This window comes from Mucilaginibacter sp. GW821-FHT07H05, assembly GCF_059418485.1.
The window spans coordinates 576,714-634,384 of record NZ_JBWKPY010000002.1 but is presented as its reverse complement, the minus strand read 5'-3'; the positions used below and the strand labels follow the sequence as shown (position 1 = coordinate 634,384).

52 protein-coding genes and 1 pseudogene (1 of these 53 only partly in view) are annotated in these 57,671 nt (G+C 46.2%); 29 read left to right on the top strand and 24 right to left on the bottom strand.

Going from position 1 to position 57,671, the window contains the following annotated elements; genetic code table 11:
* Nucleotides 1–2,100, top strand: the 3' portion of a protein-coding gene (locus tag AC07M6_RS06890) for a type IV secretory system conjugative DNA transfer family protein (RefSeq protein ID WP_494888253.1). The gene continues 798 nt to the left of window position 1, outside the view; only the last 2,100 of its 2,898 coding nucleotides appear in the window; its start codon lies beyond the left edge, outside the window; its stop codon occupies nt 2,098–2,100.
* Nucleotides 2,101–2,524: 424 nt separating this feature from the next.
* On the opposite strand, the gene AC07M6_RS06885 is transcribed toward AC07M6_RS06890, so the two are convergent.
* Nucleotides 2,525–2,749: a helix-turn-helix transcriptional regulator gene (locus AC07M6_RS06885; RefSeq protein WP_494888252.1), complete on the bottom strand. Its 225-nt coding sequence runs from the start codon at nt 2,747–2,749 to the stop codon at nt 2,525–2,527.
* A gap of 240 nt (nt 2,750–2,989) precedes the next feature.
* Here AC07M6_RS06885 and AC07M6_RS06880 point away from each other — a divergent pair, with 240 nt between their 5' ends.
* From AC07M6_RS06880 to AC07M6_RS06850, 7 genes are all read left to right on the top strand, one after another.
* Nucleotides 2,990–3,283 (top strand): Bor/Iss family lipoprotein, encoded by a 294-nt coding sequence (locus AC07M6_RS06880; protein ID WP_494888251.1) that lies wholly within the window; start codon nt 2,990–2,992, stop codon nt 3,281–3,283.
* Nucleotides 3,284–3,287: 4 nt separating this feature from the next.
* Nucleotides 3,288–4,163, top strand: coding sequence for an Lcl C-terminal domain-containing protein (locus AC07M6_RS06875; protein WP_494888250.1), 876 nt, complete (start codon nt 3,288–3,290; stop codon nt 4,161–4,163).
* Nucleotides 4,164–4,640: 477 nt separating this feature from the next.
* Nucleotides 4,641–8,318 (top strand): hypothetical protein, encoded by a 3,678-nt coding sequence (locus tag AC07M6_RS06870; protein WP_494888249.1) that lies wholly within the window; start codon nt 4,641–4,643, stop codon nt 8,316–8,318.
* Between the two features lie 22 nt (nt 8,319–8,340).
* Complete coding sequence (locus AC07M6_RS06865) at nt 8,341–8,811, top strand: hypothetical protein (protein WP_494888248.1); 471 nt, start codon at nt 8,341–8,343, stop codon at nt 8,809–8,811.
* Nucleotide 8,812: 1 nt separating this feature from the next.
* Complete coding sequence (locus AC07M6_RS06860; protein ID WP_494888247.1) at nt 8,813–12,745, top strand: DUF6443 domain-containing protein; 3,933 nt, start codon at nt 8,813–8,815, stop codon at nt 12,743–12,745.
* Nucleotides 12,720–13,283 (top strand): toxin-antitoxin system YwqK family antitoxin, encoded by a 564-nt coding sequence (locus tag AC07M6_RS06855; RefSeq protein ID WP_494888246.1) that lies wholly within the window; start codon nt 12,720–12,722, stop codon nt 13,281–13,283. The genes AC07M6_RS06860 and AC07M6_RS06855 overlap by 26 nt, the downstream gene beginning before the upstream one ends.
* A 214-nt stretch (nt 13,284–13,497) precedes the next feature.
* Nucleotides 13,498–13,758: a hypothetical protein gene (locus AC07M6_RS06850; protein WP_494888245.1), complete on the top strand. Its 261-nt coding sequence runs from the start codon at nt 13,498–13,500 to the stop codon at nt 13,756–13,758.
* A gap of 234 nt (nt 13,759–13,992) precedes the next feature.
* Here the strand turns inward: AC07M6_RS06850 and AC07M6_RS06845 are convergent, their stop codons facing one another.
* Entirely contained in the window at nt 13,993–14,451 is a 459-nt protein-coding gene (locus tag AC07M6_RS06845; protein ID WP_494888244.1) for a helix-turn-helix domain-containing protein, read from the bottom strand.
* A 5-nt stretch (nt 14,452–14,456) separates the two neighbouring features.
* Here AC07M6_RS06845 and AC07M6_RS06840 point away from each other — a divergent pair.
* Nucleotides 14,457–14,942, top strand: a pseudogene (locus tag AC07M6_RS06840) (magnesium chelatase subunit ChlI family protein); the annotation flags it as partial.
* Between the two features lie 15 nt (nt 14,943–14,957).
* Here AC07M6_RS06840 and AC07M6_RS06835 read toward each other — a convergent pair.
* From AC07M6_RS06835 to AC07M6_RS06810, 6 genes are all read right to left on the bottom strand, one after another.
* Nucleotides 14,958–15,185, bottom strand: coding sequence for a helix-turn-helix domain-containing protein (locus AC07M6_RS06835; RefSeq protein ID WP_494888243.1), 228 nt, complete (start codon nt 15,183–15,185; stop codon nt 14,958–14,960).
* A 242-nt stretch (nt 15,186–15,427) separates the two neighbouring features.
* Nucleotides 15,428–16,753: a signal recognition particle protein gene (ffh, locus tag AC07M6_RS06830; protein ID WP_494888242.1), complete on the bottom strand. Its 1,326-nt coding sequence runs from the start codon at nt 16,751–16,753 to the stop codon at nt 15,428–15,430.
* Between the two features lie 81 nt (nt 16,754–16,834).
* The gene (locus tag AC07M6_RS06825) at nt 16,835–17,518 is read right to left on the bottom strand and encodes a LytR/AlgR family response regulator transcription factor (RefSeq protein WP_494888241.1); all 684 of its coding nucleotides are present in this window, start codon (nt 17,516–17,518) and stop codon (nt 16,835–16,837) included.
* On the bottom strand, nt 17,518–19,017 hold the full coding sequence (locus AC07M6_RS06820) for a TlpA family protein disulfide reductase (protein WP_494888240.1): 1,500 nt from the start codon (nt 19,015–19,017) through the stop codon (nt 17,518–17,520). Before AC07M6_RS06820 ends, AC07M6_RS06825 begins: the two co-directional genes overlap by 1 nt.
* A gap of 124 nt (nt 19,018–19,141) precedes the next feature.
* Entirely contained in the window at nt 19,142–20,230 is a 1,089-nt protein-coding gene (locus AC07M6_RS06815) for a redoxin domain-containing protein (protein WP_494888239.1), read from the bottom strand.
* A gap of 4 nt (nt 20,231–20,234) precedes the next feature.
* Nucleotides 20,235–21,710: a sensor histidine kinase gene (locus tag AC07M6_RS06810; RefSeq protein WP_494888238.1), complete on the bottom strand. Its 1,476-nt coding sequence runs from the start codon at nt 21,708–21,710 to the stop codon at nt 20,235–20,237.
* Between the two features lie 104 nt (nt 21,711–21,814).
* On the opposite strand from AC07M6_RS06810, the gene AC07M6_RS06805 reads away from it, so the two are divergent.
* From AC07M6_RS06805 to infB, 4 genes are all read left to right on the top strand, one after another.
* Nucleotides 21,815–22,234, top strand: coding sequence for a hypothetical protein (locus AC07M6_RS06805; protein ID WP_494888237.1), 420 nt, complete (start codon nt 21,815–21,817; stop codon nt 22,232–22,234).
* A 91-nt stretch (nt 22,235–22,325) separates the two neighbouring features.
* The gene (gene rimP / locus AC07M6_RS06800) at nt 22,326–22,799 is read left to right on the top strand and encodes a ribosome maturation factor RimP (protein ID WP_494888236.1); all 474 of its coding nucleotides are present in this window, start codon (nt 22,326–22,328) and stop codon (nt 22,797–22,799) included.
* A 1-nt stretch (nt 22,800) separates the two neighbouring features.
* Nucleotides 22,801–24,036, top strand: coding sequence for a transcription termination factor NusA (gene nusA, locus AC07M6_RS06795; RefSeq protein WP_494888235.1), 1,236 nt, complete (start codon nt 22,801–22,803; stop codon nt 24,034–24,036).
* A 61-nt stretch (nt 24,037–24,097) separates the two neighbouring features.
* A complete protein-coding gene (infB, locus tag AC07M6_RS06790; protein WP_494888234.1) occupies nt 24,098–27,094 on the top strand; it encodes a translation initiation factor IF-2 in 2,997 nt (998 codons plus the stop codon).
* 42 nt (nt 27,095–27,136) lie between these two features.
* Here the strand turns inward: infB and AC07M6_RS06785 are convergent, their stop codons facing one another.
* A complete protein-coding gene (locus AC07M6_RS06785; RefSeq protein WP_494888233.1) occupies nt 27,137–27,817 on the bottom strand; it encodes an HAD family hydrolase in 681 nt (226 codons plus the stop codon).
* A gap of 312 nt (nt 27,818–28,129) precedes the next feature.
* Here AC07M6_RS06785 and AC07M6_RS06780 point away from each other — a divergent pair, with 312 nt between their 5' ends.
* Nucleotides 28,130–28,717 (top strand): Crp/Fnr family transcriptional regulator, encoded by a 588-nt coding sequence (locus tag AC07M6_RS06780; RefSeq protein WP_494888231.1) that lies wholly within the window; start codon nt 28,130–28,132, stop codon nt 28,715–28,717.
* Here AC07M6_RS06780 and AC07M6_RS06775 read toward each other — a convergent pair.
* From AC07M6_RS06775 to AC07M6_RS06745, 7 genes are all read right to left on the bottom strand, one after another.
* Nucleotides 28,714–29,406, bottom strand: coding sequence for a peptidoglycan DD-metalloendopeptidase family protein (locus AC07M6_RS06775; RefSeq protein WP_494888230.1), 693 nt, complete (start codon nt 29,404–29,406; stop codon nt 28,714–28,716). The two genes, AC07M6_RS06780 and AC07M6_RS06775, sit on opposite strands and share 4 nt — an antisense overlap.
* A gap of 185 nt (nt 29,407–29,591) precedes the next feature.
* Nucleotides 29,592–29,966 (bottom strand): 30S ribosome-binding factor RbfA, encoded by a 375-nt coding sequence (gene rbfA, locus AC07M6_RS06770; protein WP_494888228.1) that lies wholly within the window; start codon nt 29,964–29,966, stop codon nt 29,592–29,594.
* A 106-nt stretch (nt 29,967–30,072) separates the two neighbouring features.
* On the bottom strand, nt 30,073–30,492 hold the full coding sequence (locus AC07M6_RS06765; protein WP_494888227.1) for a hypothetical protein: 420 nt from the start codon (nt 30,490–30,492) through the stop codon (nt 30,073–30,075).
* Between the two features lie 9 nt (nt 30,493–30,501).
* Nucleotides 30,502–31,731 (bottom strand): FtsX-like permease family protein, encoded by a 1,230-nt coding sequence (locus AC07M6_RS06760; RefSeq protein ID WP_494888226.1) that lies wholly within the window; start codon nt 31,729–31,731, stop codon nt 30,502–30,504.
* An 86-nt stretch (nt 31,732–31,817) separates the two neighbouring features.
* Entirely contained in the window at nt 31,818–32,456 is a 639-nt protein-coding gene (locus AC07M6_RS06755) for an MBL fold metallo-hydrolase (protein WP_494888224.1), read from the bottom strand.
* Between the two features lie 10 nt (nt 32,457–32,466).
* Entirely contained in the window at nt 32,467–33,192 is a 726-nt protein-coding gene (locus tag AC07M6_RS06750; RefSeq protein ID WP_494888223.1) for a YebC/PmpR family DNA-binding transcriptional regulator, read from the bottom strand.
* Nucleotides 33,193–33,282: 90 nt separating this feature from the next.
* Nucleotides 33,283–34,233: an NAD-dependent epimerase/dehydratase family protein gene (locus AC07M6_RS06745; RefSeq protein ID WP_494888453.1), complete on the bottom strand. Its 951-nt coding sequence runs from the start codon at nt 34,231–34,233 to the stop codon at nt 33,283–33,285.
* Between the two features lie 261 nt (nt 34,234–34,494).
* Here AC07M6_RS06745 and AC07M6_RS06740 point away from each other — a divergent pair, with 261 nt between their 5' ends.
* The 4 genes from AC07M6_RS06740 (at nt 34,495) to AC07M6_RS06725 (ending at nt 38,197) form a co-directional block, all read left to right on the top strand.
* The gene (locus AC07M6_RS06740; RefSeq protein ID WP_494888222.1) at nt 34,495–35,502 is read left to right on the top strand and encodes an aspartate-semialdehyde dehydrogenase; all 1,008 of its coding nucleotides are present in this window, start codon (nt 34,495–34,497) and stop codon (nt 35,500–35,502) included.
* A gap of 145 nt (nt 35,503–35,647) precedes the next feature.
* Entirely contained in the window at nt 35,648–36,259 is a 612-nt protein-coding gene (locus AC07M6_RS06735; RefSeq protein WP_494888220.1) for a SprT-like domain-containing protein, read from the top strand.
* Between the two features lie 402 nt (nt 36,260–36,661).
* Nucleotides 36,662–37,678 (top strand): ferrochelatase, encoded by a 1,017-nt coding sequence (gene hemH / locus AC07M6_RS06730; RefSeq protein ID WP_494888219.1) that lies wholly within the window; start codon nt 36,662–36,664, stop codon nt 37,676–37,678.
* 24 nt (nt 37,679–37,702) lie between these two features.
* Nucleotides 37,703–38,197: a GNAT family N-acetyltransferase gene (locus tag AC07M6_RS06725; RefSeq protein WP_494888217.1), complete on the top strand. Its 495-nt coding sequence runs from the start codon at nt 37,703–37,705 to the stop codon at nt 38,195–38,197.
* Here AC07M6_RS06725 and AC07M6_RS06720 read toward each other — a convergent pair whose 3' ends face one another.
* The 4 genes from AC07M6_RS06720 to AC07M6_RS06705 all read right to left on the bottom strand — a co-directional run bounded on the left by AC07M6_RS06720 (nt 38,198) and on the right by AC07M6_RS06705 (nt 42,294).
* Complete coding sequence (locus AC07M6_RS06720; protein ID WP_494888216.1) at nt 38,198–39,604, bottom strand: hypothetical protein; 1,407 nt, start codon at nt 39,602–39,604, stop codon at nt 38,198–38,200.
* Nucleotides 39,605–39,746: 142 nt separating this feature from the next.
* Nucleotides 39,747–40,061, bottom strand: a complete 315-nt coding sequence (locus AC07M6_RS06715; protein WP_494888214.1) for a low molecular weight protein tyrosine phosphatase family protein — start codon at nt 40,059–40,061, stop codon at nt 39,747–39,749.
* Between the two features lie 10 nt (nt 40,062–40,071).
* Nucleotides 40,072–40,947 carry a hypothetical protein gene (locus tag AC07M6_RS06710; protein WP_494888213.1) on the bottom strand — a complete coding sequence of 292 codons (876 nt, stop codon included), beginning with the start codon at nt 40,945–40,947 and terminating at the stop codon, nt 40,072–40,074.
* Nucleotides 40,948–40,968: 21 nt separating this feature from the next.
* Nucleotides 40,969–42,294, bottom strand: coding sequence for an amidohydrolase (locus AC07M6_RS06705; RefSeq protein ID WP_494888211.1), 1,326 nt, complete (start codon nt 42,292–42,294; stop codon nt 40,969–40,971).
* Nucleotides 42,295–42,513: 219 nt separating this feature from the next.
* Here AC07M6_RS06705 and AC07M6_RS06700 point away from each other — a divergent pair, with 219 nt between their 5' ends.
* The 5 genes from AC07M6_RS06700 (at nt 42,514) to AC07M6_RS06680 (ending at nt 47,569) form a co-directional block, all read left to right on the top strand.
* Nucleotides 42,514–43,191: a YiaD family glycine zipper/OmpA-like lipoprotein gene (locus AC07M6_RS06700; protein WP_494888210.1), complete on the top strand. Its 678-nt coding sequence runs from the start codon at nt 42,514–42,516 to the stop codon at nt 43,189–43,191.
* Nucleotides 43,192–43,484: 293 nt separating this feature from the next.
* Nucleotides 43,485–45,038 carry a T9SS response regulator signal transducer PorX gene (gene porX / locus AC07M6_RS06695; protein ID WP_494888208.1) on the top strand — a complete coding sequence of 518 codons (1,554 nt, stop codon included), beginning with the start codon at nt 43,485–43,487 and terminating at the stop codon, nt 45,036–45,038.
* 166 nt (nt 45,039–45,204) lie between these two features.
* A complete protein-coding gene (gene tsaE / locus AC07M6_RS06690; protein WP_494888207.1) occupies nt 45,205–45,621 on the top strand; it encodes a tRNA (adenosine(37)-N6)-threonylcarbamoyltransferase complex ATPase subunit type 1 TsaE in 417 nt (138 codons plus the stop codon).
* Nucleotides 45,622–45,667: 46 nt separating this feature from the next.
* A complete protein-coding gene (locus AC07M6_RS06685) occupies nt 45,668–46,897 on the top strand; it encodes an alanine dehydrogenase (protein ID WP_494888206.1) in 1,230 nt (409 codons plus the stop codon).
* A gap of 3 nt (nt 46,898–46,900) precedes the next feature.
* The gene (locus AC07M6_RS06680) at nt 46,901–47,569 is read left to right on the top strand and encodes a M15 family metallopeptidase (RefSeq protein WP_494888205.1); all 669 of its coding nucleotides are present in this window, start codon (nt 46,901–46,903) and stop codon (nt 47,567–47,569) included.
* Between the two features lie 21 nt (nt 47,570–47,590).
* Here the strand turns inward: AC07M6_RS06680 and AC07M6_RS06675 are convergent, their stop codons facing one another.
* A complete protein-coding gene (locus tag AC07M6_RS06675) occupies nt 47,591–48,175 on the bottom strand; it encodes a phosphoglycerate mutase family protein (RefSeq protein WP_494888203.1) in 585 nt (194 codons plus the stop codon).
* A 59-nt stretch (nt 48,176–48,234) separates the two neighbouring features.
* Here AC07M6_RS06675 and AC07M6_RS06670 point away from each other — a divergent pair, with 59 nt between their 5' ends.
* A complete protein-coding gene (locus tag AC07M6_RS06670; protein WP_494888202.1) occupies nt 48,235–49,212 on the top strand; it encodes a YihY/virulence factor BrkB family protein in 978 nt (325 codons plus the stop codon).
* Between the two features lie 127 nt (nt 49,213–49,339).
* Here AC07M6_RS06670 and folP read toward each other — a convergent pair whose 3' ends face one another.
* Nucleotides 49,340–50,194, bottom strand: a complete 855-nt coding sequence (gene folP, locus AC07M6_RS06665) for a dihydropteroate synthase (protein WP_494888201.1) — start codon at nt 50,192–50,194, stop codon at nt 49,340–49,342.
* A 159-nt stretch (nt 50,195–50,353) separates the two neighbouring features.
* Here folP and AC07M6_RS06660 point away from each other — a divergent pair, with 159 nt between their 5' ends.
* The 4 genes from AC07M6_RS06660 to AC07M6_RS06645 are packed head-to-tail and all read left to right on the top strand — an operon-like array spanning nt 50,354 to nt 53,686.
* A complete protein-coding gene (locus AC07M6_RS06660; RefSeq protein ID WP_494888200.1) occupies nt 50,354–50,902 on the top strand; it encodes a DUF1599 domain-containing protein in 549 nt (182 codons plus the stop codon).
* 26 nt (nt 50,903–50,928) lie between these two features.
* Nucleotides 50,929–52,101 carry a BT_3928 family protein gene (locus AC07M6_RS06655; RefSeq protein ID WP_494888199.1) on the top strand — a complete coding sequence of 391 codons (1,173 nt, stop codon included), beginning with the start codon at nt 50,929–50,931 and terminating at the stop codon, nt 52,099–52,101.
* The gene (locus AC07M6_RS06650; protein ID WP_494888198.1) at nt 52,098–53,156 is read left to right on the top strand and encodes an ABC transporter permease; all 1,059 of its coding nucleotides are present in this window, start codon (nt 52,098–52,100) and stop codon (nt 53,154–53,156) included. Before AC07M6_RS06655 ends, AC07M6_RS06650 begins: the two co-directional genes overlap by 4 nt.
* The gene (locus AC07M6_RS06645) at nt 53,156–53,686 is read left to right on the top strand and encodes a shikimate kinase (RefSeq protein ID WP_494888196.1); all 531 of its coding nucleotides are present in this window, start codon (nt 53,156–53,158) and stop codon (nt 53,684–53,686) included. Before AC07M6_RS06650 ends, AC07M6_RS06645 begins: the two co-directional genes overlap by 1 nt.
* Nucleotides 53,687–53,759: 73 nt before the next feature.
* Here the strand turns inward: AC07M6_RS06645 and AC07M6_RS06640 are convergent, their stop codons facing one another.
* Nucleotides 53,760–56,297, bottom strand: a complete 2,538-nt coding sequence (locus tag AC07M6_RS06640; protein ID WP_494888195.1) for a DUF5686 and carboxypeptidase-like regulatory domain-containing protein — start codon at nt 56,295–56,297, stop codon at nt 53,760–53,762.
* Between the two features lie 179 nt (nt 56,298–56,476).
* Here AC07M6_RS06640 and AC07M6_RS06635 point away from each other — a divergent pair, with 179 nt between their 5' ends.
* Complete coding sequence (locus tag AC07M6_RS06635) at nt 56,477–57,226, top strand: SDR family NAD(P)-dependent oxidoreductase (RefSeq protein ID WP_494888194.1); 750 nt, start codon at nt 56,477–56,479, stop codon at nt 57,224–57,226.
* Between the two features lie 208 nt (nt 57,227–57,434).
* Here AC07M6_RS06635 and AC07M6_RS06630 read toward each other — a convergent pair whose 3' ends face one another.
* A complete protein-coding gene (locus tag AC07M6_RS06630; RefSeq protein WP_494888193.1) occupies nt 57,435–57,638 on the bottom strand; it encodes a hypothetical protein in 204 nt (67 codons plus the stop codon).
* Nucleotides 57,639–57,671: the final 33 nt, after the last annotated feature.

Below are 57,671 nucleotides of genomic sequence, written 5' to 3'. Positions count from 1 at the left end.
GCGGCTACGGTGCGTGCTGTCACGCAGGCGGCGACGCTTGACGAGGCGCACGAGCTGCTGCAGCACGTCGCCCATACCGTTGTCCGCGCCTCCACCGGTCCGCATAACGCCCTGGTGCCGTTGCCAAGCGACACGTACAGCTTTGAACAGCGTATAGATGACATCGAATTGCGCCAGTCACACCGAGTAGGGATGCTGTTAAACTCTCGCGAACTGGCAACATTGGTGCATTTGCCCGCAAGCACCGTGTCCAAAAAGCTGATTGGTTATAACCGTGCAACCAAAGCCGCACCGCTCCATTTAATCGATGTGCCGTATTGCATAGGAATGAACGAGCATCAGGGCATCGCCGAATCAGTCGGGCTGGACGAGCAACAACGCTTAAAGCACCTGCACCTCATTGGTGCCACCGGCACCGGGAAATCTACCTTGCTGCACTCCCTCATCATGCAAGACGTATCGAACGGCGAGGGACTGTGCGTCATTGATCCGCATGGCGACCTGATTGATAAAATTTTGACCAATGTCCCGGAAGAGCGGATTGAGGATGTGGTGTTGATCGACCCGGCAGACAGCGGGTATCCGATTGGCCTAAACATCCTCTCCGCTCATTCCGACCTTGAAAAGGAACTGCTGGCCTCGGACTTGGTGGCGCTGTTCAGGCGGTTCAGCACCTCATGGGGCGACCAGATGAACAGCGTATTCGCCAACGCCGTCAGTGCCTTTGTGTATAACAGCCGCGTTGGGACACTGGCCGACATGCGCAAGTTCTTTGTTGAGCAGTCATTTAGAAACACTATCCTTTCAACCTGCACCGACCCCGACATTGCGTACTACTGGCACAAGGAATATCCGCTTCTAAAGAGTTCCTCCATTGGCTCAATCCTCACCAGGCTTGACAGCTTCCTGCGGCCGAAAGTCATACGCAACATGGTCGCGCAGCAGCGGAGTTTGAACTTCCAGGACTTAATGGATACAAAAAAGATTGTATTGGTGAAGCTGTCGCAGGGACTGCTGGGCGAGGAAAACAGCTATCTACTGGGCGCGTTCATCGTGTCCAAGCTGCAACAAATCGCCATGGCCCGACAAGCGCAAAGTGCACAAGACCGTGTGCCGTTCTATTGCTACATAGATGAGTTTCAGCACTTCGTCACCCCCTCGATGAACAGCATTTTGTCAGGGGCGAGAAAATACGGCTTAGGATTGGTATTGGCGCATCAGGACATGCACCAGGTGCAGTCGCTTGATACGAATATTGCAAGTTCGCTGTTAGCCAATGCCGGGACGAGGGTTTGCTTCAAGTTGGGCGACACTGATGCCAAGCGATTGCAAGAAGGGTTCAGTGCCTTTGGTGCCGAGGACTTGCAGAATTTGGGCGTGGGAGAGGCCATTGTGCGAGTGAATACCAATGTGGATGATTTTAACATTGCGGTTAGTCCCTATACCGCACCCGACACCGAAAGTTACAAAGCACAGATTATAGAACATTCCCGCAGTCTATACAGTGTGCCTGTTGTGTCGATACAGTCGCCCGAAGTGCCAGTTGAGCCAATACCAGCGGCACCACCGCCACCGCCTGCACCAATACCAAAAGTTGTTGTACCTGCCACAGATACCCCGCACCCAAAAGAACTGCGGGAACACCGCTATCTGCAAACGTTCATCAAGAAGCTGGCCGAAGAACACGGCTACAAGGCCAACATGGAAGTCCGCACTCCGGACGGCCTGGGCCAAGTTGATGTGTTGCTCGAACGGGACGGTACGCACATTGCTATTGAAATATCCGTCACCACCTCTGCCGCTTGGGAACTGCACAACATCCAAAAGTGCCTCAATGCCGGATATGGGCAGATTGTTGTCTGCACCAATAGCCCGCCGAAAATACAACAGATACAACGCTTAGTCTTTAGCCAGTTGTCGGCCGCAGAGCAGCAGCGGGTGCAGGTATTGACGGCAGAGCAGATACCACAGCTCTTTATGCAATCGCCCAAGCAAGAAGCCACGACATTTAAGGGGTATAGGGTGAAGGTGCAGTACGGGCAGGGCGGGGGCAGTCAGAGCGAGATCATCCGGCGGATTATGCAGTCGGGAAAACGGTAGCAAGTCACTTATTGTAGGTATAGAACTTTTTGCCGCATTTGAAGCAATGGTACTTGCGCAAGGGCAGCCAGAACAACGCGTACTTTGGAAAGGGATCCCTTGGGACTCTTTGGATCGTGTCTGCCCCGCATCTTTTGCAGACGGGCTTTGCAAGCATCGGGCGTCGCGTGTCAGGGGTTTCAGGCGGCATGACAAAATACTGTTTAGTGCTGTTCCCGTAAATATACGATTATTTGCCTCCTGTTGCTAAAGTTTCATGGCTGTTTTGCCATTATTGCCAATTTTTCCAATAGGTAGCCCTTTGGTTGTAATATTTTCAAAAATGACGCCATGGCAACCCGCCGCAAGGCCTATGTTTCCAATAATTTCGCGGGCCTTATTTCAAGCGCGCTGGCACAGTTGCCGGGCGCGTCATCGGAAGAGTTCAGGAACGGGAAAAGGGACTGGGCTCCAGCAGCTCGAAGACGGGCATCTCGAGAAACTGCGCTATCGCGTAGAGTTCGGGTATAGAGGGCTGGCTGTAATTGGTGCACCACTTCGACACCGTCTGCTCGCTGACCTGCAGGTGGTCGGCCAGGGCCTTGCCCTTGATCCGTCTGAGGGCAAGCGATGCCTTTATGCGGTTGTACACGCGCTTTCCTTTTTCCATTTAGTAAAGATATACAGTTGCCAATTGGCATGCCCTTGCCTTAATTTGCCCTAAAATTTCATTTATTAAATTTTAGGGATATTTTTATCTTTGATACTTTATTTATTTCCCTTATGTTTAACAAAAAAAATAATTCAACATTTTCCCCACAGTTTAAGCAATACGCCATATGGGAGACAAATGCAACTCAGACGAAATGCACCAACAACAATACATTCACTTTCAAACCAACCACTCATCATGAAAAGAACACTTATTCTTCCATCCTGCATCCTGCTCCTGGCAACATCGCTGACTTCCTGCTTCGTCAACCGCTTCGACGTGGGAAGAGGGGCGCAGTCGAACATTGAAGTCCGCAAGACGAATGCCTACTTTGTCGCCGGTCTGGTCAAGGGCAAGGTTTCAAACCCGGCGCAGATGGCAAGCGGCGCAAGCGACTACAGCGTGACAATCGTTCACACCTTCTTCAACGGGTTCATCGGCCTCGTAACCGCAGGCATCTACACGCCGACCACCACAATCGTCAAAAAATAGCAGCATGAAAAAGACCGTAACACGAATTTTGATGATCGCCGCAGTTGCGTTTGCAACGTTCGGCTGCAAAAAGGGCGGCGAAAACGCAGGCCCCGCGCCCGCCGGGCAAAATGCGGGCCAGAAGACGGCACCCACCGTTCCGCTGATTGCCTTTCCCGTAACGAGCCTCACATACCCGCAGACCGCCGCGCCGTACGTCGCCGCCCACGACACGATTGTGGCCGGAGGAACCATCGTGGTAGACGGCGGCGCTGCCGTAACGGCGCGAGGCGTATGCTGGAGCACCTCCCCCAATCCCACGCTTGCCGGCAGTAAGACCGCGGACGGCGCGGGCATCGGAAGCTTTGTCAGCAGAATTGGCGGCCTCGCGGTGAACACCACCTACTACCTGAGGGCGTACGCCACCAACAGCGTCGGCACGGGATACAGCCCGCAGATAAGCCTGACCACCGCGTACGTCCCCGGGGAAAGCTACGGCGGGGGAATCATCTTCTATATCGACCAGACGACCCTGCACGGGCTGGTCAAGACAAAGCACGCGTTGCCCTCAACGGCCGCATGGGGCGCGGGGGTCGCAGGGGCATACAGCGTGTCCGACGGCTCGGACAACACGAGCAAGATCGTGCAGGCGCTTGGCGCGGGCAATGCCGCTGCGCTGTGCCGGGCGTGTCGGGACGGCGGCTACTCCGACTGGTTTCTTCCCGCCGTCAACCAACTGGTGCTGCTTGGACTGCCGCCCGACGGGGCGACCTACTGGTCTTCCACCGAGGCGGCCAACAACGCGTCCTGGGCATACGTCACCGCGCCTCCCTACGGAAACGCCTACGGAGGGGAGCCGAAGTCCGTCAAGCACGAGGTGCGCCCGATAAGGGCATTTTGAGCTCGATGCGCGGTAACGGGGTACGCAGTTAGGCAGCAGCTTCAAAACCGAGGCTACTGCCTAACTCCGAAAGTGTATGATTTTGAGATACGGCCGTAATAATTCTTTCAGCCATATAGCGGTTGAAAGCAGCTAATTTAGTCACGGTAAGAATAAGGCTATGCATAAAATCACAGCTGCGATTTTATTGAAACAGTTTTCTTACAAATCATTTGAATAATTAAAATATATATTTATTTTTACGATAACCTTTATTTTTTTTATTGCTTAAACGCCTGTATCACATGACATCCCTTATTCAACACGCCTCCCGAAATGACATTAAATGTCTTTATCGCTTGTCTTTTATAACTCAGCGTTTCAGTTTTCAATTCTAATATAACAACTATAACCCGTTTCGCTGTTTAATTATGGGCTTCCCATAACTACCGATACGTACAGGATAGTCACGCTTAAACCCTTATCGATTGTACCGACATGTTTATTTTCAAAAACCCACTGGGTCAACACCTCTATAAAAGGACCTTACTATTACTATTGTTTTTCGCCAATTGTGCACAGGCCCAAAACCTGCCTTCAATTATCCCGCCGTCGCCAAGCACGCAGCAATTTCAAAAGTATGTTGATTATCCGGTCGGCAGTTTCACCGGAATACCCGAAATTAATATCCCGCTATATACGATTAAAGAAGGGGATATTACCATTCCAATAACCTTAAATTATCACGCTTCGGGCACCAAACCTTCAGACGTCAGCGGCCTGGTCGGCCTGGGCTGGACATTAAGCCCATTCGGGAAAATATCACGGGAGATCCACGGCGTTCCTGATGAGCATGTCTCTCAGCCATCGCCATTTTATGATGAAACTCAACTGGCTGGAATGTACAACTGGCAAAGAGAAGATTATTTTGCGCAGATTGCAAATTTTGGGCTTGATACAGAACCCGATCTGTATACGTACAATTTCAACGGCCATGCCGGTAAATTTGTCTATAAGCCCGATCAATACACGGCATTGCTGCTCCCTTACGCGCCGATCAGCATTCACGGAAGCGGTTCAAGCAATATTAATGTGGTTGACGAAAAGGGTATTGCTTATGTTTTCTCGTCTTCTGAATATGTTTCGAACGGGCCATATGCTGCGTCTACTTCCGCCTGGGATATTTCACAGGTAACATCGGCAACAGACCCGACCAATATCATTCATTTCACCTCGATTGCGAGTCGCACGGAACGCCTGGATTCCCGCATGGATGAATTTATCGCGGATGATCATCCATCGGATCTGGTGGTTTCTTCAGCCTGTGGTGACTATTCAGTTTACGATGTAATGAACTACTATCCTACGTCTACGCCTTTTTACCATTTTGATGAAGTGATCTATGGGGTGTCGTCGCCGGGTAATATTGTTTTCCGGTCAGGCAAAGTTGTTTTCAGTCAATTCCCTACGGGGGATCCCTTACAGGGCATGGTCAGTAAAATGGAGGTTTTTGACAAAGACCAGGTATTGCAGCGATCAATTGAATTTATTTACCTGCATAAAGAACGTTATAAGGATATGCTTAAGCAGCTGAATTTTTATGACGCGAACCATACCCTGATCTATACGTACAAGCTTGACTATAATAATGAAAGCCATGTGATGCCTGATGTGGTCCATTCAGGTGTCGACCACTGGGGATATTATACGGGAGATTACCTGAACGAGACAGGTTCAGAGCTTCTGATACCCTACCATGTTTCCTATGACGAGCCGGGAAGACCGGGTGTGGACATCAATCCAATGAACGGGCCTGCAAGGGTAACAAAGGTTGCCTACATGAAAACTTACGTGCTTAATAAGATCACCTATCCTACCGGCGGTTATTCCGTTTATGATTTCGAGGCCAACCAGTATTCGGGTATTCCAAATTACTATGGAAGCGACGTGGGTGGGTTACGGATAAAATCGATCACCCATTACAGAGACGCATTCTCGACCATACCTGAGAAAAAAAGCTACAGCTATGGAACCGGCTATATGGATTTTGAACCGGGACATATAGAGGATTACTCTTATTCCCAGGAATTGGTAATCCCGGACTGGGATGTAAGCTACAGCGGGGGACACTACAGTGCAAAAAACTGGACCTTATTCAGGCGGAGGCATTATCGGAGCGAGCCTACATTTAATATTTGCCCGCACGGCAGTCCGGTGGTTTACCCAAATGTCAGCGAATATTATGACGGTCCCGATTATATTGGGAGCATCGCTTATGAATTTGATTATACACCTGCTCAAAAATATACCTTAAATACCAACGACACTTACACTTTTTACGGCGCGCTTAATCTATACAAACCTTATGTCGCCCCTATAAAAAACTGGAAGTCAGGAAATTTGATTTCAAAAACAATTTTCAGCAGCAATCACCTCGTAAGTCAATCTGTCTATCATTATACCGATACCCAATTCGCTGCCGACAATGTGAGGGGATTTATTATGGACCCTTTCGTGATTTATTTACCAACAGGTTGTGCAGGCCCTCCAAGCGGCGGCGGCCCGGAAGACAAGATTTTTCAGTATGTCGTGTCCGCCTTTAATCATGGTGATTATTATTATCAGAAAGAATATCATAATCTAACCAGCACAGACGAAATCATATATGATTCGCAGGGCTTAAATCCTTCAACAACTACCACTACTTTTGAATATGCGAACCTGACGCACAATCAGCCCACAAAAAAGACGGTAACAACCAGCATCAGTAACGATACCTATATCTCCGCATATAAGTATCCGCATGATTTTACCGGACAGGCAACTTACGACCTGATGATCAGTCCTGCCATTCATATGTGGTCGCCGGTCATCGAACAATTGAACTATAAGTACACAACTGCAAATAATACAACAAGCTTATTAAACGGTTTAAAAACCGATTATAAAACATGGAATGGCAACAATAATCAACTGTATCAATGGCAGGTTTGGACGAAAAAAGGCGCAGATCCTTATGAGTCCCTGCCGCGCACGCAGTTCTATGGTTATGACGATCACGGCAACGTAAAGAGTGTCGGCAAAACCGGTGCTCCGCCAATAAGTTATGTATGGGGCTATGACAAATCCCGTCCCGTTGCCCAGGCCACGGGTGCTCAAAGCAATGAAATTTATGCCAACAACCTGGAAGATGATACAGATTTCCCGGCAGGCGTCATCAAAGATGCCACTATCGCCCATACAGGTCATTATTCAGGGCATATCATTAATCCCGGCGGGACTGAGCAGTATTACCACGCCAATACGATTTTATCCATATCCCTCACAGGCACCAAAAGGTTTAAATATTCAGGCTGGTTCTACAGTGACGGGCCAAGCGTCGACTTCGTGTTGTTTATGAAACGGGCGGGCGAGTCGGCTTACTATTCCTACCTGGATGTGCAGAGCACCTCACAAACCGGGGGCTGGGTATATCTTGAAAACGAAGTTGATGTACCAGCAGATGTAACCCAATTAAACCTGCGGGTCGATAATAATGGCGGTGGCAACCTTTGGTTTGACGATCTTCGTATCAATCCCGCGGATGCCCAGATGACGACCTATACCTATGATCCATTGATCGGTATGACCAGTGCTACCGATCCAAAGAGTCAGGTCACCTTTTATGAATATGACAGCTTCCAGCGGCTGCGCTTTATCAAAGACCACGACCGGCATATCGTTAAGGCATTTTGCTATAACTATATGGGGCAGCAAACCGATTGCTTTGTGCCGCAGTTTACCCCGGCACCAACCGTTTATGCCCGGATAGAAACCAGCAATGTCACCTATAACAACAGCGGCGATTCCCAGTACAGTTACAGTTCATCTTATGCCGATGTCTATGTTCGTTTTTACAGCGATGCTCAATGCCAGCATGCGACCACCCTGTCCGCGGGAATGACCGTCACTATGGCCGACAATGTGGAATGGAGCGATGATTACGGCATCACCAGCGCCACCGTTAATAATGATTATAATGTTCCGTCCGGGGTATCGTCCTATTACCTCGGCAATCTGAACATATACGACAACGTGAGCTATTATGACAGCAGCTGGAACTGGCACTTTAATGATACCAACCACACTTACGTCATGGTCGCGCATGTCGGCAGTAATTACACACCTGAACCCTAAACCTAATAATGAAATACAGCTTATGAAACGCTACTATTTGTTAATATATATTCTGACATTGATCAACCTGGCCCAGGCGCAGCAGAAACCCTCAGCCAGGCAGCAGGATTCCATTACTCAGCAATTTGCCCGGAAGATGGGGATCAACAAGGACAAGGCGGCTAAAATACGGGCAGCCTATAATTATCGTCAGGAAGAACTCGTCAAACTGATGCGGGACACGACCATGAAACCGGCCCTGCGCCGCGAGCAGATCAACAAACTGATGGCCGAACGCAGGGAGCGGGTGAATGCGCTTGTAACTCCTGGGTTCAGGGACAGCCTGCGGCTGCGTTCCGGCGAGCCGGATGCACGGTTGGCGCAGCACCTGAAAGCCCAACAGGTTCAACAGCAGGCGAGGTTAAACGCTGTGCCTCATATCAGCCATCCGGGACTAAATAAAAGAGATACGCTGAGTAAACGGGATACCAAAGCAAGGACAAAACTGAACTAAAATGAAGAAGATTACGTTAAACCTATTTTTGATTTTAATGTTCGCCATAGCCTCGCCATTATTTTGCAGCGGTCAGTCCAGATACAGCCCGGTAATTATCGGGGCGCTGAATTGTACCAGCGTTTACGGCGACACCAAAAGCAACTTATCAGGCACCGGCAATAACTTAAACTATAGTAACTCCACAACCGGTCAGTTAAGCGATGATATCTGGTACCAGTTTACTGTGTCCAACACGGTACAGCTTACCCTATCAACCTGCGGATCAAACTTTGACACTTATCTGCATTTATTGGATGCCTCGTATGCGGAACTGGCTCATAACGACGACGACAACAGTGTGCATTGCAGCGGCTTGTCCTCAGAATCTTACCTGCAAATAACTATATCTCCTGGAACCTATTATGTGGTGACCGAGGGGTTTGGCTATGCAGCGGGCAATATCACATTAAGTTTAAGTACAAACCCGGTACCGGGAGGCGGTGATTGCGGTGACAGTAATAACGCATTGAATTTTATCCGGACATTTACGCCACGCAACCCCATCAGCGATATTGCAACTTTGCAAAGTCTGAGTGGTGATAAAAGCCAGGTTGAAACCAGCACCACTTATTTTGATGGATTAGGACGGCCCATGCAAATCGTACAAAAGCAAGGATCACCCGGTGGCAAAGACCTGATAACACCAATGGAGTATGACCGTTATGGGCGCGAAATTAAAAAGTACCTGCCCTATGTCACTTCGGCTACAGACGGCCAGTATAAAGCCGATCTCCAACAGGCAGGTTCGGGCGTTTACGATTTTTACAATCCCGGTGGCAGCGGAGTTTCAGGTCAGCAACTGACCACCGGCCTGTCGGCAGGCATTCCCCGTATCCCTACACCTTTCGCGCAAACCGAATTTGAAGATTCACCATTAGGAAGGCCGGTTAAGCAAGGTTCCCCCGGCGACCCCTGGCAACTGGCAGCAGGTCACGCGGTAATTCTTGCGTATAACACGAACGTATCCAACGAAGTAAGGTTGTGGCAATGCACCATTGGCGGCAGTGGGGCTTCCTGGAATAGTACCTACTATCAGCCGGGACAACTCGCCTCTACAAAAGTAACGGACGAAAACGGACATTACAGCATCCTATACAAGGACAAACAGGACCGTGTAGTTTGCAAGAAGGACCAGGGTACCTCTACCGATGCTGAAACCTACTATATCTATGATGACTACGGGAACCTGGCCTATGTAGTGCCGCCTATAGCCGATAATATTTATCCGTCCAGCTTTACCGAAACGTCTGGTGTGTTTACAGATTATATGTATGCCTATCACTATGATTACCGCAACCGCCTGATAGAAAAAAAGGTACCGGGAAAGGGTTGGGAATTTATTGTGTACAACACAATAGACCAGCCCACCTTTACACAGGATGCGGTACAGCGCGCTAAAAGCCCGCAGGAGTGGACTTATCTCCAGTATGATAACCAGGGACGGGTCGTCATGACAGGAATATGGACCTCAGGTAATGCAGGCGATGCGAGTATCGCCGCACCTGACCACTCCCTTCATCAAGCATTAATAACCTGGCAGGCGGGTCAAAGCACTTTATGGTTAACCCGCGACAATACTACCGCGACCGGCTATACCTATATAAACCCACAGGGCGGACCTGTTCTGACGGTTAATTATTATGATGATTATAATTTTGGCACCCCTTACGGTCTGTGGAGCGAGGTGACGGATTACAAAGGTCACCCTATCGGTTTACCAACGGCAACAAAAAGATCGGTGCTGAATGCTAATGGTACCTATGGCCCGATGTTGTGGACAGTAAACTGGTATGATCATCTGGGGCGCGCGGCGCAAACCTATCAGCAGCATTATTTCGGCACGGTTAACACGACCAATAATTACGAAACAACTATATTTAAGTACAATTTTGATAACCAGGTACAATCGCTGCACCGGCGTATGTTTACCTATAATAACGGGTTATCGGTCAGCATTAATAATAGTTATGATTACGACCATATGGGGCGTAAGAAACGCACCTGGCAGCAAACAGCTTACGGCGCTAATCCTTTGCCCAATAATTCTTTGCTGTTAAGCCAGTTGGAATACAATGAGGTAGGACAGCTGTATCATAAAAAATTACATAGTGCGATTGACGGAACCCAACCTTTTTTGCAGGATATTGTCTACAACTACAATGAAAGGGGCTGGCTGAAAAGCAGCACAGCTGATAAATTTGCGATGGAACTGCATTATAACGATGCTGTTGATGGTGCAACATCGTGGTATAACGGGAATATTGCCAACCAGTACTGGGGAACGTCCAGCGGTTTGAATAAGCATTTTACTTATTACTATGATGCGGCGAACCGCTTAACCCGAGCGCTTAACAGTGAAGGTTACCATGAGACGGGTTCAGGCGGCATCACCAGTGATATTGATTACGACAAGTTGGGTAATATACAGCATTTGAACAGGTATGACCCATTGAATGCGACCACCAGTTTTACCTATAACTACTTAGGAAACCAGGTAGCAATCATTTCAGGGTTAAGCGGCAACAGTTATCAATATGACGTCAAAGGAAACATGAAATATGACGTAAGGAACGGTACTTATATTGATTATAACCTGCTTGATTTACCCCGATATATGGCAGGCAAAAACCTAAGCTATACCTATGATGCTACAGGACAAAAACTAAGTAAATATAACGGCACTATCCTTACCGAGTACATCAACGGAATACAATATGAGAATGGTCAGCTGCTCTTTGTGCAAACCGATGAAGGCCGCGCCCTGCCAACGGGCACCGGGTTTAACTATGAGTATAACCTTATCGACCATTTGGGAAACAGCCGTGTCACTTTTGATACCAGCAGTGGTACAGCCAATGTTGTGCAAAAGAATGATTACTACGCGTTTGGTATGGAATTCAGCGATAATACAGCTACTTATCCTAAGAATAATTATCTGTATAATAAAAAGGAAAAACAAGATGAGACGGGTAATTACGATTACGGTGCACGTTTCTACGATCCGGTAATTGCAAGATGGGCAAATGTGGACATTCAATCTGAAAAGTATTCATCCGCAACTCCTTACTCCTACGTTGGCAATAACCCGATTACTGCTATAGATCCCAATGGGGAGGAAAAAATTGTTGTTACCGGGGGAGCGAATCAGCACCAAGACAAAGACAGCCCCTATAATCCAATGATGTTTGTAAATGCCGCTATGATTCAGTTGACCAATTACATTGCGAGTGTCAAAGGCACGGGTGAACAAGTTTCCTGGTTGGTTTATAACAATAACTATACCGACGCTCAAAAAGCGTCAATGAGTAAATTTGCAAAAGAAAATGGCGTCAACTTGCAATACGTAAATAGTGCAGATCAGGTAGTTAATTATATAAATACTAAAGATAATGTTGATACAGGACCAGCCTTTATGCCAAGTACCAGCTATGCGCGAATCTCAGATCAAATAACATCCTTATCATTTTTTTCACACGGTATGGGTGGACAAATTGCTTTAGGTTACTTAAATAAAGATCAAGACGCGGGCATGTTAACTTGGGGTAAAACAGAGAATTTGTCGTCATTGGCTTTTGCCAAAAATTCAGTGATTGATTTATTCTCGTGTAACTCTGCAATGCCTGGTGGCTATATGGGCAAAAATATGAGCATAACTGAAGCGTTGCGAATTGCAAATACGCGAGGCGGTATCGTGAGTGGTCTAACGCATGCTCTACCGCAAGTAACGGTAAATGGATTAATCGGCCAATATCAATATGGGCCTGTAAGAAAGGGGAAATTACCAGCACCAGGTCACACAGGAGGCGACTATAGTCCCTTAATTAATAACACCAAAGAATCATCATCAATACCAGTAACAGGACAAAATGGAAAAGTCGTTAAAAGTAATTAATCGTATTATCTTGTTGATAACATTATTAATAATGGAAGTAGGTTGTCATTCGGAAGCTAAAAAAGACGAAGTGCCTTCTGATACATTGAATTATGATGCTAAAAATACTCTAGGAATAAGGGTACAACATGGAGACTCGACGAGTATTAAATTATCGTATGGAGGCCCCAATGTGTTAACCGGCATTTCATATAACAAATCCAAAACGAATAGTTTCCAAATGAGCTTTGGGCCGAATTATTTTTCGTATCCGGCATATCTTTTAATACCACAGGCTTCCGGTAAGGACAATTCGATTGTTTATAGATTTGATGGCAGTGATGGAATGATAACAAGTATTCAACAATCGAAGGGAAATGGCTTCAATGGTCCATATTATCTTTTTGGAGAACAGGGTATTCTGAAAGTCTCTGGATTTTACAAAAACAACAGCTGTTCAGGAATCTGGAGAAAGTATGACATCAGCGGAAATATAATTCAAACAGTAAATGCCGATTCGCTAAAAACAGATGTTTTACAGTATTTTAAAATTTATTAAATTAGGCTGCCGTAAAAAATAAATGATAAATGGTATGACTTGAAAAAATCACCTCTTCACTTTTTTGAATGAAATTATGAGAATAAGAACAGATACTCCTTCCAGTTATTGATAACTAAAATTGATATTGGACACTACCTATCAATATGTGCTTCAGTGTCGGTATAATACGTTAAATGGTATTACACCTTCAAATACCGCAAAATATGACACTATGGAATATAAAGCAGTTGTTGACATAGGAAATAAATATATTGAGGAGTTAGGATTGCTTAAGTTTTCTGAAAACTTTCAAGGAGACCAGTATTTTGTAGCTCTTTGGACAGCACATATTATTTTTGATTATAAAAATGTCGATCCGGATTTGAAAGACGAGTGCATTAAAATCATTAAAGAGTATGCGAGTAATCTTCTCAGCCCTGATGTTTCGAGGGAGGAGTATGCATGGTTGTTAAAAAATCACTTCGCAGATTAATTTATCCTCTCCATTTAGCGCGAGTATAGAACCTCTAAATGGCGCGAAAATGCAGCGTAGTATATTTATCTACCCGCGGTATCCAGAAAGAAAAGTATTTTTGTATTGATTGAAAAATGATTTATAATTCACAAGCAGCTTTGAACGGTTAATAGCATTGCGAGAGGTAGCCTGCAATCCGATTTTAAGAAAACATTTAATGTCCACTCTCCAATAGGACAAATAAAAACACCCCTACATAGGGGTGTTTGCTTTTACACTATCGTAAACTTTCTCAATGAGCATTCTTGTTTCGGAAAGAGCGATAGGCTTGCCGCGCTCCCATCGTTTTGCGGCATCTTCCGAAATGCAGAGATGTGCAGCACATTTCCGAAAACTCCAACCATGCCAATAACGAATTTGCCTCAGCTTTCCCGCAAGCGTTTCCGTCTCGTGGGTAAACGGATAATAGCCCAGGTAGGCAATGATTTTGGGATAGTGCCGCACCCGTGGCTCGTACCTGTTTTTCTCCCAAAACGTAACCGTGTCTTCGCTTACGCCCAAAAGCTCCGCGACCTCTTTTTGAAATTGCCCTTGTTCTATTCGTTTCTTTCTGATATGTTCGCCCAATGTATTCGCAACATCGGGCGCCTTTACCGTGTAGACCATTTGGGGCTTTTTCGCTTTCTTTCGGGCTGGGAGAAATGTTCTCACAGGGATGCCCCTGCGGCTATTATAATCACCCTGAAAAAGAATGTGTCTGCCCGCCGGGAACGGTACAAAAGTACCTGAGCAAGATCTCCGGTCCGCTGCTTGACCGTATAGACCTGCACGTGGAAGTTACCCCGGTAAACTTTAATGAACTGGCATCCGATCGTTTAGCCGAGAAAAGTGAACTGATCCGCGACAGGGTAATTAAAGCCCGGGATGTACAAAGCCAACGCTTCGGCAACAAACCTGATCTGCATGCCAACGCGCAAATGAACCCGCAAATGGTACGCGATATCTGCAAGATCAATACCGCAGGCCAAACCCTGTTGAAAAAAGCGATGGAAAAACTGGGATTATCCGCACGTGCTTACGACCGTATCCTGAAAGTGGCCCGCACCATTGCCGATTTGGCCGGCAGCGAAGAAATATTGTTAGAGCATTTGGCCGAGGCCATCCACTTCAGAAGTTTGGATAGGGAAGGCTGGGCCGGGTAGTGATTAAGCCGAAACTTATACTTTTAACACATCGTACAATTGCACTTCTAAAAACAAGGCGATAAGGAAAAGCTTACTGATGGTCAATTCGGTAACTCCCCGCTCAATTTTACTGTAGGCATTTTGTGAGATTCCCAAATGGGTTGCTACGGCTTGTTGTGTAAACCGCTTCGTTTCGCGATAATATCTAATATTTGCCAGTAATTGCCTGATCACGTGGCTGTAATCAACATGATGTTTCATAGGGTTGAATATTTTCCCTATATAACTTTATAAATAATAAGTTGTTTGGCGCGGGCTTATAAATTATATTTATACCACAAACAAGTTACAATTTTAACGTATTAAATAATATTATTAAAATATTACGATATTTTAAATGCTGTGATCATTAAATCACTGGGTATATAAACAAAAATCCCCTGACACAATGCCAGGGGATTTCCCATTCTTAATCTTTTAGCTTTCGCCTTTCAGCTTTAACCTTATTTAGGCATTCTGCGCATCATGTTGGCCATAGCGGCGGGATTACTCATTTGCTTCATCACTTTACGCATATCTTCAAACTGTTTGATCAGGCGGTTCACTTCAGTGATATTAGTACCCGATCCTTTGGCTATGCGTGTGCGGCGGCTTTGATTAATGGCATCCGGATTTTCTTTTTCGTGCGGGGTCATGGATTGGATAATGGCTTCGATATTTTTAAAGGCATCGTCGCCAACTTCTACATCCTTCATCATTTTGCCTACGCCGGGTATCATCCCCATCAGATCCTTCATGTTGCCCATTTTTTTGATCTGCTGTATCTGGCTGTAAAAATCGTTAAAGTCGAACTTGTTCTTGCGGATCTTCTTTTGTAGCTCGGCAGCTTCTTTCTCGTCAAATTGCTGCTGGGCGCGTTCCACTAACGAAACCACGTCGCCCATGCCCAAAATACGCGAAGCCATACGATCGGGGTGGAAAACGTCCAGCGCTTCCATCTTCTCGCCCGTACCAATGAATTTAATCGGCTTGTTCACTACCGATTTGATAGACAGCGCAGCGCCACCACGGGTATCGCCATCCAGCTTGGTTAATACGGCGCCGGTAAAGTCAAGGCGGTCGTTAAACACTTTAGCGGTGTTCACAGCATCCTGACCGGTCATGGCATCTACCACAAATAAAATCTCGTGCGGGTTAACGGCTGCTTTTACCTGCTCAATTTCCACCATCATGGCTTCGTCTATCGCTAAACGGCCGGCTGTATCTATAATCACTACGTTATGGCCGTTCTGCTTAGCCAGCGCTACACCCTCGCGGGCAATAGCAATTGGGTCGGTCGATTCGCGATTGGCATAAACCGGGATCCCGATCTGTCCGCCCAATACCTCCAGCTGGTCAATAGCCGCGGGGCGATAAACGTCGCCGGCTACCAGTAAAGGCTTTTTGTTTTTCTGTGTTTTTAAAAAGTTAGCCAGCTTACCGCTGAAAGTGGTTTTACCCGCGCCGTTCAAACCCGCTATCAGGATAATGGTTAAGGGAGCAGTTAAGGCAACTTCGGCAGTTGTGCCGCCCATTAAAGCGGTCAGCTCATCGTTCATCACTTTGGTCAGCAACTGGCCGGGCGATATGCTGGTCAGTACATTCTGCCCAATGGCTTTCTGCCTTACATCATCGGTAAAAGCTTTGGCGGTTTTATAGTTAACGTCGGCATCCAGAAGGGCCTTGCGGATCTCCTTCATGGTTTCGGCTACGTTTATCTCGGTAATGGTTCCCTGTCCTTTCAGGACCTTAAACGCCCTGTCTAACTTATCTGAAAGATTTTCAAACATTATATATCAGTACTTTAGTATCAAAAATTTGCGGATACAAAGGTAGTTAATTAACCATAGATGACAAGCGGGATAAGCCGGTTATTTCAATATCATTCCTGCATCAAAAGCGCTGCCCACGGGCACTATTTGTTTGGCGATGTGTAATTGATGCCGCTCTATCCGGTCTATCTTATTTTTATTGACGATATAGGAACGGTGCACCCGCACAAAAATACTGGCGGGGAGTATAGTTAGGGCATCTGCCATGGTGAGGCGCGAGAGGATCTTTCGGCCGTCGGCCAGGATAAAGCTCATATAATTACCGCCGCCCTCCAGGTAAAGCAATTGATCAAAGCTGATCTTAATTTGCTCGTAGCCCGATTTAATAAAGATGCTATCCGTAACCGGCGCTTTGCTGCCCTGTTTTAATAAGAGCTGTTCATGCGCTTTATGGCAGGCCTTTAAAAAACGGGGATACGAAAATGGTTTCAGCAGGTAATCAATCGCGTTCAGCTCATAACTGGTTACGGCATGCTCGGCATAAGCCGTGGTGAAAATAATCAGCGGTTTATGCTGCAATCCTTCTGCCAGTTCAATACCCGAAATATCCGGCATTTTGATATCCAGGAACAGCAGGTCTACCGGCTCGCGCGCTATAAAATCAATCGCTTCAAAAGCATTGGTAAAATAAGCCACCACCTGCATAAACGGCACCCGCGCGGCATGCGAGCGGATCACTTCCAGCGCAAGGGGCTCATCATCAACAGCTATGGCTTTTATCATTACAAATACTTTTCAAGCTGGGCATACAAAGCGGCCTCTTCACTTGGGCGTTTGGCATCCACCTGCACTAACTTACCATTTTTATCAAAAATAAAGTAGGTTGGATAAAAACCGCGCCTGCCTTTATCTGGCTGCAGCTCTTCCCAAAACTTTTGGATCTCGGGATTGCTTTTACGCAGATGGGTACCCGTTAATTCATTCACCCTGATAAACGTTTGCCACTCGGCGTCTTTTACGTCATCATCCATATCCAGATAAACAAAGGCCACGTCCTTATCCTTAAAATGCGCTTTTAGCTGCGGGTTATAGCGCAATTCTTCCTTGCAGGGCCCGCACCAGGTACCCCATATATCCAGGTAAACCACTTTACCTTTCAGGGTGTTTACCACTTCGTAAATAGATTTTACCTTTTGGTAACCATCAAATACTTTAATGTTTCGGTTAGCGAGATTGGTGTTGTTCAGCAATGCCAGGGCATTCTTTTTTTCCTGCAAAAGCGCGGTGTACTTACTGTCAGGGAAATTAACTTTAAAATCGCGCATCAGTGGTTCAACCTGGGCCAGGTTCTTATTATGGCTTTGGGTCCATATAACCTGGGCCAGGTATTGCTCGCCTACGCGTTTACTAAAATTCAGGTTTAACAAATACCATTTCATATAAGGTTTTCCATTCAGCTTCACCAGTTTGGTAGCGCTGTCCAGACTTATTTTATACAACCCCAGGAAGGCTGCCTTACCACCCTCATCAGCAGGCCCGTACTTGGCAAACGCTTTACTGTCCAGGTAACTTAAATAACTATCGGCATAGTAATAATACATCGGTCCGGCCGGCCAAACATCAGGTTCGGGTTTAACGCCGTCAAAAATAGTTTGTATCAAATCGTTTATTTGAGTTTTGTCCACGTTCATAATTCCGCGCACAAAAGAATTCAGTTGCACATAGGCATTATACTTAATTTCCGAGCTGATCAACGACTTATCGTGTACAGATAAAGCACTTGCCTGCACCAGTTTGATATGCTGGTCGCGTGCAAGCAGCCAGGGCTTAATTACTTTTTCCTGCACTTCGGCATTGGTTAGCTTAGCATACGGACTGTTTTGACGGGTCCCATTTGAAAAGAACGGGATCTCGCTCAGTTTTACGTTGTATAACAACCGGTTCTCGGTTGCTGCCGTGCCGCCAAAGGTTTTAAACACACCACCGGTATCCAGTGTAACTGCCAGATTTTTACCCGGCGTTAGCAGCATAGTAAGGCTATGTCCATTATATTCCAGCAGGCCAAACTTCTGTGCGTTTAAAGGCAGGTTAACGCTGAAGTTGCCCTGGCGGTCGACGGGTATCTGCACATTGTTTTCCCGGTAATAGCCGTAAACAAAAGGGATGTTCAGGGTAATGGTATCGGCCTTGGCTAAGTGCTCAATTTTGCCGCTGAATTTAAACTGGGCAAAGGTGCCGAGTGTGGTTAAGAAGATACTTATGGTAATGATTGTTTTTTTCATGAGATGATAATTGATATACTGATTAAATTATTGTCCGCCGGAGTGTCGGCTTTCTTAAGCCCCTCTTTCCGCCAAAGGCGAAGAGAGGGTGGTCCAGCGTAGCGCAGACCGGGTGAGTCAACACCTACTTCAGGTACTTCTCCAATGCCGTTTTTAATGCCTCGCCCCGTAAACCCTGTGCAATGATCTTCCCCTGCGGGTCTATCAAAAAGTTTTGCGGCACAGCGCTTACGGCATATAGTTTCACCGCCTCGTTTTGCCAGCCTTTCAGGTCGCTTACATGGTCCCAGGTAAGTTTGTCGTCCTTTATGGCTTTAAGCCAGGCTGTTTTATCCTCGTCAAGCGATACGCCTAAAATACTGAAGTTTTTGTTTTTATACAGATCGTAAACAGCCACCAGGTTAGGGTTTTCGGCCCGGCAGGGGCCGCACCACGATGCCCAAAAATCTATTAGTACATATTTGCCTTTATAACTATCCAGCGAAAGCGGCTTCCCTTTAACATCATTTTGTGCGAATATCGGGGCGGCCTGACCCGTCATAGATGCCCGTATGCCCCTTACCTGTTCGGCAATACTTTTAAGAAAGCGGGTGTTTTGCAATAGCGGGTCGAACAGGTGATAAACAGAATCTAACTGGTCAACAGGTAAGCTGCGCAGGTTGCTGTAAGCAACAAAAGCGCCTACAATGTTTTGCGTATTCTCACCTACAAATTGCAGGGCCACGTCGTTTTCAATTTGGTTAACACGTGCCACCACCGCGCTGTAGATTTTCTTTTCACCGGCAGTTTTACCTTCCACATACGACGAGTCGATGGCCATGCGCGCCACCCTAACCAGCGGGTTAAACCGCTTGCGGTATTCCAGGTAAGCTAAATTGGTTTTGTTTTGCTGTAACTTGTAGTTCAGCATACGCTTTTTAAAATCGCATTCAACCGTAATTTCACCACCTTCGATAAACATGTCCTGCTTTACATATTTGCGCGGATGCAGCTTATCTTGCAAAACAATGGTATACATATCAGGATGGGTTAACCGCCCCTGTAGTTCAAAATATCCGGAACGGGCGGTTAAGGTATCTATTTTGCCCATGCCATTACTGAACATGATATTCAGGCTGTCGGCCATAGTAGTATGCCCTTTCAGTACAAAATTTTGTGCCTGCCCGCGGGTAAATGCCAATGCCAGCAGGATGATGAAGTATATTTTTTTCATGATATTATTGTGGTTTTTGTGTGTTCAATGTGATAGATAGATGGATAAAAAACTCTTTGGCATTCTGCCTGATCATCAGCTCGTGCTTTTGCGGGTAAAGCAGTTGCAGGCGTTGCTTCACATTATCCAGCCCGGTGCCTGATTGATAACGCTCCGGGTCGTTAAGGTTTACCGGGTGGATGCTGTTGTGCACATCTAAATGCAGTACGTTTTCGGTTTTATACAGGTTAACGTTGATCCATGACCGCGCCTGCAGACTGATGCCATGTTTGTAAGCATTTTCCACAAAAGGGATCAGCAGCATAGGGGCAATCTCGTAATAGCCAATAATCTCCTCAATTTGTATCTCGATGCTGATCTCGGGCGATAAGGCCAGCCGCATATTTTGCAGGTCGATATAGTTATGCAGATAATCCAGTTCTCGGCTCAGGGCAATTTTATCCTGGTTATTCTCATGCAGCATAAAGCGCATCATATCGCCCAGCTTTTGGATGCCCTCGCCGGTTTTATCGGCCTTTTCCATCAGGGCGGTACCGTATAAGGTATTCAGCGCGTTAAATAAAAAGTGCGGGTTAATTTGCGATCGCAGGTATTGCAGGTTGGCGCTGGTGGTACCCAGTTCGGTTTTCAAACCGGATAATTCGGCACTGCGTTCTTTACGTAAATTATAAATATGAAGGCATATGGGGATAATAACGGCCATTTGCAACAGCCAGAAAAGGAGGAAAAGCTCGGCAGAAACAAATAGGCTGCCACCCCTTGTGCACCTTGTGGTATAGATCCCGTTAAGGGGGATATTAATAACAAGGGTAGTTAAAACAACCCGCGCCCAAAACGATACATTATCAACCCGCTGATAGTATTGCGGTATTAACCAATATAAACCCGCCAGGTACACCAAAAATATGCAGGGCAGCATCAGCATTACAAATATGCTTACGCCCCAATAGGCCTGCAAAAACAGGCAGGTTACCAGGCATATCCCCCATAGTAATATAAACCAAACCACTTCGGTAGCCATGGTGTTTTGTTTCCACGATTGCTTTAACTGGTCGCGGGTGAGCACCCATATGGCTATGTGTTTAAACGCCTGGTAAATAAGCAGTATTATATAAATACCCAGGCTTGTACCAAACTCGTTGTACAGATCGTTACCCGCGTTGGTTTTGTAAGGCTTTGCTATAAAATCGCCCAAAAACAAGAGCAGCCATAGCACCATCCAGCCAATGATAAGGCTGATGCCCGCCCTGCCCCACTGCCGTTTAACAATAAACCTGTCGGGCAACGAACAAGCCACCCATATAAACGATATGTACAGCGAAAAGTAAGTTAAAGCTAATGAGGCTAAGCGGTTGTAGCGGTAAGCATCGCCCGTGGGGTGCCAGCCGCTGAGGTACCGGTTAAGGTCGCCCAGTAAACTATAAAGCGCTACAACCAGCACAATGGTCACTACGGTTATTTCTATGTTCCTGTATTTCATGGTACAAGCATACCGCCATTACTACTCAACAAAAAATAAATGTGACGAAGGGCTTAAAAAATGTGATGAGCTGGCCTGCTGTATTTTATTTACCTTTATATCAAATGAAAAGATTTGTCATCCTCGCTTTGCTGTTCCTTGCCGCCTGCCGAAACAAGCCGGCCAATCCCGTCAGTATTATGGTTGATAAAACCAGGCATATGGTAAAGGTGTCCGGCCTTACTGAAACCACCCTTAACGGGATTAAGCGGGATAGTTTACCGATGGAAACCTTGCAGAGCCTATTCCCTGTTTTTGCCATGCCGGCCGACACCGATATGCGCAATTACCAGCAACCCATGAAAGGAAAGTACCAGATAACTGCAAAAGAGATAGCCTTTATCCCCGATACCCTTTTTAAACCCGGGCAAACCTATTTTGCACGTTACTACAGGTACGATGAGCAAATAACCAGCATGGACCTGGTGCTGCACCGCCGCGAAACCGGGAAACCAACCTATACCGAATTGATTTTTAAGTATTAAGAAATTGGAATAATAAAAAATTCACTATATTTGCATTTAATACAGGAGAGGGGGCTATAGTCCCCTCTTTTATTTTGCCGATTTAGCGGTTATGGATATAGAAAAAAAAATAAGGGAACTGGCCGAAGAAAAGATTGCCGAGATTGAAAGGCCGGATATTTTTGTGGTGGATGTAAGGTTTAACCCGGTTGGCCGTCACGCCGTTATTTTACTGGATGGCGACCGCGGGGCGGGCATTGACGAGTGCGCGCAGGTAAGCCGCTATGTAGGCTTTAAGCTGGAAGAGGAGAACGTGATAGAAGAAGCATATAACCTGGAAGTATCATCGCCGGGTATTGATACGCCGCTGATGCTGGTAAGGCAATACACTAAAAACATTGGCCGCACAGTAGCCGTAAAAATGGCTGATGGCATTAAAAAAGAAGGTAAACTGCTGGCGGTGAATGCAGCAAATATTGTAATAGAAGAACAAATAAAAGAAAAAGGGAAAAAGGCCGCTATTGCCGAGGCTATTATCCCGATGGATCAGATAATGGAAATCAAAGTTTTAATATCATTCAAATAAAATGAGCAATATTAATTTAATTGAGTCTTTTCAGGAGTTTAAAGACTTTAAAAACATCGACCGTCCAACGATGATGAGTGTGCTTGAAGATGTTTTCAGGAGCATGATCAGGAAAAAATATGGCACGGATGAGAATTGCGACGTAATTGTTAACACAGATAATGGTGACCTCGAGATCTGGCGCACGCGCGTGGTTATGGAAGACGGATTTAGTGAAGATGACGACCTGGAGATTGAACTGGCTGAAGCTAAAACCCTTGATCCCGACCTGGAAGTTGGCGACGAATATGTAGAGCTGATCACCCTGGAAAGCTTTGGCCGCCGCGCTATCCTGGCTGCACGCCAAACCCTGGTATCTAAAATTTTAGAATTAGAGAAAGACGAGATCTTTAAAAAATATAAAGATCGTGTGGGCGAAGTAGTAAGCGGCGAAGTTTACCAGGTTTGGAAAAAGGAAACTTTGGTGCTGGATGATGAAGGCAACGAGCTATTGTTACCAAAAACCGAACAGATCCCGGCCGATTACTTTAAAAAAGGCGACCATGTAAAAGCGGTGGTATATAAGGTTGATATGCTGAACAGCAATCCAAAGATCATTATATCGCGTACTGCCCCCGAGTTTTTACAACGCTTGTTTGAACAGGAAGTACCCGAAATTTTTGACGGTTTGATCACCATCAAAAAGATCGTCCGCGAACCGGGCGAGCGTGCCAAGGTAGCTGTAGAATCGTACGATGACCGTATCGATCCGGTAGGCGCCTGCGTAGGTATGAAAGGCTCACGCATCCATGGCATCGTTCGCGAATTAAAGAACGAGAATATCGATGTAATAAACTATACCAACAATATTCAGTTATATATCCAGCGCGCATTATCGCCGGCTAAAATCACGTCCATTAAACTGGATGATGAAAAGAAAACCGCGGCCGTGTATTTAAAACCCGACCAGGTATCATTAGCCATCGGCCGTGGCGGGCACAACATTAAACTGGCCGGCAAGTTAACCGGTTACGAAATTGATGTTTACCGCGAAGCAGGTGAGAACGAAGAGGATGTGGATATTGAAGAATTTTCAGACGAAATTGAAGATTGGATCATTGACGAATTTAAACGCATTGGGTTGGATACAGCAAAATCTGTACTGGCACTTAGCGTTGGCGAATTGGTTAAACGTACCGACCTGGAAGAAGAAACCATTAAGGATGTGTTATCAATTCTGCAGGCCGAGTTTGAATAACAATGATTACCAATTAAAAAATCGTATTTTTGCATAAAATCAAGACGAGAAATAATAATAAATGTCAGAAGACAAATCAATAAAATTAATAAAGGCAGTAAAAGAACTGAACATTGGTATGAATACCATTGTCGATTTTCTGGCTTCAAAGGGCTATAAGGTAGAAAAACAACCGATGGCCAAGCTGGATAGTGACATGTATACCACATTGTTAAAGGAGTTTGCTGCCGACAAAATAATTAAGGAAGAAGCTAAACAGATTAACATTGGCAAAATACGCCGTGAAGATATTGTAGAGCCTGCTCCTGCCAAACCATTTGAAAGCCATCGTTCAAAAGATTTTGAGAACGAAGAGATTTTAATAAAAAACACAGGTCATACTGCCCCGCCACCGGTTGAAAAACCAAAACCGCAGGAACGTGTTGAAGCTTCCCTGCCGGGTGTAACCGTGGTAGGTAAAATAGATCTGGACAATATTGGCAAAACCCAGCCGGAAGAAAAACCAGCTGCCGTTGCACCTGCGCCAGCGCCAAAACCTGTTGAACCGGTTGCACCACCTAAGGTTGAAGAAAAACCTGTTGTGGTGGAAGCGCCAAAAGCTGTTGAGCCTGTTGCCCCTAAGGTTGAAGAAAAACCTGAGGTAGTTGCCGAAGTACCAAAGCCAGCCGAGCCCGTTGCTCCTAAAGCCGAGGAACCTGCAAAACCAACACCAGCACCTGTTGTAGCCGCTCCGCCGGTTGCCGCTGAGGTACCAGCACCTGCTGCTGCACCCGCTGCACCACAGGTAGAAGCGGAAGCAGATGATGAAGTGATCCGCGCGCAGGCACAACGCCTGAGCGGCCCAACCATTATCGGTAAAATACAATTGCCTGTAGACCCGGCAAGGCGTAGCAATAATCCTATCGCATCGTCGGGCGCGGCAAACAATGCCGATCATAAACGCAAACGCAAACGTAAGGAAGGCGGAGGCCCGGGTGGCAATAACCAGCCACAACAAGGTGGCGGACAACCCGGCCAGGGACAAGGCGGTGGTAACAGGACTGAAAACAGGCCTAAACCATTAACCAATACACCGGGCCGTCCTGATTTCAGGAACCGCACACCGATAACTAATAACCCGTCTAACGCCGGATCGAAGGAAGAACCTTCAGAAAAGGAAATACAAGACCAGATTAAGGCAACTTTAGCACGTTTAAGTGGTGCGGGTAAATCGGGCAAGTTTGCCCAGCGTGCAAAATTCCGTCGTCAAAAACGTGATGATGTAGCTGCAAGTGCCGAAGAAGATGCATTGGAACGCGAACTGCAATCCAAAGTATTAAAGGTTACCGAGTTTGTAACTGCTAACGAACTGGCATCTATGATGGATGTACAGGTTACGCAGATCATCAGTACCTGTATGAGTTTGGGCATGTTTGTATCCATTAACCAACGTTTGGATGCAGAGACCCTGACCATTGTGGCCGATGAATTTGGTTACGAGGTTGAGTTTGTGAAACCACAGGATGAAGAGGGTAGCCTTGACGAACCTGATGCGCCGGAATCATTGGTGCCACGTGCGCCGATTGTGACCATTATGGGCCACGTCGATCACGGTAAAACATCACTGTTGGACTTTATCCGTAAAACCAATGTAATTGCCGGTGAGGCGGGTGGTATTACCCAGCACATCGGTGCTTATGATGTTGCTTTAGAGGATGGCCGTAAAATTACCTTCCTGGATACACCGGGTCACGAGGCGTTTACCGCTATGCGTGCACGTGGCGCCCAGGTAACCGATATTGTTATCATTGTAATTGCTGCTGATGACAGTGTGATGCCGCAAACCCGCGAGGCCATAAATCACGCGCAGGCTGCCGGTGCACCTATTATCTTCGCATTCAATAAAATTGACCGTCCGGGCGCTAATGCCGATAAGATCCGTGAGCAGCTATCTGCCATGAACATTTTGGTGGAAGAGTGGGGCGGTAAATATCAAACGCAGGAAATATCAGCCAAAATGGGCTTGAATATTGACCTGCTGCTGGAAAAAGTATTGCTGGAAGCTGAATTATTAGAGCTGAAAGCTAACCCTAACAAACGCGCCGTTGGTACCGTAATTGAAGCTGCTTTAGATAAAGGCCGTGGTATTGTGACCACCATTTTGGTACAGGCAGGTACATTAAGCGTAGGCGACCCGATACTGGCAGGCTGTTACAGCGGCCGTGTAAAGGCGTTAACCGATGCACGCGGACAGCGTATTAACCAGGTTGGCCCATCGGTGCCGGTACAGGTATTAGGTATGCAGGGCGCGCCAACAGCGGGTGATAAATTCAACGTGCTGGAAAGCGAAGTGGAGGCACGTGAAATTGCCAACAAACGCCTGCAATTACAACGCGAACAAGGTTTACGTACACAAAAACACATTACCCTTGATGAAATTGGCCGTCGTTTAGCGATTGGTAACTTTAAGGAACTGAATATTATTGTTAAAGGTGACGTGGATGGTTCTATCGAGGCATTATCTGACTCATTACTGAAACTATCGACCGATCAGATCCAGGTGAACATCATCTCGAAAGCGGTTGGTCAGATCTCCGAATCGGATGTATTGCTGGCTTCGGCTTCCGATGCGATCATCATTGGTTTCCAGGTTCGCCCTTCAGGCGGCGCCCGTAAACTGGCCGAGCAGGAGCAGATCGATATCCGCCTGTACTCTATCATTTACGACGCGATCAACGAGATCAAAGCGGCGATGGAAGGTATGCTGGCGCCAACGTTTGAAGAGAAGATCGTTGCTAACGTGGAGATTCGCGAAACATTCAAAATTACCAAGGTGGGTACAATCGCCGGCTGTATGGTATTGGATGGTAAGATCACCCGTAACAGCAAGATCCGTATCATCCGCGATGGCGTAGTAGTTTACACCGGCGAACTGGCTTCACTGAAACGTTATAAAGATGACGTGAAAGAAGTGAATGCGGGTTACGAGTGCGGTTTAAACATCCATAACTTTAACAACATTGAAGTAGGCGACATTGTTGAAGCTTACGAAAACGTAGAAGTTAAACGTAAACTGTAAGGTTACATACTTTAGTCATATTAAAAGGGAGTTATAAGTCAATTATAACTCCCTTTTACTTTTTATCAGGTCTTCAAAATATGGAGCCGTAAAATCGGGCGAGAAATGCAGCACATTATCCAGGTGTGTAAACTCATGCTCCTCGTGCGTGGTGGTGAAGATTACGCATTTCATACCTGCATTGCGGGCTGCTTCGGCGCCTTTGGGCACATCTTCCAGCACCAGGCAATCTTCGGGGTGAACGTTTAATTCGTAAGCGTTTTTGAGGTATGTTTCAGGATTGGGTTTGCTTAATATCACATCTTCGGCGCTGACTATCGATTTAAAATAATGGCGGATGTTCAGATTATCCAGCACAAAATCAATATTAAAACGGATAGCTGCCGAACCGATAGCCATGGGGATACCGGCCTGGTAAGCACCGTCTAAAAATTCGGCCAACCCGGGTAACAGCGCCAGTTGGGGCAGGTATTCTTTTTGGTAACGTTTCTCTTTTTCAACCGAAAGGCTGTCCATTTCTTCCTGTGTAAAGCGATCGGACCCGAACATGCGCACCAGTAATTCCTGATTTTTGCCGTACATATTTTGCTTTACTTCGGCCATGCTGAAATTGCCGCCAAGGTCATGGTTTAATATCTGGCACCAGGCCCGGCTATGAAAATCCATATCGTTAATCATGGTGCCGTTCAGGTCGAATAGCAATGCTTTTGGGTAGGTAGTCATGCCCGCAAGTTTAACAAATTTGCTTAGTATCAAAAGGTGCATTTTAGAAAAATTATTCAAAATTTAGTTTGGCTTTATGTCCTTTAATGGAAATTTAACCACAAAGGCCACCAAGAAATATGATTGCGGCAAACACAAAGGCCGCAAAGATTTTAGCAATTTAATTAACTAATGGCTTTGTGTTCTTTGTGGTTCTACCTTTGTGCGCTTTGTGGTTAAATAGCCACTAAACTTTACACCTTGTAAGTGGGATACCGAAACAAGTTCGGCATGACACTGCCTAAATGATGAGGTAAAATGGTAAATTCGTGCATGTCTTTCCAACTCATTATCGCTAACGTTTGTAAACACATCCAGCTAAACGATGCCGAACAGCAGCAATTCACGGCCTATTTACAGCCCAAAAAGCTGAAGAAAAGGGAATTATTATTGCAACAGGGCGAAGTATGTAAACATTCGGCTTTTGTAACCAATGGCTGCTTACGCGGATACAACATTGATAAAAACGGCACCGAGCATGTATTAAGCTTTGCCCCGGCTGATTGGTGGATGGCCGATATGTACAGCCTGATCAGTCAGCAACCCGGGGTGCTGAATATAGAGGCGCTGGAAGATACCGAAATGCTGCTGCTATCAAAAGTAAACCAGGAAAAGTTATACAGGGAGTTACCCAAATTCGAGCGCTTCTTCCGCATCCTGGCCGAAAAATCGCTGGTGGCCAACCAGCAGCGGCTGATAGACCGTCTTAGTCTTACAGGCGAGGAGCGGTATAAGATCTTTTGCAACCGCTATCCTACCCTGATCAATCACCTGCCGCAAAAACAAATTGCCGCCTACATTGGCGTAAGCCCCGAGTTTTTAAGCCGGGCCCGGGCCGAAATGGCTAAGAGCAGGGATTAACGATTAAACCGCAACACCAGCTCCGGATCGGGAATATTAGCCATTAGTTTTTCCTTTTCAGAGAACCGCCCTACGCCCGGGTAATCGCCGCGCCAATCGCCAATATCAAACATCAGTTGAAAATGCAGGTGAGGTGGCCAGTTACCGTTTACATCTGCGGCGCCAAATAGGCCAAGCTGTTGGTCTTGCGAGATCGTTTTACCGGGATATAAACCCTTCAGGCTTTCGCGGTTAAGGTGGCCGTAAAGGCTGTATAGCGTCAGTCCATCTAAATCGTGCTCAAGGATAATGGTGGGTCCATAATCGCCGAAGTTGTTATTGTTGTTAAAGCTATGTACCTGCCCGGCAAAAGGCGCATAAACGGGTGTGCCTGCGTTTGCCCATATATCTATACCCAGGTGCAGCCGGCGGGGCTCTTCATCTGTGTTAAACAGCGCGCTGCGGGCGTATAGGGTGCGGTGTTCCATATAGCCGCCTATGCCGTATTTATAATTACCTTCAGCCAGCTTTGCTTTAACCCAGGCGCTGAACTTTTGGGTATCGGCCACATCATCGGGAGATAACTCCGTATTGCCGGCGGTAAAATCAAAGGTATACAGGTTATCCGCAGCAGGGTTATAATCCACTACTTTACCTGTTGTTTCGGGATGGGTTTGGATGTATTGGGTTAATTGCTGGTGTTTATCCATAAAAGACGCTATGTCATTTCGACGAACCGAGGTGGGTTTAAAGTAGTGGGTGAGGAGAAATCTTATACGTTACAACTGTCGCTCGTAGAAGATTTTTTCCCTCCGGTCAAGAGATAGTTCTCTTTCGCCCCATCGCACAAGCCTCCGCTTGCTCTATCGAAATGACATTGCTTTTTAAATAACAACTATTCCTCCGGCTCCTTCTGGCGTTCTTCCTTGCTGATCTTATCGAAGATCTTATCCATACGCTCTACATACTCGCTGGTATCATCCACAAAAAACTCCAGCTGGGGGATCACCCTTACCTGGTCTTTAATACGGGCGCCCAGCTTATAACGGATCTCGTTAGCGTGCGATTTGATGGTTTGTAAAGCCAGCTGGGTATTGGCATTATTAAAAAAGCTCAGGAATATGCGGGCCAGCGCCAGGTCGGGGGTAACCCTTACTTTGGTAATGGTAACCATGGTATTGGGTAAATATCCATTGCCTTCGCGCTGAAATATAGCGGCCAGGTCCTGCTGTATTACCCCGGCGAATTTTTGCTGACGTTTTGATTCCATGTTTTCTTAGGCTAAAGGTGAAAGCAGAAAGCAAAGCTTTTTACCTGCACCAAGGTTGATTTTTATTGAAGCAACAGCACCGGGCTAAGCTTCGGTAAGTACTTTGTTAATTAGCTTTCTGCTTCGCGCTATCGGCTTTGGGCTCGGTATTGCACATATCGTCGGGTATATCCTTTGTGATTTTTATCAGTTTGGTTACCACAATAGTGCTATCGAACTCGGAGGCCGCGCCATCCTCGCCAGATTTTACTTTACGGCCTTCTACTTCAACATAAACGGGCTCATAAGGTTTTTCAAAATTAAGCTGCGAATAACTTAATTCCAGTTTGGCCGAACTATCGGCCGCCCAAAACTCGTGTCCGGTAACGCAATCCTTAAATGATTTTACTTCGGGGCCAAAGCTATATAAGCCGCGGTAAATAACCGGCTGCGGCTTTTTTTCTGCCTGTTTGGTTTGCGGGTTATTGCAAGCAAAAAGCGCTAACATGGCCAGCAATAATAGTACCCTGTTCAATATCGTCCTCATCAGTTCAATTTATAGTTCCTGCTTAATATCGTCCAGCCTTTTTATGCTTAGCCGCGCGCTGATACCCGATGCAATTACAGCAATAATAGTAACAGTTAAAAATACAATTATAAAATCAATAAACTTAATGGCCACCGGGTAGGCATCCATCACCGTTATTTTGCTGCCCATTTTTATCAGGCCAAATTGTTTTTGCACCAGGCAAAATATGGTTCCGGCTATTATGCCGGCCACGCAACCAATCATGGATATCATCATCCCTTCAAAAAAGAAGATGCCCTGTATCAGTTTTTTGCCGGCACCCAGGCTGGTTAAAATGGCAATATCCTTTTGCTTATCCATTACCAGCATGGTTAACGAGCCAATAATGTTAAATATAGCGATAATAACCACAAAAGTTAATATCATATATATCGACCACCGCTCCACATTTAAAGTTTTATACAGGGCGGCGTTTTGCTCGCGGCGGTTTTTAATGATGTACTTGCCGCCTGCTTTTTCACTTATTTCCCGCTCCATCTTTTTCAGATCGATACCGGGCTTAAAATTGAGGTTAAGGGCCGATACTTCTATGGGCTGGTCCAGCAGATCGCGCATAAAGCTGATGGGGGTAACAATGATATCATCAAAATCCTGCTGCACGGAGAAAACCCCCGAAATAGGGATCCGCCGTACTTCAAATTCGTTAAGTGGGTTAGTTGAGCTGACCACATTGCGCCGTGGCGAAAAGATCTGCAATTCGTTATCAAACTGGTTTTTTACACTAACCGACAAGCTGTTTTGCACCATAGCGCCAATTACGGCATAATCGCGCCCGCCGGAGTGGAGGGTGAAAGAGCCATCCTGTACGGTACTGTCTAATTGTTTATTACTTAAAAAGGCATCGCTTACACCCTGCACTACGCCTACAAAGCGTTTATCACCATATTTTATCAGTGCTTGTTCCTGTAATACTTCCGTATAGGAAAACAGGCGCGCATCCTGGTGCAGGCTTTTAAAATAGGGTGTGTTGGGATCAAACGTTTTGCCCTCGCGCGGCTCTACCCTTATCTCGGGTGTAAAGTTGCTGTATAGTGACAGGATCACATCCTCCAGCCCGTTAAATGCCGACAGGATCATGATCAGCGCCGCGCTGCCCACAAAAACCCCTAACATGGATATGCCCGATATGATATTGATCGCGTGCATTTTCTTGCGCGAGAACAAATATCTTTTGGCTATGTACAGGGAGGTGTTCACGTTTGCAAAGATAGGAAACCCCCCGGCCCCCTAAAGGGGGAGTTTACATATTTATCCTAAAACTCCCCCTTTAGGGGGCCGGGGGCCTACGTTAAAAAAGGATTGGTCCGTTTCTCATACCCGATGGTGGTTTGGGGGCCGTGGCCGGGCCATACGGTGCAATCATCGGGCAGGGCGAACAGCTTTTCGCGGATATTGCGGATCAGCAGCTCATGGCTGCCCCCCGGGAAATCGGTACGGCCTATGCTGTTGCGGAACAAAACATCGCCGCCTACCAGAAAATTCTTTTTACGCTCGTAAAAACACAGGTGTGCCGGCGAATGGCCCGGCGCGAAAATCAGCTCGAACGTAGTTTGCCCGAAGGTTACCGTCCCTGTTTCCGGCAGGAAAACATCAGGCAGTGGCGAAAGATCGTAATGCAGGCCCATTTGCGCCGTCCATACCGGGGCTTCCATCAGCAGTTCCAGTTCGCCTTTGTGGAATTGGGGCTTAAGGCCGTAGTTATCAAATATAAATTTATTGCCAAAAACATGGTCGTAATGGCAATGGGTGTTAAGCAGCAGGGTTGGTTTCAGGTCGTTATTATTGATGAAATTCACCACCGCGTTCTGATCAAAAGCCGTGTACATGCCCGGGTCGATAATGGCGCATTCGCCGCTATTATCATACACAATGTAAGTATTCTCGCCAATCAGGCTGTTGGTAAATATTTTTATGGCAGACATGGCGGCTAATTTACTCGGCCATGTTATGATATACTGCCTGCACGTCGTCGTCCTCTTCCAGGCGGTCAATCAGTTTCATAATGTCAACAACCTGCTCTTCGGTAACTTCGTGGAACGATTGCGGTACGCGTTCCAGTTTTGCCGAACGCACTTCTATACCGATCTCTTCCAGTGTTTTTTGCATTTTGCCAAAATCCTCAAACGCGGTATGGATCACGGCTATATCGTTTCCTTCTTCGTCGGCTTCTACAAACAGGTCTTCCAAACCGGCATCTATCAGTTCAAATTCCAGTTCTTCCAGGTCGCGGTCGCCGGGCACAAATGTAAATACCGCTTTGCGCGTGAAGATAAAATCCAGCGATCCGGTTTTACCCAGCGTACCACCGTATTTGGTAAAATAGCTGCGCACGTTAGCTACCGTGCGGTTAATGTTATCGGTAGCGGTTTCTACTAAAACGGCCACGCCATAGGGCGCGTAGCCTTCGTAAACCAACTCTTCGTAATCCTTTTCATCTCTGCTGGTTGCGCGCTTAATAGCGGCTTCCACCCGATCCTTCGGCATGTTTACCGCTTTGGCATTTTGCACCGCGGTGCGCAGGCGCGAGTTGGTGTTCACATCGCCGCCGCCGGCTTTTACCGCCATTACAATTTCCTTACCCAACCGGGTAAACTGCACTGCCATTTTAGCCCAGCGCTTAAATTTTCTCTCTTTACGGAATTCGAATGCTCTTCCCATGTGACCCCCTAACCCCCTAAAGGGGGAATGATTTTTAAGTTTAATTTATATAATATGCCATCCTGTTCCCCCTTTAGGGGGTTAGGGGGCTTATAGTATTTGTTTCAAATTTGTCAGCATATCATCCACCATTTTAGGCAGGTCATATTCCAATTGCCAGCCCCAGTCTGTCCAGGCCTGGCTGTCGTCTATCGATTTTGGCCAACTATCGGCTATGGTCTGGCGCGGGTCGTTATCGCTATAACTAATGCTAAAAGCGGGCAAATGTTTTTGTATTTCATTAGCCAGCTGGCGCGGTGTAAAGCTTAAACCGGCCAAATTATAGCTACTGCGGATGGTCAGCTTTTCGGCCGGGGCATCCATCAGCGTCAGCGTTGCGCGGATAGCATCTTCCATATACATCATCGGCAGGGCGGTATCCGCTGAAAGGAAACTCTCGTACCGGCCATTCTTTAATGCTTCATGAAAAATATGCACCGCGTAATCGGTAGTACCACCGCCGGGGTTTGCCCGCCAGCCTATCAGGCCGGGATAACGCAAACTGCGCACATCCAACCCATGCTTTTTGTGATAATACTCGCACCAGCGTTCGCCCGCCAGTTTGCTGAAACCATAAACCGTGTTAGGGTCCATCACACAATACTGCGGCGTGTTAAACTGCGGCGAGTGCGGCCCGAAAACCGCTATACTGCTTGGCCAAAAAACTTTGGCTACTTTAAACTCCACTGCAAAATCCAGGATATGGATCAGGCCGGTCATGTTTAAATCCCAGGCCATTTTAGGCTTTTGCTCGCCTACGGCCGATAAAATTGCCGCCAGTAAATAAACCTGTGTAGGCCTATGCTTATCAAATATATGGTGCAGGTTATCCTTATCCAGTACATTTACAAATTCAAACGGCCCGCTGTTGCGGATGGCATAAGCCGGGTTATTAATATCCGATGCGATGACCTGCGTTGCTCCGTGAATGGCCCTCAGGGCGTTAACCAACTCGGTACCAATTTGTCCGTTAGCTCCAATCACCAATATCTTTTCGCTCATGCGTTTCCTGGTTTGATGGGCAAAGGTAAAAGAAAGTCCGGAAGTCTGAAAGACCGGAAGACGGAAAGTCATCAGTGATTTTATCGGAATATATTTACAGGGAACGGGCGTATAATTACAGCAAATATTCAAATGAATTATCTTTCTGGACTTGCTGTTTAATCCCCTACTAATTTAGTATACATTTAAATCGGATATAAAACAAAAATTTCTCATCTTTGAGGTTCAAAAAATTATTTGTTTATATTTTAAAAAAAGAAAATGAAAGTCGCAGTAGTAGGTGCCACCGGATTGGTAGGCACTAAAATGTTGCAGGTTCTTGAAGAACGCAACTTCCCGGTAACAGAATTGATCCCCGTTGCATCCGAAAAAAGTGTTGGTAAGGAAATCACTTTTAAGGGTAAGCAATACAAGATCGTTTCGGTAGCGGATGCGATTAAACAGAAGCCCGATGTGGCCATTTTCTCGGCCGGGGGCAGCACATCTTTAGAGCAGGCACCGCTTTTTGCCGCGGCCGGTACTACCGTAATTGATAACTCATCGGCCTGGCGTATGGACCCTACCAAAAAACTGGTAGTGCCCGAAGTTAACGCCGACGTATTAACCGCCGAAGACAAGATCATTGCCAATCCTAATTGCTCAACCATACAAATGGTGGTGGCTTTAAAACCATTGCACGATAAATACCAGATCAAACGTGTGGTAGTATCTACCTATCAATCGGTAACAGGTACTGGTGTTAAAGCGGTTGACCAGTTAATGAACGAGCGTAATGGCGTGGAAGGCGCGATGGCTTATCCGTATAAAATAGATTTGAACGTATTACCTCATATTGATGTATTTACCGAAAACGGTTACACCAAAGAGGAGATGAAGATGATCAAAGAAACCCAAAAGATAATGGGCGACGACAGCATCCGTGTTACGGCTACTACCGTACGTATCCCGGTAATGGGCGGCCACTCCGAATCGTTAAACGTAGAGTTTGTAAACGATTTTGACCTGGCCGAGGTACGTGATATTTTAAGCAAGGCCCCCGGTGTTATTGTAACCGATGATGTGGCTAACCTGAAATACCCGATGCCTTTAGACGCGCACGATAAAGACGAAGTTTTTGTAGGCCGCATCCGCCGCGATGAAAGTCAGCCCAACACCCTGAATTGCTGGGTAGTTGCCGATAACCTGCGCAAAGGCGCTGCCACCAACGCGGTGCAAATTGCCGAGTATTTAGTGGCGAAGAACCTGATCGGTCAGCCGGTTGAGGCGTAATTACAGTATTTATAATTTAAAGCCGGTTGATCATTCAACCGGCTTTTTTTATGACATGTGCATTTTAAACATTTCTTCAAAATCCCCTATATTTGTGGAACAAGCCCTGGGAGGGGACAAGCTTTATAAGCTGAATATATAACCATTGGATAAAGTAAAAGTATTAGCACAATACCTGCCGCCCGAAGCGGCACCACTTATTGGCCGCTGGATTGATCATTTTAAGTGCGAATTTAAAATATCACGCAACCGCGGCACCAAATTTGGCGATTACCGCGCCCCCTTTGATGGTAAAGGCCACCGCATTTCTGTTAATTACGATTTGAACGCCTACGCGTTTTTGGTGACTACCGTGCACGAGTTTGCCCACCTGCATACCTGGAACGAACATCAGCACAAGGTACGCCCGCATGGCTCGGAGTGGAAAAGTAATTTTAAAAAAATGATGCAGCCTTTTTTCGAAAAGGAAATTTTTCCGCCCGATGTGCAGCAGGCCATTACCAAATACCTGAATAACCCGGCAGCATCCAGTTGTTCGGACCTGAACCTGTACCGCTCGCTGCGTAAATACGACGCGCCAAAACCATCGGCCATAACGGTAGAAAAACTGCCTTTTAAAGCGCTGTTTAAGATGAAAGATGGTCGCGTTTTCCGGAAAGAAGAGCAATTGCGCAAGCGTTTTAAATGCGTTGAAGTAAACACCCGCCGGGTGTACCTGTTTAGCCCCGTAGCCGAAGTGGAGATAGTGGAGGGGTAATTTGTTATGCTGAACAGAGTGAAGCATCCCTCATAAGCCGGGCGGACTTGCAGGCAGGCCTTCCTGGTTAGAGGTTCTTCGCTATTACTACCCATGACGTGTTTGTTTTGAACACCATGTCATTTCGAACGAACCTGCGGAGGTTATGGGGTGGAGTGAGGAGAAATCTTATACGATTACCTATCGCGTGTATAAGATTTCTCTTTCGCCCTCTCCGCAATCCCCGCCCTTGCTCTATCGAAATGACATGGTGGTTTTGACGTCATCTACACCTTTAAAGTCCCGCCTGGATTCGATAACTCAGAATGACAACGATGTTATAATTGTCAATAATCTGTCTAAATTCCTGCTCTCTCTTTAGGGGGCTGGGGGGCTACGTTTTTTTATCTTACTTTTGCAGCGATGGGCAAAAAAGGAGTTTTACTGGTTAATTTAGGTACGCCCGACAGCGCGGCTACACCTGATGTGCGCAAGTACCTCAATGAGTTTTTAATGGACGGCCGGGTGATAGATATTAACCCTGTATCGCGGGCGCTGTTAGTCAGGGGCATTATTGTGCCGTTCCGCGCGCCAAAATCGGCTAAGCTGTATCGCGAGATCTGGTCGGAAGAAAACGGATCGCCCTTATTGTACTATAGCATTAAACAACAACAATTGTTGCAGGAGCGCCTGGGCGATGAGTATATGGTTGAACTGGCTATGCGTTACCAAAGCCCCTCTATCGAGTCGGCGTTGGAACGTTTAAAGGCCGCGCTGGTGAGCGAGATCCGGGTGATTGCCCTGTTCCCGCAATATGCGTCGGCCAGTACGGGTTCGGTTATCGAAAAGGTGATGAACCTGGTTGGTCAATGGCAAACTATCCCCAATATTTCCTTTGTTAACTCCTTCCATGATAACCCGCTGATGATTGAAACCTTTGCCGATAACGGCCGGAAACATCAGCCGGAGAATTTTGATCATATCCTGTTCAGCTTTCACGGCTTGCCGCAAAGGCAGCTGATGAAATGCGACCATACCCATAACCATTGTTTAAAATCGGCCGATTGCTGCCAAACGCTTACCGATGTTAACAAATTCTGCTACTCGGCGCAATCCTATCAAACGGCTAAGCTGATAGCAGAGAATCTGGGCATAGGTAAAGACCGGTATACGGTTTGCTTTCAATCGCGCCTGGGTAACGACCCATGGGTGCAGCCATATACCAGCCAGGTAATAGCTAAACTGGCCGAAGAAGGCAAAAAGAAATTACTGGTATTTTGCCCCGCCTTTGTAGCCGACTGCCTGGAAACGGTTTACGAGGTATCGGTTGAGTATCACGATGAGTTTAAGGAAAAAGGCGGCGAACACGTACAGTTAGTAGAGAGTTTAAATGATAACCCGAAGTTTGTTGAAGCTTTGGTTGGATTGGTAAAGGGATAATATCTCAGGGCAATAATTACCGAAATGTATACCATTATAAAAGCCACAGTAGCCGATACCGAAACCATACGCCGCATAGCGGAAGAAACCTGGTGGCCTACCTATTCGCCTATATTAGCGGATGAGCAAATTGCCTTTATGCTGGGCGAGATCTATTCGGCAGATAAGATCAGTCGCCAGTTAACAAACGGCGAACAAACCTTTTTACTACTGGTAGAAGGCGATGAAGCCGTAGCCTTTGCCGGATACTCCCCACGCGAAGACGATCCTGAAATTTACAAGCTGCACAAACTATACTGCCTGCCTAAAACGCAGGGTAAAGGGTATGGTAAGATCCTGATCAACGCGGTGATTGACGAGGTACTTAATGCCGGTAAGCGCACTCTCGACCTGAATGTGAACCGCTACAACAAGGCCCGTACCTTTTACGAAAAAATGGGGTTTGAAGTGGCTTACGAAGAAGACATAGCCATTGGCCCGTACTGGATGAATGATTTTGTGATGCGAAAGAGCCTCTGATCAATTACTAACTGTTATTAATGCGGCAGTTGCCTTTGGAATAGTAACAAGCAAAGCCCCATTCCGAAAAGTCAGGTTGTTTTTATAAGCCGGTTTCCATTTACCCGTACCCGATATGCTTGCTTTTCCCAATGTTATTGAATCTTTGCTGTAGATAGAAGGGCTTTCCAGCAACATCATATTTGCTTTGGTGAATCTTTTATTTAAGGTGATATTCACCGTTGCATTAACTGCCGGGTCTTTATTGATTACCGTAATCGCTATTTTATTATCCGGCTGTACCACAGCATATGATTTAATACCGGTATGGTCAATTTTTACCGGCAATAATTTGCCCTGGCTGGCCAGATGAAAAAATAACATGCCATAATATAGTGCCTGGGGTTTCATAGCAAACCCCTTTCTAATTAATATGGGTGTAAACCCCCTGCTGCCCCCATGAAAGTTAATACCCTGGCAATTGTTTTGTGCAGCGGTGAACATAAAATCTATACCCCATAACGCGGCGGTAAATCTGTCGGCAACATTTGTACCTTCATCACCATAGTTATTGCATTCATCAATACGGTAGGTAAGATTTTCTTTAGATACAATGGAATCAACCTGTTTCGAAAAATCATGGACCTTTTTAAGATACTTATCGTCTAATAACTCATAAACGGAGTGGGGCTTATTGGCCTCGCCGACCGAGTATAAGTGCGTGGTTATAAAATTAACCTTGTTTTTGCCGTCCCTTGTAAATTTATCAACAAAGAACATTGGATAAAGCGATGCCGGTCCGCATATGGGCACATTGCCCAGGTTTGATTTTACATGATTATAGTTAGCAACAAACACGGCTTTATACTTATCATAGTCTTTTACATTCCAAATGGCTTCGGGCTCGTTACCATATTCAAAGGCGGTTATCACATCACGCCCGTTTAGCCAGGCGTATTTAGCTTCGGAAGTATTAATAGCGGGGGTTGAATTGGCTAAGTTTAAGTTTAAAATTACTTTCCAGTTAGTTTGCCGCATAAAGTTGATCATGCTGTCCACATCGCTGGTTGCAATAGAATCGGGGCCGGTTAGCGCGGTACGCGGACGATTGGTCCAATAGTGATTATTAACATAATATCCACCCAGGCGTATAATACCAGAGCCTAAGCCATCAAGCAGATTTTTAAATTTAGTATGGCTGCTTTTAAAATACACGGTATCCAGCAAGGCGGTAATCTCGTAACTGAAGCCCAAAAAGTTTGAAGGGATTTTAACGCCAGGTTGTGCAGTGTTAATACTGATATTGGTGATCGTATTCTTTTTAAAGTGATTAGCAATATACGGATCAATAACAGGCGGTTTGGCCGGGCTAATTACTTTAAAAATAATTAATAAGAGCATCCCTCTCGTAATCAGTTTCAAAGTCATAAAATTGTATGTTGACAAATATGATATCAAATTGCAAATTATATATTGAATAAATACTGCCGGTAAGGCTGCTTTAAATAAACTTTGCCCATAAAGCTTATCACCCTATAACGTTAAATAGCGCTAAATGTGTCAACAATCCCTATAAATATTCATACAGGGCCGTCCGAAGCATTGTTATCAGTTCCGGATCGTTAAATCGGTAATGATCTTCAATATCAAGCACCATTAATTTTTGACCGGATAAGGTAAACTTTTGTTTAATGAGATCCCTGTGCTTGCGTTCCATCACAAATACCACATCAGCCCAGTCCAGCATTTTTTGGTTGACCTTGATACGCGCCTGCTCACCGGTGCCGGCAGACCGGGCCTGGTGCACGGGATGGTTTTTAAATAAAGCTTCGGCCGTAGGGCTGCGCCATTGGTTTTTACTGCAGATGAATAAGAGGTTGGACACTCCGGTTATATTAATTAGACGGATGCCGTGCCTTTTGGTCGGCATTAATTTTATCCCAGGCTTCCCTCGTTAAAGCAACTAAACTATTTTTCGCACAGTCCCAAATAGATACATAAGTTGGCGATATCACATAATATTGTTTCCAGGTGGAAAACTTCTCATACAACATTAATGTGCAAATATCTGTAGCTGTGATAAATTCACCTGTCTCGGCCACATGCGTATGCATACCGGCAACAGTTTCACTTTTTGAAGTATCGGCCGGATTTCTTCCGATAGGGATAGAGATAATATTTTTATGCAGCCTTTTAGTAGTTGCAACCTGATCGTTTTTATCGAAAGTGAGCAGGTAGTCGTTACCAAATATTACTACCCCATTAGCGTGTGGGCTGGTTAAAAAATACACCCTTTTTTGTCCGTTAATCACAATGGGGACAGGATTAGTCCCCGTATTTTTATAAAATCTGAATATGCTGTCCTTATTACTGTTGATAGCCAGCATCGCTGATTTACGGATACGATAAAGCTGATTTTCAGTCGGCGATAATTTGCGTTCGGCAGTATCCAACCTGCAATTTGGGGGTTTTACCTCGTATGGGAACGACATGGTAGCTAAAACTACAGGTTCGGCATCCTTTGAAAAAAATATATTATTAACCCCCTTTCCGGTATCGTACGATAGATAGCCGCCAATTCGGCCCTTTTTGTTTTTGCATTGTTCAAGGAAAATATCGGTACCATACCATGAAGCGATTTCGGAAAGATACAGCGCCTTGCCCTCCGTTTCCACACTATCGGTAAGTTTTTTAATATCTTTTTGTTGTTGCGCTAATGCAGGTTTCAGGCAAAGGCAAAAAAACAACGCGGTTATTGCAGTCTTTTTCATAGCGGAGGTTTCAATATCGTATTATTTCCCTTTCGGCGCGTTCATATAATCCAGTGTTAAATTGCACAAGGCCTTCACCCCAAGGGTAAAACCGGCCTCGTCAATAAAAAAATCGGGGGTATGGTGCGCGGGCGCTTTTAATGGGTCGGCGCCTTTGGGCAAGCCCCCCAGGTGCAGGAATATGCCGGGTACTTTTTCTTCGTAAAAGCTAAAATCTTCGGCACCGGTTTCGGCCTGGCGCAGTATAATATTTTCCTTACCCGCCGTAGCCTGCAGCGATGGCAGCATTTTGGCCACTAACTCGGGGTTATTATAGGTTACCGGGTAATGGCTGCTGTAAGGTATTTTCAGTTCGGCTGTTGCGCCATTGGCTTCGGCGGTTTTAGTGGCTATTGTTTTTACCCTTTCAATAATCATCTTCTCATCGGCAGCGCTAAACGTGCGGATGGTGCCCAGCATGGTTACGGTTTCGGGAATAATATTGCTGCGGTTACCGCCGTTAACAGCGCCAATGGTTACCACTGCCGGGTTTTCGGTTACATGCAGGTTACGGCTTACAATGGTTTGCAGGTTATTGATGATCTGTGCCGAGGTTACAACCGGGTCGATACCCGACCATGGATAAGCCCCGTGTGCCGAGCGCCCTTTTATAATGATCTGCATATCGTTCACAGCCGCCATATCACCACCGGGGCGGTAAGAGATAGTGCCCACCGGCTGGTACGATTGGATGTGCAAACCAAAAATCACATCAACCTTCGGGTTTTCTAATACCCCCTCGGCCACCATTTGTTCGGCGCCTGATTTTTTACCGTCTTTCAATTCGCCTGGTAACACCCCTTCTTCTGACGGCTGGAAGATGAATTTCACCGTACCATGCAAATCAGCTTTCATGCTTGATAATACCTCGGCCACACCCATCAGAATGGCCATGTGCGAGTCATGCCCGCAGGCATGCATTACACCGGCCTCGGCGCCGTTGTACACGGTTTTTACTTTTGATGCAAAAGGCAGGTTTACACGCTCGGTTACCGGCAGGGCGTCCATATCGGCACGCAGGGCAACTACCGGGCCGGGTTTGTCGCCTTTTAATACACCTACCACTCCGGTAGTAGCCACTCCGGTTTTTACTTCCATGCCCAGCGCCTGCAGGTGTTTGGCAATGATTGCGGCCGTGCGTACCTCGTGGTTGCCCAGCTCGGGATGTTCATGAAAATCGCGGCGCCAGGCAATCACCTTATTTTCAATAGCGTCGGCTTTTTTGGCAACCGTGGCTTTGGCGGCATCGGTTTGTGCTGTGGCAGAAATGGATATGATAGAAAACGCGGCCAGGAAAAGTTTTTTCATGCGGATGATTTTTGACTAAATATAAGCATAATGCCGGAAGATTTGAAAGCCGTCGCCCTTCGTACCACAAGCCAGCCTTTTTGAACATATCCTGGTAAGGCAGCATTGTATAATCAGCTATATATATGATTATATATCATTTAATAAAAGAATAATAAAACAATCCTGGCTGTTTTGGCATTTACTTTGTGAATATATTTGCAGAGAAAAAAATCAACCATGAAAACTTTTAGAACTAAGATAGCTGCTTTAAGCATCGCTATTGCAACCACCGGAATATTAGGGTCGGGATGTAACTCATTTACAAAAACACAAAAAGGCGCTGCCATTGGCGCTGGCGCTGGCGGCGTAGTAGGCGCATTTATAGGTAAAGCCGCAGGTAATACGGCTTTGGGCGCTGTTATTGGCGGTGCCGTTGGTGGTACAGCCGGCGCGCTGATCGGTAAAAAAATGGATAAGCAAGCTGCCGAGATCCAGCAATCTGTCCCGGGTGCAACCGTAGTTCGCCAGGGCGAGGGTATTATTGTGAAGTTTGACTCGGGCATTTTATTTGATGTAGATAAAACAGGTTTAAAGGATGCCGCAAGAAGCAATCTGAAAAACCTGGCCGCATCGTTAAGCAGCAATCCACAAACCAATATCCTGATTGTTGGCCATACAGATGATACCGGCAGCGACCAGCATAACATGGACTTGTCTGTACGCCGTGCCGAAGCGGTAAAATCATTCATCGTAGCTAACGGCGTTGATGGATACCGCCTGAGTACCCAGGGTAAAGGCGAAAGTGAGCCTATTGCCGATAATACTACAGCCGATGGCCGTTCGCAAAACCGCCGTGTTGAAATTGCCATTGTTGCTAACGAGCAAATGAAAGCGCAAGCTAAGCAGGGTCAATAATACAGCCTGTATTTGCGAAAAAGAAACAAAAAGCGACGGATTTAAAACCCGTCGCTTTTTTGTTTTCGGTGTTCTGCGGCTTCAGGGGAGCGCCGCTATTTAATAGAAAGCCCTTAGCATGATGTGTAAACGCCATATGAGGGACATGCAAAACGGCGGCTTGCAGGTAAGTGTGTCAGATTAGGGTAAACACTGTATGCTGATATGTTAATTTTTGTTAATTACCTTTATAAACCGGTAACAAAAGCCGTGCTTTGGGGTTATACCTGAACCAGAATTTGATTAAATATATTATGCAGGATACTACAATTTTATGGGCCGATGACGAGATTGATTTGTTAAAACCCCACGTACTTTTTTTGAGCGAGAAGGGTTACAAAGTCACTACCGCTACTAATGGGCGCGATGCGCTGGAGGCCTTTAAAGCTGGTTATTTTGACCTGGTTTTCCTGGATGAGAATATGCCCGGTTTAACCGGCCTGGAAACTTTAGCCGAGATCAAAAACATTAACAGCGATGTGCCGGTGGTGCTGATCACCAAAAACGAGGAAGAATATTTGATGGAGGATGCCATCGGGTCGAAAATAGACGACTACCTGATTAAGCCCGTTAATCCCAAGCAGATACTGCTGACCATTAAAAAACTATTGGAAAATAAGCGCCTGGTGACCGAGAAAACCACGATGGCTTATCAGCAGGATTTCCGTACGCTGGGCATGACCCTGAACGATAACCTGAGCCACCAGGAATGGGTTGATGTGTACAAAAAGCTGATCTACTGGGAATTGGAGCTGGAAAGCCTGGAAGACGCGGGGATGCATGAGATACTGACCCTGCAAAAGGCCGAGGCCAATGTGCAGTTTTGTAAGTTTATTGAGCGCAACTACCTGGGCTGGGTAAAAAATAATGAATCGGGCCCAACCCTGTCGCACGATCTGTTTAAAAAGAAAGTGTTCCCCAAGCTGGATGGTAACGGCCCGCTGTTTTTTATCCTGATAGATAACCTGCGGTACGATCAGTTTAAGATCATTAACCCCATCATATCCGAATATTTCCGTTTAGAAGAGGAAGATACTTATTACAGTATCCTGCCCACAGCTACACAATATGCCCGTAATGCCATTTTTGCCGGCTTAATGCCGCTGGATATGGAAAAACGTTTTCCCGAGATGTGGCAGAACGACGAGGATGAAGGCGGAAAAAACCTGTACGAGGAAAGCTTCCTGGCCGACCAGGTAAGACGTACGGTGCGTAAGGAATGCAAGTTTTCGTACAATAAGATCCTGAATATTGACGAGGGCCGCGCGCTGAACGAATCGGTAAGTAACCTGATGCGTAACGACCTGAACGTAGTGGTATATAACTTTGTTGATATGCTAAGCCACGCCCGTACCGATATGCAAATGATCCGCGAACTGGCCAGTGATGACGCCGCTTACCGCTCGCTAACGCTATCGTGGTTTGAGCATTCGCCTTTATTTGATCTGCTGAAATTCCTGGCTTCGAAACAGGTTCGGGTAGTGATCAGTACCGACCATGGTACCATTAAGGTGAAGAACCCCAGCAAGATCATCGGCGACCGCAACACCAATACTAACCTGCGCTACAAACAAGGTAAAAACCTGAACTTTAACGCTAAAGATGTATTCCACGTAAAAAACCCGCACGATGCCATGCTGCCCAAACTACATGTAAGCAGCAGCTTTGTATTTGCCAAGGTGGATAATTACTTTGTTTACCCCAACAACTATAACCAGTTTGTGAATTTCTATAACGAAACTTTCCAGCATGGAGGGATCTCGTTAGAGGAGATGATCATCCCGGTGATCACTTACGGGCCTAAATAGGACCTTGATTTTTAGGATTAGATGATTCACAGGATTTTTAAATTCATCTGATTATCTTAGCGCGTCATTGCGAGGTACGAAGCAATCCCCGATAAGCAGAGCCACTCTGTAAGCCGATGATTGCCTCGTACCTCGCAATGACGTGTTGGTTTAAAAACATTTACAAGTGGTATTAATTGCTAAATCATTACCGGAATTAAACAGCATCGCGCAGCAAATCATTTCATTTGGCGGCAATGAGCGTATCTTCCTTTTTTACGGCGAAATGGGCGCGGGCAAAACCACGCTGATCAAAGCCCTGTGCAATGAATTAGGTGTAGCAGGCCAAACCAGTAGTCCCACGTTTTCCATTGTGAACGAATATGCCGGCAGCGGGGGCCCTGTTTATCATTTCGACTTTTATCGTCTGAAAAACCAAACCGAGGCCCTGGATATGGGTTACGAAGAATATTTTTACTCGGGCGATTACTGTTTTATTGAATGGCCCGAAAAAATACCCGACCTGCTGCCCCTTCATTATGCCGAAATTCATATCAATGCCCAAAATGATGGCTCAAGGCAGATAACTTTAAGTAAGATTTAACGTAATAATAGCTATTTTTACATAAATCATTAACTGAAGATAAAGAATGAGTTCAGGGAAATACAGCGGATTTTCTGACATTGCCAAACAGGCCATGATGCAGCCCCAGGAATCGATGCTGGAGGTGAAGAATAAAAAGAATAAGCTTTATATCGGCATCCCTAAGGAGATCTCGTTCCAGGAGAACCGGGTGCCTTTAACGCCATTGTCGGTAGCCTTGCTGATCCATAACGGGCACGAGGTGATACTGGAAAGCAATGCCGGCAAGGCTGCCAACTTTAAGGATAATGACTACAGCGAACAGGGCGCCCGCATTGTATACGACCATAAAGCCGTTTACGAGGCTTCGGATATTATTATGAAGGTGGCTCCGCCAACCATGGCCGAGATTGGCTTGATGAAAACCCATCAGATACTGATCTCTACCCTGCAAATGTCGACCCTTAGCGAGGATTGCCTGCGCGCCATGCTCAACAAAAAGATCACAGCTTTAAGCTACGAGCATTTACAGGACGAAGGCGGATCGCTAACCGTGATCCGCGCTATGAGCGAGATCGTTGGCGCTACGTCTATCCTGATAGCCGCCGAATACCTGAGCAATGTTTTTGAAGGCAAGGGCCTGATGCTGGGCGGCATTACCGGTGTCCCCCCTACCGAAATTGTGATACTGGGCGCCGGCACCGTAGGCGAGTATGCCGCGCGCACGGCCATATCCTTAGGGGCGCAGGTTAAGGTGTTCGATCCATCCATATACAAACTGCGCCGCCTGCAAAATAACATCGGCAGCCGGGTATTTACCTCGGTAGTGCAGCCTATTGTGCTGGAAAAAGCCATTACTACTTGCGATGTGGCTATTGGCGCCATGCGGGCCGAGGATGGCCGCAGCCCCTGCATTGTAACCGAAGAAACGGTAAGCAAAATGAAACCCAACTCGGTGATCATCGACGTAAGTATTGACCAGGGCGGCTGCTTTGAAACGTCAGAAGTAACCAACCATACCCACCCCGTATTCCGCAAGTACGATGTGATCCATTATTGCGTGCCCAATATCGCCTCGCGCGTGGCCCGCACGGCAACTTATGCCTTAACCAATATTTTCACCCCTATTTTGCTGGATATTGGCGAGCAGGGCGGCATTAAAAATGTAATATGGCGCACGCCCGGTGTACGCAGCGCGGTATATATCTACCAGGGCCAGTTGACCAATAAACATATTGGCGAGCGGTTTAATATCCCTTGTAAAGACCTTGACCTGTTAGTGGTTTCTCACCAATAAACTATGCAGCGGATTATCCTGTCATTGCTGATCACCTTCTGTGGCGCTATTACAAGCAGCGCGCAGCACAAGCCTCACGTATTAAGTGTGCAGGATTATACCAAACAAATTAAATCCGCTCCGGATAAACGCCTGGTGGAGATCAATAAAGTTATTCCCGGCATTAAGCTGGATATTAAATACGCCACTACCGATAACTTTATGCACCGGATAATGTATGCCCAGGCACGCGCCTTTGCGCGTGCGCCGGTAGTTGAAGCCCTGAAACAGGTGCAGGCCGAACTGAAATTAAAAGGCCTCGGCCTGAAGATTTACGATGCCTACCGCCCTTATGCCGTAACGGTCGACTTTTACAAGATGACCCCCGATACCAATTTTGTGGCCGACCCTAAATACGGATCGAAACATAACCGGGGCTGCGCCATTGATTTAAGCATCATAGATTTAAAAACGGGAAAAGAGTTAAACATGCCAACCCCTTTTGACAGCTTTAGCCGAAAGGCCGCATCAAACTACCCCGACCTGCCACCCGAACAGCTGCAAAACCGCGAATTACTGAAAACGGTGATGCAATCACACGGCTTTACCGCCTTAAAAACCGAATGGTGGCACTTTGATTTTAACGGCTGGCAGGCTTACGAGTTGCTGGATGTACCCTTTGTATCGTTATAATGACAAATGATGGAGCGTTAACTAAGGTTTCACAAAATCCTTAATGTTATATTCCAGGTATTGCTCGGGTATAATGGTGGTATGGTGCTTATCGCCGTAATAGTTAATCACCAGCTCGGGTTTGCCATCTTTAATTGTTAACTTAAACAGCATATCGTAATCATTATCGGCTAAAGTATCAAAAGGCTTTTGGCCCCCAAGGGCAACAATGGTAGGGATAACCGTGTTTGAATGCCCAACAATTAATACACTATGCCCTTTATAAAACTGAAACAACTTAGTGGCAAACGTTTTAAGGTCCGATGGGTTATATGATTCGGTTACCAGCGTAAATTTTTCGGCGGTGGGTTTTGCGGTAAGGCTGGTGCGTTTATAGCTGGTGGTGTAAATTCCCGCAATTTTTTCGTGCTTTAGGGTTTTTGCCAGGTCTTTAGCGCGCTTCTGCCCTTCAGCTGTTAATTCGGGGTCATCGGCCGGGGTGGCCGCTTTTTCGGCATGGCGTACGATATAGATGGTGGTTTTTTGTGCAAAGGCATTATAATTGCTTAGCCATAAACAAATAAAAAGCAGTTTGAACGGGATGGATTTGATAAGGATTTTTTTCATGGAAAACAGGACTGATAGATTAAATGTAAACATTATATCCTATAATTGAATTTGTCAATATGAAAATTTTTAACCGGGAGTTTGTTAAAAAGATAGGGAAAGTACTGGTTGCTACTTTTCATGCCTTTATAAATGATAACGGCCTTAAACTAAGCGCCTCGCTGGCCTATTATACCGTATTCTCCATTGCGCCGATGCTTATCCTTATCGTATCTATTGTAAGCATTGTTTTTGGGCATGATGCCTTTAACAACAAGGTATATCCCGAACTGGTATCCTATGTAGGCAGCGACGCGGCCATGCAGATACAGGAAGTAATTAAAAAGCTAACCCTGTCGGGCAAATCGGGCATCGCGGTAGTATCGGGCGCGGTTACACTTATGATTGGCGCTACCAGCATGTTTTTAGAGATCCAGGATTCGCTCAATATCATTTGGCGGGTAAAGGCCAAGCCTAAACGCGGCTGGGTGAAAATGCTGGAAAACCGCTTCCTTTCGTTTTCTTTGATCATCTCATTAGGCTTCCTGCTGTTGGTTTCCCTTATCCTCAATTTAATTGTACTGGCCATCAGTAACCGGCTGGAGCATTACTTGCCGGGCCTTACCGTTTGGGTGTTTAATGCAATAAACGTTGGGTTGGCGTTTATAGTTATCTCTGCGTTATTCGCTATCATCTTCAAGTTTTTACCCGATGTGGAGATCCACTGGAGAGATGTTCGTTCGGGCGCTTTCTTTACAGCCATCCTGTTTATGCTGGGTAAATACCTGATAGGCTTATATATCGAATTTACCGCGCAGGGATCGGCTTATGGAGCGGCGGGCTCTATCATTGTGATCCTGATATGGATCTATTATACCGCGGCCATATTGTACATAGGCGCCGAGTTTACCCAGGTATATGCCGAAGCCAGCGGCAGCGTTATTCAGCCGGCCGAATATGCCGTGCATGTGCTGCAAACCGAAGTGGAACATGTGGTTAAAAAGCTACCGGCCCAAAACCCTGAAATTAAAGGGGAACTGAAGAAGGATTTGGAATAGGGTGTTTCCGCAGGTTCAAGTGTCCACGCTTGAACCAAATCCTCATGGAGCGTCCACGCTCAATCTTTACGTAAGCGTGGACGCTTACATCATTTATGGTTCAAGCGTGGACGATTGAACCTGCAAACTATTCCTGGCACATCTCCCAGATCTTCACCGCCTCTACGGCTTCCTTCACATCGTGCACGCGCAAAATATTAGCGCCCTTGGTTAAGGCAATGGTGTTTAAGGCTGTGGTACCGTTCAGTGCATCCGCGGCTGTACCGCCGGTTAGGTGGTAGACCATCCGTTTGCGGGATATGCCCACCAATACAGGTAATTGGAGCAGATCAAACCCCTGCATTTTGCTCATCAGCTCATAGCCTTGTTCGTGTGTTTTGGCAAAGCCGAAGCCGGGGTCTATCATTATATCGTGTACACCCATGGCACGCAGTTTTTCGTAGCGCTGTGCAAAGTAGGTCAGCACATCGTTAAACACATCATGGTACTGTGCCTGTTGCACCATGGTTTGGGGCGTACCTTTCATGTGCATTAAAATATAGGGTACCTGCAAGCGCGCCACGGTAGCAAACATGGCATCATCTAATTGCCCGCCCGATATATCGTTAATCATGTGTGCCCCAGCTTTAATGGCCGCCTCGGCCACAGACGAGCGGAAGGTATCTATTGATAGAACAGCGTCTTTAAAATTACTCACAATAGCTTCAACAACAGGCAGCAGGCGGTCGGTTTCCTCTTGTACCGAAATATCGGTAGCGCCCGGGCGGGATGAGTAAGCGCCCAAATCGAGGAAAGCCGCGCCTTCATATAGCATTTTTTCGGCTTGCTGCAGGGCTTCGGCTATAGCAGGTTTGCGGCTGCCGGCATAAAAGGAGTCGGGCGTGAGGTTGATAATGCCCATCACTTTTGGCGTGGACAGATCGATCAGTTTACCCCCGGCATTGATGCTTAGCTTTTTCTGAAAAAAGGCGCTTTTGGTCATTTATTTATAAGAATACTTTAAAGATTAGCTGATGTAAAGTTACTTTATATCTTTGTAAGTAGGTATGTTGATGAGACCCCTCTTTAGCCGGAGGCGCAATAAGAGACCTGTGTGTTCTGCAATCACATCAACGCCAATGTTTTACTCACAGGGTCATCAATGTCACAAAAAACATCAGCAGAATACGACGCGGTAATTAATACATGTAAAGGGCTTTTTATTAAAAAAACCCGCGATTATGGCACGGCCTGGCGCATCCTGCGACCGGAATCCATCACTGACCAGATCTTTATCAAAGCCCAGCGGATCCGTACCCTGGAAGAAAAAAAGATATCCATGGTTGGCGACGACATTACCGGCGAATATATCGGCATCGTAAACTATTGCGTAATAGCCATGATGCAGCTGGATAGCACACCCGAAACACCGTTCGAGCTTTCGGTTGAGCATGTGGATACCCTGTTTGATGCTAAAGTACAGGAAACAAAAGACCTGATGTTTGCCAAAAACCACGATTATGGCGAGGCCTGGCGCGATATGCGCATCAGCTCCTTAACCGACCTGATTTTGATGAAACTGTTACGGGTTAAGCAAATTGAAGATAATAAAGGCGAAACGCTGGCATCTGAAGGGGTGAAGGCCAACTACCAGGATATGCTGAACTACGCGGTATTCGCGCTGATAAAACTTAGCCCCCCTGCCCCCTGAAGGGGGAGTACTTATAATCGCCTAAAATGAAAAATCAACAAAAAACGATATTACCCGCTGCTGTAGTTTGGTTTTGCCGGATAGCAGTAGGCTTGCTATTTATTTTCTCGGGACTGGTAAAGGCTAACGATCCGTTGGGTTTTTCGTATAAACTGGAGGAATACTTTGAGGTATTCCACATGCTATTTTTGAGTGATTTTGCCTTAAGCATAGCCATATTGTTATGCGCGCTGGAAATGATCCTGGGTTTTGCCTTGTTGATCGGCTGGCGGTCGGTAGCTGTTGTGTGGGGTTTATTGCTGTTGATCGTCTTCTTCGGATTTTTAACCTTTTACTCGGCTTATTTTAAGGTGGTGCAAACCTGCGGCTGCTTTGGCGATGCTATCCCGCTTACGCCATGGCAATCATTCAGTAAGGATATGGTATTGCTGGCACTGGTATTGGTGTTATTTGTAAGCAGGCACTCCATTAAATCGATATTGAAACCTGAGGCCGCTCGGATGGCCTTTATTATAGCGGTTATCTTTTCGTTTGGCTTTGGTATTTATACCTATAATTTTTTACCGGTGATCGATTTTTTACCTTATAAGGTAGGCGCTAATATCCCCGAAGAAATGAAGACCCCGCCCGGCGCCGAGCCGGATCAGTACGAGATTACCTATCACCTGAAAAACAAAGCTACCGGCGCGGAAAAAACCATGACCGATGCCGAGTACATGAAAACCAACATCTGGAAAGATAATAACTGGGAGGTAAAAGGCGATCCGGTAAGCCGCCTGGTAAAAGCAGGTTTCACCCCTAAAATACGCGATCTGTCCATCCAGGACGCGCAGGGCAATAACTATACACAGGAGTTACTGAGTAATCCATTTTATAATGTGTTCATAGTTGCTTATAACCTTAATCATACCAATGACGAGGCTATTAATAAGCTGAACGCGCTGGCCATTAACCTAACGCAAAATTATAATATCCGCACGGTGCTTATTACCTCCAACTCGCCAGTGGATGCTGCCGCCTTTGCTAAACAGCACCATTTGCTGCCCGATATTTTTTATGCCGATGGCGTTCCGCTGAAAACCATGGTACGGTCTAACCCCGGCGTATTGCTGTTAAAAAACGGCGTGGTGATCAATAAATGGCATTTTCATAATGTGCCGGCGTATGATGAGTTAGAAAAAACATACTTTAAAAAATGATAGCTTACGTCCTCCGCAAAATTGGTTATGCCGCGGCGGTAATGCTGGGCATCATTGTGGTGGTGTTTTTCCTGTTCAATATTCTCCCGGTCGATCCCGCCCGCATGACGATGGGCCAGCGCGCCGATGTGCAATCGCTGCAGGCCGTACGCCGCGAGTTTGGGTTGGACCGGTCGATCCCAGTACAGTTTGCCTTTTACCTGAACGATCTGTCGCCGGTAGGCCTCCATTTAAATACAGCCGAAGAACAAAAACGGTATCACTATGCCAAAGTATTTGCTGTATCCAAAACAAGGGTGCTGGCGCTTAAATGGCCCTATCTGCGCCGGTCGTACCAAACCCATAAGGATGTGGCCTCGCTGCTCATGGATGTGATCCCGAATACCCTGATACTGGCTACGGCATCCATGATCTTTGCCATTATCATCGGCGTATTTATGGGGGTAATGAGCGCCGTACATCAAAACACCTGGATCGATCGCTTTTCCATCGGTTTCAGTATCCTGGGTATCTCGGCGCCATCGTTCTTCGCGGGTATCATCATCGCCTGGATCTTTGGCTTTGTGCTGAGCAAATATACCGGGCTGAATATGTCGGGCAGTTTATATAATTACGATCCTTTTAAGGGCGAGGTGCTTAACCTGCGTAACCTGGTATTGCCGGTGCTCACCTTAGGTTTACGCCCCCTGGCTATCATTGTACAGCTAACCCGCAACGCCATGCTGGATGTGCTGGGGCAGGATTATATCCGCACCGCGCGCGCCAAAGGTTTGGGCCGCAATGCTATTATCTATCGCCATGCTTTAAAAAACGCCCTTAACCCGGTCATCACCGCTATAGCCAACTGGTTTGCATCATTACTGGCAGGTTCCTTTTTTGTGGAGTATGTGTTTGGCTATAACGGGCTGGGCAAAGCCACTGTAGATGCGCTGGAGAATTCGGATTTCCCGGTAATTATGGGCGCTATTTTATTTATCGCCTTTATATTTGTGCTGATCAATATCCTGGTTGATATTATTTATGTATGGATAGACCCCAGGGTTAAACTGAGCTAATGCAAAATCAAAATACTGATTACAGCGCCGGGCGCATCTTTCTGATAGGCTATATGGGCTGTGGCAAAACTACGCTGGGTAAAAAGCTGGCTGCCCGCTTAAACTGCGATTTTATTGACCTTGACCAGGTACTGGAAGCGCAAGCCGGCAAAACCATTGCCCAATATTTTGCCGACCATGGCGAAGACGCTTTCCGACAGTTAGAATCAACGGTGCTAAAAACAACCGCTTACCCTCAAAATGTTGTCGTATCAACCGGGGGCGGATTGCCCTGCTTTTTTGATAACATGCAATGGATGAAGGCCCACGGGCAGGTGGTATACATTAAATTAAATGCCGGTGTTTTAGCCAGCCGCCTGGAAAATAACAAGGACGACCGCCCCATATTGCGCCATAAACACGGCGACGAATTGATAGCCTTTATTGATGAAAAGCTGACCGAACGCGAACCATTTTACAATCAGGCCAATATCATAGCCGAAGGATTGGGTTTAACAGCGGAAAAGGTAGTGCAACTTTTAACCCCCTAACCCCCTGAAGGGGGAATGATGTGCAAAACGGGTTGCAAGACTAATCTCTAATTAACTAACCTCTAATCACCACTTACAACCTAAACTGCACACCAACCCTCACCGCAAAGTTGCTGGGTTCGTTACCGGCTTCGTCCAAATGGTTGCGGTGGGTAACGCGGTGCAGAAAATCTACCCGGAGAAATTTCAGAATATTCTCTAAGCCATAACCTACCTCTACATAAGGTATCCCTTCCAAATTTCGGGTTGGCCGGCGCGGGGTGGATGGGCGGCCGCCGTTTTCATCGCTCAGGGCTCCGTCTAATACATTCAAATCGGCTACGGTACGCAGGTTAAGTTCTTTAAGCAGGGGAATGCTGTTGGTTAGCAAACCATCCATATGTTGTGTATAGTTAAGCGCCACATACCTGTCGCTGGCAAACTCCAGGAAACGCATGGTGTTAAAATGGAACCGGTGGTTTTCCAGTAAGGGATAAGGCAGTGACGCGGGAATATAACCGCCGGTTAACGAGTATTCGCCCTTGCCCCATATACCCATATGTATTTTTTGGGTGATATTGGCCGCAATTTTATCGTAATTAAAATCTCCTCCAAAAGCTTTAAAGCCATGGGTATACCGTATGGTAAATACCGCGTTATCCTCGCCATTGTTTAAGGTAATGCGCTTGTTGATTTTTGCTGATTGTATCAGTCTGCGCCCCGGCGACCATTGTAATTCGGCCACAGATTCGGCCACCTGGTAATTGCGGTAGCGCTGGTTATTGGCCGGACTAAAATAATCGAAGGGGTACAGCGGATCGAACGTGCGGCGGTCTACCGTAAGTTTAGCGCGCCAGTTATACGCTACATCTGTTTGCACATACATCCGCAAATCAGTTTGGAGGAAAGGCCCGCGGCGTAAAATACGGCCATTACGGATAGAAGCTTTAAAAAGATTATTTGATTTGCTGAAATTCTCGAACTGGTAACCCGTTTGCCCAATATCGCGGGTATATGCTACACCAACCTGTGTCCATGGTTTGCGTGAAGCGATATAATCAACCGAGCCGTTATAATTCCAGCGTCTATCGGCAAAACCATAGCTTACGTAACCGCCCAAGATCCATTTATCGCTGAAATATTTGTTGGTTGTACCGCCAATGCGCAGCACACTACCCTGCACATCATTATAACTGTAGGTGTACAAATAAGGCCCGTAACTAAATTTACCCATCCGGTAATAGCCATTAATAAGCATGCCGGCAATATCTGCATAGGTTTTAACAATAGGTAGGTTTTTCACGGTGTCAATCATCTTGTAAACCTTTATATCGGCGGCTGTGAGCGGTTCGGGGCGGTTTTTTGTCCAGTAGCTCTCGTCTTTTTTACCGATATCGTTGCTCATGGTCAGCGGCTCCTTAAAGCGGTCTTTAGGGTAATCCTGGTTAATTTTTATCTTACTGTTGGATAAATAAAAATTCCCGATAAAGCCCGACCATTTTTTGCTGATGTTAGAGATGTGTACTACAATACGGGTTTTGTCAGGTATCCAGGCGGTACCACCCTCGGGCTGTACCATCTCCTGCTGAATTTTGATCTTGCTCAAAAAGTCGATATTGGCATCAGGCGCTACGCTTACATCCATACGGTACAAAGCATAACTGTCCTGGGTGATCCACATTACCCCTACAAACGACAGATCGTGCGCGCGTTTGGGCTTAAATTCTATTTTATAATAATACTTACCATCTATCTTTTCATTAGCATCGGTCAGCTCATAATTATAAAACAGCTTCCAGCTATCGGTTATCGGCGATATAAAATCCTTACCGGCAATGCGCAGGTAGTTTTTGTAAAAATTATATTGCTGAAAACTGCTGCCAATAATTTGCGATACCAGGGTTTCATCCTCAATACCCACACCGCTTACCTTGGTACGCTGCACATGTTCGGTTTTTTGCTCGGGGCTGCGCTGGTAGTAATAATCGGATATAGTTTCAGACATAAATACCGGCAATATGGGCTTGCCGTCATCGCCGGCCATTTTTTGCAGGCTATCCATCAGCGGTAATATTTGCTTCATTACCTTACGCTGTTTCATTTTATCACTAATATTAGTTACCGATAGCTGCAGGCGGTTATAACTTTCAAACTGGTAGCTTTTCAGGTTTTCCAGGTTATTAGCATCCTTGTGCTTTATTACGTTTTCCATAATGGCCCAGGCCGGGTTAACGTAGCTTTTAGGGGTAATGGTAACCATTTTCAGCAATTGGTTATCCTCTTTCATCTGGAAATCAAGCGTGGCGTTATGCTCTTTAGGCAGTGCTTTTTTGGCCCGCAGATACCCGATATAAGTTGCATAAATACTATCGGTGCCCGATGATGGGTAAGTAAGGTGGTAGATGCCCGAAAAATCGGTATTGGTGGCTTTGTTGGTGTGGTTTGGCAATTTTACAAATACCGTTACATAGGGCAAGGGTTCGCCGGTTTCGGCATCAGTTATTTTTCCCGAGATATTTTTTAGCGCCTGCGCGCTTACTCCATTATTTAATAATAATAAAACAACAGCAACACAAAATAGGGGAAATAATTTCCTCAATACGGGCGGCATATATTCAGCCAGTTTCAGCATTCCAACAATTAGTTTAATAGGGTTGTTATTTCAATTACATCAAAACAACAGCGGAAGATACGTATTTTATAGCTTTTTGCCATGGTTCTGTAAAATTGATATTACAAATATGATACCCTTTTTAAACAACAATACCCGGCTTTTGTTGCTTTACCACCTTCAAGTACTATTTTTACCTCATGAGAAAAACATACCTGGTAAGCGGCGCCGGCAGCGGGATAGGGCAGGCCATTGCTTTAAAGCTGGCTGCCGACGGAAACAATTGCATTTTATTGGGGCGTAACGAAGCCAATCTGAATAAAACATTCAAGCTATTGCCCAATGGCTCGAGGATGGTGATCGCGGCCGACATACGCGATAAAGAAAGCCTGGCCGACGCGGTATCGCAATTAGAGGATACGCCTTTGGATGGACTGATAGCCAACGCGGGCATTGGCGGCGAAAACCAGTGGGGCGAGGATGACCGCTGGAATGATATCATAGAAACTAACCTTACAGGCACTTATAATTTTGTAAATACTTTTTTGCCCCATTTGCGTTTGGCTGCTGCCGGTAAGCATATTGTGATCACCTCGTCGGTATTGGCCAGGCTGGGCGTGGCCAATTATTCGGCCTATTGCGCCTCAAAGGCCGGTTTGCTGGGCTTGATGCGGTCGTGGGCGGTACAGTTTGCGCCCGAGCAGATATTGGTTAATGCGATTTGCCCGGGTTGGGTGGATACCGATATGTCGCAACAAGGCTTACAGGGCATTGCCGATGGGATAGGTATTACTAAAGATGAGTTTTATGATATAGCTATGCAAAGTGTGCCGCTAAGGCGCATGAGCCAGCCTGATGAGATTGCGGGTTTGGTGGCCTACCTGCTCAGCCAGCGCTCCATGACGGGCCAAACGATTGATATCAATTGCGGCGCGGTGATGAATAGTTAAAGCGGGATTGTTAAAGGTAATGAATAAGGGTAATTGTCCCCGAGGTCTGTATCCTCACAGATGACCTGTTGTTAGCACCCTTTTTATATTTTAGATCGCGTTAGGTTAGCGAGATATCCCCACAAAAAAGCCTGTTATTGAAAAATAACAGGCAAAATATTTCTTATAAAGTGTAAACACTTTAAGGTTCAACAATTGTAACCGGGGACTATTTCCTTACCCTAACCGCCTTTAACTCTTTAGCAGTATTGCGGATAATGAAATATAAAAGGCCCGAACTAATGATCAATGATATGCCGGCTGCTGCAACGCGCCAGGCATCCTGGTGCTGTATCCCATTAATTAAACCGGATAAGCCAACAACCATAAACAAAAGCCAGGTAACAAATGGGGCAACTAATTTCTTGTTCATAGGATGCTCTTTTAATTTTACCCAAGTTAACAA

Bases quoted from the DNA above. Each gene is read 5' to 3' on its own strand.
- AC07M6_RS06885 (WP_494888252.1), bottom strand. From the start codon at position 2,749: ATGGAAAAAGGAAAGCGCGTGTACAACCGCATAAAGGCATCGCTTGCC.
- AC07M6_RS06880 (WP_494888251.1), top strand. From the start codon at position 2,990: ATGAAAAGAACACTTATTCTTCCATCCTGCATCCTGCTCCTGGCAACA.
- AC07M6_RS06875 (WP_494888250.1), top strand. From the start codon at position 3,288: ATGAAAAAGACCGTAACACGAATTTTGATGATCGCCGCAGTTGCGTTT.
- AC07M6_RS06870 (WP_494888249.1), top strand. From the start codon at position 4,641: ATGTTTATTTTCAAAAACCCACTGGGTCAACACCTCTATAAAAGGACC.
- AC07M6_RS06865 (WP_494888248.1), top strand. From the start codon at position 8,341: ATGAAACGCTACTATTTGTTAATATATATTCTGACATTGATCAACCTG.
- AC07M6_RS06860 (WP_494888247.1), top strand. From the start codon at position 8,813: ATGAAGAAGATTACGTTAAACCTATTTTTGATTTTAATGTTCGCCATA.
- AC07M6_RS06855 (WP_494888246.1), top strand. From the start codon at position 12,720: ATGGAAAAGTCGTTAAAAGTAATTAATCGTATTATCTTGTTGATAACA.
- AC07M6_RS06850 (WP_494888245.1), top strand. From the start codon at position 13,498: ATGGAATATAAAGCAGTTGTTGACATAGGAAATAAATATATTGAGGAG.
- AC07M6_RS06835 (WP_494888243.1), bottom strand. From the start codon at position 15,185: ATGAAACATCATGTTGATTACAGCCACGTGATCAGGCAATTACTGGCA.
- ffh (WP_494888242.1), bottom strand. From the start codon at position 16,753: ATGTTTGAAAATCTTTCAGATAAGTTAGACAGGGCGTTTAAGGTCCTG.
- AC07M6_RS06825 (WP_494888241.1), bottom strand. From the start codon at position 17,518: ATGATAAAAGCCATAGCTGTTGATGATGAGCCCCTTGCGCTGGAAGTG.
- AC07M6_RS06820 (WP_494888240.1), bottom strand. From the start codon at position 19,017: ATGAAAAAAACAATCATTACCATAAGTATCTTCTTAACCACACTCGGC.
- AC07M6_RS06815 (WP_494888239.1), bottom strand. From the start codon at position 20,230: ATGAAAAAAATATACTTCATCATCCTGCTGGCATTGGCATTTACCCGC.
- AC07M6_RS06810 (WP_494888238.1), bottom strand. From the start codon at position 21,710: ATGAAATACAGGAACATAGAAATAACCGTAGTGACCATTGTGCTGGTT.
- AC07M6_RS06805 (WP_494888237.1), top strand. From the start codon at position 21,815: ATGAAAAGATTTGTCATCCTCGCTTTGCTGTTCCTTGCCGCCTGCCGA.
- rimP (WP_494888236.1), top strand. From the start codon at position 22,326: ATGGATATAGAAAAAAAAATAAGGGAACTGGCCGAAGAAAAGATTGCC.
- nusA (WP_494888235.1), top strand. From the start codon at position 22,801: ATGAGCAATATTAATTTAATTGAGTCTTTTCAGGAGTTTAAAGACTTT.
- infB (WP_494888234.1), top strand. From the start codon at position 24,098: ATGTCAGAAGACAAATCAATAAAATTAATAAAGGCAGTAAAAGAACTG.
- AC07M6_RS06785 (WP_494888233.1), bottom strand. From the start codon at position 27,817: ATGACTACCTACCCAAAAGCATTGCTATTCGACCTGAACGGCACCATG.
- AC07M6_RS06780 (WP_494888231.1), top strand. From the start codon at position 28,130: ATGTCTTTCCAACTCATTATCGCTAACGTTTGTAAACACATCCAGCTA.
- AC07M6_RS06775 (WP_494888230.1), bottom strand. From the start codon at position 29,406: ATGGATAAACACCAGCAATTAACCCAATACATCCAAACCCATCCCGAA.
- rbfA (WP_494888228.1), bottom strand. From the start codon at position 29,966: ATGGAATCAAAACGTCAGCAAAAATTCGCCGGGGTAATACAGCAGGAC.
- AC07M6_RS06765 (WP_494888227.1), bottom strand. From the start codon at position 30,492: ATGAGGACGATATTGAACAGGGTACTATTATTGCTGGCCATGTTAGCG.
- AC07M6_RS06755 (WP_494888224.1), bottom strand. From the start codon at position 32,456: ATGTCTGCCATAAAAATATTTACCAACAGCCTGATTGGCGAGAATACT.
- AC07M6_RS06750 (WP_494888223.1), bottom strand. From the start codon at position 33,192: ATGGGAAGAGCATTCGAATTCCGTAAAGAGAGAAAATTTAAGCGCTGG.
- AC07M6_RS06745 (WP_494888453.1), bottom strand. From the start codon at position 34,233: ATGAGCGAAAAGATATTGGTGATTGGAGCTAACGGACAAATTGGTACC.
- AC07M6_RS06740 (WP_494888222.1), top strand. From the start codon at position 34,495: ATGAAAGTCGCAGTAGTAGGTGCCACCGGATTGGTAGGCACTAAAATG.
- hemH (WP_494888219.1), top strand. From the start codon at position 36,662: ATGGGCAAAAAAGGAGTTTTACTGGTTAATTTAGGTACGCCCGACAGC.
- AC07M6_RS06725 (WP_494888217.1), top strand. From the start codon at position 37,703: ATGTATACCATTATAAAAGCCACAGTAGCCGATACCGAAACCATACGC.
- AC07M6_RS06720 (WP_494888216.1), bottom strand. From the start codon at position 39,604: ATGACTTTGAAACTGATTACGAGAGGGATGCTCTTATTAATTATTTTT.
- AC07M6_RS06710 (WP_494888213.1), bottom strand. From the start codon at position 40,947: ATGAAAAAGACTGCAATAACCGCGTTGTTTTTTTGCCTTTGCCTGAAA.
- AC07M6_RS06705 (WP_494888211.1), bottom strand. From the start codon at position 42,294: ATGAAAAAACTTTTCCTGGCCGCGTTTTCTATCATATCCATTTCTGCC.
- AC07M6_RS06700 (WP_494888210.1), top strand. From the start codon at position 42,514: ATGAAAACTTTTAGAACTAAGATAGCTGCTTTAAGCATCGCTATTGCA.
- porX (WP_494888208.1), top strand. From the start codon at position 43,485: ATGCAGGATACTACAATTTTATGGGCCGATGACGAGATTGATTTGTTA.
- AC07M6_RS06685 (WP_494888206.1), top strand. From the start codon at position 45,668: ATGAGTTCAGGGAAATACAGCGGATTTTCTGACATTGCCAAACAGGCC.
- AC07M6_RS06680 (WP_494888205.1), top strand. From the start codon at position 46,901: ATGCAGCGGATTATCCTGTCATTGCTGATCACCTTCTGTGGCGCTATT.
- AC07M6_RS06675 (WP_494888203.1), bottom strand. From the start codon at position 48,175: ATGAAAAAAATCCTTATCAAATCCATCCCGTTCAAACTGCTTTTTATT.
- AC07M6_RS06670 (WP_494888202.1), top strand. From the start codon at position 48,235: ATGAAAATTTTTAACCGGGAGTTTGTTAAAAAGATAGGGAAAGTACTG.
- folP (WP_494888201.1), bottom strand. From the start codon at position 50,194: ATGACCAAAAGCGCCTTTTTTCAGAAAAAGCTAAGCATCAATGCCGGG.
- AC07M6_RS06660 (WP_494888200.1), top strand. From the start codon at position 50,354: ATGTCACAAAAAACATCAGCAGAATACGACGCGGTAATTAATACATGT.
- AC07M6_RS06655 (WP_494888199.1), top strand. From the start codon at position 50,929: ATGAAAAATCAACAAAAAACGATATTACCCGCTGCTGTAGTTTGGTTT.
- AC07M6_RS06650 (WP_494888198.1), top strand. From the start codon at position 52,098: ATGATAGCTTACGTCCTCCGCAAAATTGGTTATGCCGCGGCGGTAATG.
- AC07M6_RS06645 (WP_494888196.1), top strand. From the start codon at position 53,156: ATGCAAAATCAAAATACTGATTACAGCGCCGGGCGCATCTTTCTGATA.
- AC07M6_RS06640 (WP_494888195.1), bottom strand. From the start codon at position 56,297: ATGCTGAAACTGGCTGAATATATGCCGCCCGTATTGAGGAAATTATTT.
- AC07M6_RS06635 (WP_494888194.1), top strand. From the start codon at position 56,477: ATGAGAAAAACATACCTGGTAAGCGGCGCCGGCAGCGGGATAGGGCAG.
- AC07M6_RS06630 (WP_494888193.1), bottom strand. From the start codon at position 57,638: ATGAACAAGAAATTAGTTGCCCCATTTGTTACCTGGCTTTTGTTTATG.